The 57,671-nt window shown below is 36.9% G+C and carries 51 protein-coding genes, 1 pseudogene and 1 riboswitch (1 of these 53 running past the window's edge); of the genes and pseudogenes, 33 read left to right on the forward strand and 19 right to left on the reverse strand.

Going from position 1 to position 57,671, the window contains the following annotated elements; genetic code table 11:
* From M1V25_RS01015 to M1V25_RS01045, 7 genes are all read left to right on the forward strand, one after another.
* The coding region (locus tag M1V25_RS01015; protein ID WP_498842178.1) for an RHS repeat-associated core domain-containing protein at window positions 1–992 on the forward strand (992 nt) is incomplete at its 5' end.
* A 1-nt stretch (window position 993) separates the two neighbouring features.
* The gene (locus M1V25_RS01020) at window positions 994–1,308 is read left to right on the forward strand and encodes a hypothetical protein (protein WP_498842179.1); all 315 of its coding nucleotides are present in this window, start codon (window positions 994–996) and stop codon (window positions 1,306–1,308) included.
* A 1,059-nt stretch (window positions 1,309–2,367) separates the two neighbouring features.
* Entirely contained in the window at window positions 2,368–2,541 is a 174-nt protein-coding gene (locus M1V25_RS01025) for a hypothetical protein (protein WP_498842180.1), read from the forward strand.
* Between the two features lie 168 nt (window positions 2,542–2,709).
* Complete coding sequence (nusB, locus tag M1V25_RS01030; RefSeq protein ID WP_157966536.1) at window positions 2,710–3,141, forward strand: transcription antitermination factor NusB; 432 nt, start codon at window positions 2,710–2,712, stop codon at window positions 3,139–3,141.
* 108 nt (window positions 3,142–3,249) lie between these two features.
* Window positions 3,250–4,845: a cytochrome ubiquinol oxidase subunit I gene (locus M1V25_RS01035; protein ID WP_498842181.1), complete on the forward strand. Its 1,596-nt coding sequence runs from the start codon at window positions 3,250–3,252 to the stop codon at window positions 4,843–4,845.
* On the forward strand, window positions 4,835–6,010 hold the full coding sequence (cydB, locus tag M1V25_RS01040) for a cytochrome d ubiquinol oxidase subunit II (RefSeq protein ID WP_498842182.1): 1,176 nt from the start codon (window positions 4,835–4,837) through the stop codon (window positions 6,008–6,010). Before M1V25_RS01035 ends, cydB begins: the two co-directional genes overlap by 11 nt.
* Window positions 6,011–6,030: 20 nt before the next feature.
* A complete protein-coding gene (locus tag M1V25_RS01045) occupies window positions 6,031–6,213 on the forward strand; it encodes a hypothetical protein (RefSeq protein ID WP_116963201.1) in 183 nt (60 codons plus the stop codon).
* A 21-nt stretch (window positions 6,214–6,234) separates the two neighbouring features.
* Here M1V25_RS01045 and dksA read toward each other — a convergent pair whose 3' ends face one another.
* A complete protein-coding gene (gene dksA / locus M1V25_RS01050) occupies window positions 6,235–6,648 on the reverse strand; it encodes an RNA polymerase-binding protein DksA (RefSeq protein WP_204723352.1) in 414 nt (137 codons plus the stop codon).
* A 265-nt stretch (window positions 6,649–6,913) separates the two neighbouring features.
* On the opposite strand from dksA, the gene crcB reads away from it, so the two are divergent.
* On the forward strand, window positions 6,914–7,309 hold the full coding sequence (gene crcB, locus M1V25_RS01055) for a fluoride efflux transporter CrcB (protein ID WP_498842183.1): 396 nt from the start codon (window positions 6,914–6,916) through the stop codon (window positions 7,307–7,309).
* 13 nt (window positions 7,310–7,322) lie between these two features.
* On the opposite strand, the gene yfaE is transcribed toward crcB, so the two are convergent.
* From yfaE to M1V25_RS01080, 5 genes are all read right to left on the reverse strand, one after another.
* Window positions 7,323–7,571, reverse strand: coding sequence for a class I ribonucleotide reductase maintenance protein YfaE (gene yfaE / locus M1V25_RS01060; RefSeq protein WP_498842184.1), 249 nt, complete (start codon window positions 7,569–7,571; stop codon window positions 7,323–7,325).
* A 3-nt stretch (window positions 7,572–7,574) separates the two neighbouring features.
* A complete protein-coding gene (gene nrdB, locus M1V25_RS01065; RefSeq protein WP_116963204.1) occupies window positions 7,575–8,726 on the reverse strand; it encodes a class Ia ribonucleoside-diphosphate reductase subunit beta in 1,152 nt (383 codons plus the stop codon).
* Between the two features lie 11 nt (window positions 8,727–8,737).
* On the reverse strand, window positions 8,738–11,002 hold the full coding sequence (gene nrdA / locus M1V25_RS01070) for a class 1a ribonucleoside-diphosphate reductase subunit alpha (RefSeq protein ID WP_498842185.1): 2,265 nt from the start codon (window positions 11,000–11,002) through the stop codon (window positions 8,738–8,740).
* A 218-nt stretch (window positions 11,003–11,220) separates the two neighbouring features.
* A riboswitch (cobalamin riboswitch) is annotated at window positions 11,221–11,438 on the reverse strand.
* Between the two features lie 263 nt (window positions 11,439–11,701).
* The gene (locus M1V25_RS01075; RefSeq protein ID WP_498842186.1) at window positions 11,702–12,709 is read right to left on the reverse strand and encodes a thioredoxin domain-containing protein; all 1,008 of its coding nucleotides are present in this window, start codon (window positions 12,707–12,709) and stop codon (window positions 11,702–11,704) included.
* 283 nt (window positions 12,710–12,992) lie between these two features.
* Entirely contained in the window at window positions 12,993–13,499 is a 507-nt protein-coding gene (locus M1V25_RS01080; protein ID WP_498842187.1) for an FKBP-type peptidyl-prolyl cis-trans isomerase N-terminal domain-containing protein, read from the reverse strand.
* Window positions 13,500–13,676: 177 nt separating this feature from the next.
* Between M1V25_RS01080 and rlmD the strand changes: the two genes are divergently transcribed.
* Both rlmD and trpD read left to right on the forward strand, forming a co-directional pair.
* The gene (gene rlmD, locus M1V25_RS01085) at window positions 13,677–15,023 is read left to right on the forward strand and encodes a 23S rRNA (uracil(1939)-C(5))-methyltransferase RlmD (protein ID WP_498842188.1); all 1,347 of its coding nucleotides are present in this window, start codon (window positions 13,677–13,679) and stop codon (window positions 15,021–15,023) included.
* 26 nt (window positions 15,024–15,049) lie between these two features.
* On the forward strand, window positions 15,050–15,994 hold the full coding sequence (gene trpD / locus M1V25_RS01090) for an anthranilate phosphoribosyltransferase (RefSeq protein ID WP_157966540.1): 945 nt from the start codon (window positions 15,050–15,052) through the stop codon (window positions 15,992–15,994).
* Between the two features lie 14 nt (window positions 15,995–16,008).
* Here the strand turns inward: trpD and glnA are convergent, their stop codons facing one another.
* Window positions 16,009–17,421 carry a glutamate--ammonia ligase gene (glnA, locus tag M1V25_RS01095; RefSeq protein ID WP_116963210.1) on the reverse strand — a complete coding sequence of 471 codons (1,413 nt, stop codon included), beginning with the start codon at window positions 17,419–17,421 and terminating at the stop codon, window positions 16,009–16,011.
* A gap of 151 nt (window positions 17,422–17,572) precedes the next feature.
* On the opposite strand from glnA, the gene M1V25_RS01100 reads away from it, so the two are divergent.
* The 12 genes from M1V25_RS01100 (at window position 17,573) to nadC (ending at window position 31,238) form a co-directional block, all read left to right on the forward strand.
* A complete protein-coding gene (locus M1V25_RS01100; RefSeq protein ID WP_192877922.1) occupies window positions 17,573–18,055 on the forward strand; it encodes an RNA pyrophosphohydrolase in 483 nt (160 codons plus the stop codon).
* Between the two features lie 5 nt (window positions 18,056–18,060).
* Window positions 18,061–20,322 carry a phosphoenolpyruvate--protein phosphotransferase gene (gene ptsP, locus M1V25_RS01105; RefSeq protein WP_498842189.1) on the forward strand — a complete coding sequence of 754 codons (2,262 nt, stop codon included), beginning with the start codon at window positions 18,061–18,063 and terminating at the stop codon, window positions 20,320–20,322.
* An 81-nt stretch (window positions 20,323–20,403) separates the two neighbouring features.
* The gene (locus M1V25_RS01110; protein ID WP_157966542.1) at window positions 20,404–21,447 is read left to right on the forward strand and encodes an efflux RND transporter periplasmic adaptor subunit; all 1,044 of its coding nucleotides are present in this window, start codon (window positions 20,404–20,406) and stop codon (window positions 21,445–21,447) included.
* Window positions 21,448–21,451: 4 nt separating this feature from the next.
* Window positions 21,452–24,496 (forward strand): efflux RND transporter permease subunit, encoded by a 3,045-nt coding sequence (locus tag M1V25_RS01115; RefSeq protein ID WP_116963213.1) that lies wholly within the window; start codon window positions 21,452–21,454, stop codon window positions 24,494–24,496.
* Window positions 24,497–24,611: 115 nt separating this feature from the next.
* Window positions 24,612–24,830 carry a translation initiation factor IF-1 gene (gene infA, locus M1V25_RS01120; protein WP_116963214.1) on the forward strand — a complete coding sequence of 73 codons (219 nt, stop codon included), beginning with the start codon at window positions 24,612–24,614 and terminating at the stop codon, window positions 24,828–24,830.
* 123 nt (window positions 24,831–24,953) lie between these two features.
* A complete protein-coding gene (gene rpe / locus M1V25_RS01125) occupies window positions 24,954–25,625 on the forward strand; it encodes a ribulose-phosphate 3-epimerase (protein WP_498842190.1) in 672 nt (223 codons plus the stop codon).
* An 87-nt stretch (window positions 25,626–25,712) separates the two neighbouring features.
* Window positions 25,713–27,173 carry an IMP dehydrogenase gene (gene guaB / locus M1V25_RS01130; protein ID WP_116963216.1) on the forward strand — a complete coding sequence of 487 codons (1,461 nt, stop codon included), beginning with the start codon at window positions 25,713–25,715 and terminating at the stop codon, window positions 27,171–27,173.
* Window positions 27,174–27,310: 137 nt separating this feature from the next.
* A complete protein-coding gene (gene pdxS, locus M1V25_RS01135) occupies window positions 27,311–28,186 on the forward strand; it encodes a pyridoxal 5'-phosphate synthase lyase subunit PdxS (protein ID WP_116963217.1) in 876 nt (291 codons plus the stop codon).
* A 6-nt stretch (window positions 28,187–28,192) separates the two neighbouring features.
* On the forward strand, window positions 28,193–28,738 hold the full coding sequence (pdxT, locus tag M1V25_RS01140; protein WP_116963218.1) for a pyridoxal 5'-phosphate synthase glutaminase subunit PdxT: 546 nt from the start codon (window positions 28,193–28,195) through the stop codon (window positions 28,736–28,738).
* Window positions 28,739–28,876: 138 nt separating this feature from the next.
* Window positions 28,877–29,914, forward strand: a complete 1,038-nt coding sequence (gene nadA / locus M1V25_RS01145) for a quinolinate synthase NadA (RefSeq protein WP_498842191.1) — start codon at window positions 28,877–28,879, stop codon at window positions 29,912–29,914.
* A 9-nt stretch (window positions 29,915–29,923) separates the two neighbouring features.
* On the forward strand, window positions 29,924–30,367 hold the full coding sequence (locus M1V25_RS01150; RefSeq protein ID WP_498842192.1) for a GNAT family N-acetyltransferase: 444 nt from the start codon (window positions 29,924–29,926) through the stop codon (window positions 30,365–30,367).
* A gap of 1 nt (window position 30,368) precedes the next feature.
* Entirely contained in the window at window positions 30,369–31,238 is an 870-nt protein-coding gene (nadC, locus tag M1V25_RS01155; protein WP_498842193.1) for a carboxylating nicotinate-nucleotide diphosphorylase, read from the forward strand.
* Here the strand turns inward: nadC and M1V25_RS01160 are convergent.
* On the reverse strand, window positions 31,235–31,855 hold the full coding sequence (locus M1V25_RS01160) for a sterol desaturase family protein (protein WP_498842194.1): 621 nt from the start codon (window positions 31,853–31,855) through the stop codon (window positions 31,235–31,237). The genes nadC and M1V25_RS01160 overlap by 4 nt on opposite strands.
* Window positions 31,856–32,197: 342 nt before the next feature.
* Between M1V25_RS01160 and M1V25_RS01165 the strand changes: the two genes are divergently transcribed.
* A complete protein-coding gene (locus M1V25_RS01165; protein ID WP_498842195.1) occupies window positions 32,198–32,827 on the forward strand; it encodes a YdcF family protein in 630 nt (209 codons plus the stop codon).
* 105 nt (window positions 32,828–32,932) lie between these two features.
* On the opposite strand, the gene typA is transcribed toward M1V25_RS01165, so the two are convergent.
* Complete coding sequence (gene typA / locus M1V25_RS01170) at window positions 32,933–34,750, reverse strand: translational GTPase TypA (protein WP_116963224.1); 1,818 nt, start codon at window positions 34,748–34,750, stop codon at window positions 32,933–32,935.
* 155 nt (window positions 34,751–34,905) lie between these two features.
* On the opposite strand from typA, the gene coq7 reads away from it, so the two are divergent.
* The 4 genes from coq7 (at window position 34,906) to dcd (M1V25_RS01190) (ending at window position 41,355) form a co-directional block, all read left to right on the forward strand.
* The gene (gene coq7, locus M1V25_RS01175; protein WP_498842196.1) at window positions 34,906–35,550 is read left to right on the forward strand and encodes a 2-polyprenyl-3-methyl-6-methoxy-1,4-benzoquinone monooxygenase; all 645 of its coding nucleotides are present in this window, start codon (window positions 34,906–34,908) and stop codon (window positions 35,548–35,550) included.
* 165 nt (window positions 35,551–35,715) lie between these two features.
* Complete coding sequence (gene apbC / locus M1V25_RS01180; protein ID WP_116963226.1) at window positions 35,716–36,801, forward strand: iron-sulfur cluster carrier protein ApbC; 1,086 nt, start codon at window positions 35,716–35,718, stop codon at window positions 36,799–36,801.
* Window positions 36,798–40,775, forward strand: coding sequence for an N-6 DNA methylase (locus M1V25_RS01185; protein WP_498842197.1), 3,978 nt, complete (start codon window positions 36,798–36,800; stop codon window positions 40,773–40,775). The genes apbC and M1V25_RS01185 overlap by 4 nt, the downstream gene beginning before the upstream one ends.
* A 13-nt stretch (window positions 40,776–40,788) precedes the next feature.
* Window positions 40,789–41,355 (forward strand): dCTP deaminase, encoded by a 567-nt coding sequence (dcd, locus tag M1V25_RS01190; RefSeq protein ID WP_116963228.1) that lies wholly within the window; start codon window positions 40,789–40,791, stop codon window positions 41,353–41,355.
* Window positions 41,356–41,766: 411 nt separating this feature from the next.
* Here the strand turns inward: dcd (M1V25_RS01190) and M1V25_RS01195 are convergent, their stop codons facing one another.
* The 5 genes from M1V25_RS01195 to M1V25_RS01215 are packed head-to-tail and all read right to left on the reverse strand — an operon-like array spanning window position 41,767 to window position 44,401.
* The gene (locus M1V25_RS01195; RefSeq protein WP_498842198.1) at window positions 41,767–42,069 is read right to left on the reverse strand and encodes a hypothetical protein; all 303 of its coding nucleotides are present in this window, start codon (window positions 42,067–42,069) and stop codon (window positions 41,767–41,769) included.
* A complete protein-coding gene (locus tag M1V25_RS01200) occupies window positions 42,062–43,255 on the reverse strand; it encodes an MFS transporter (protein WP_498842199.1) in 1,194 nt (397 codons plus the stop codon). Before M1V25_RS01200 ends, M1V25_RS01195 begins: the two co-directional genes overlap by 8 nt.
* Window positions 43,252–43,602: a hypothetical protein gene (locus M1V25_RS01205; RefSeq protein WP_498842200.1), complete on the reverse strand. Its 351-nt coding sequence runs from the start codon at window positions 43,600–43,602 to the stop codon at window positions 43,252–43,254. Before M1V25_RS01205 ends, M1V25_RS01200 begins: the two co-directional genes overlap by 4 nt.
* The gene (locus M1V25_RS01210; RefSeq protein WP_498842201.1) at window positions 43,599–44,219 is read right to left on the reverse strand and encodes an SDR family NAD(P)-dependent oxidoreductase; all 621 of its coding nucleotides are present in this window, start codon (window positions 44,217–44,219) and stop codon (window positions 43,599–43,601) included. Before M1V25_RS01210 ends, M1V25_RS01205 begins: the two co-directional genes overlap by 4 nt.
* A complete protein-coding gene (locus M1V25_RS01215) occupies window positions 44,216–44,401 on the reverse strand; it encodes a hypothetical protein (protein WP_498842202.1) in 186 nt (61 codons plus the stop codon). The genes M1V25_RS01210 and M1V25_RS01215 overlap by 4 nt, the downstream gene beginning before the upstream one ends.
* A gap of 252 nt (window positions 44,402–44,653) precedes the next feature.
* Here M1V25_RS01215 and dcd (M1V25_RS01220) point away from each other — a divergent pair.
* The 6 genes and pseudogenes from dcd (M1V25_RS01220) to M1V25_RS01245 form a co-directional block, all read left to right on the forward strand.
* A pseudogene (gene dcd, locus M1V25_RS01220) lies at window positions 44,654–44,743 on the forward strand (dCTP deaminase); the annotation flags it as partial.
* Between the two features lie 130 nt (window positions 44,744–44,873).
* On the forward strand, window positions 44,874–46,799 hold the full coding sequence (locus tag M1V25_RS01225) for a lytic transglycosylase domain-containing protein (RefSeq protein ID WP_498842203.1): 1,926 nt from the start codon (window positions 44,874–44,876) through the stop codon (window positions 46,797–46,799).
* Window positions 46,800–46,921: 122 nt separating this feature from the next.
* On the forward strand, window positions 46,922–49,510 hold the full coding sequence (gene alaS / locus M1V25_RS01230) for an alanine--tRNA ligase (RefSeq protein ID WP_498842204.1): 2,589 nt from the start codon (window positions 46,922–46,924) through the stop codon (window positions 49,508–49,510).
* 56 nt (window positions 49,511–49,566) lie between these two features.
* Window positions 49,567–50,910: a TolC family outer membrane protein gene (locus tag M1V25_RS01235; protein ID WP_116963234.1), complete on the forward strand. Its 1,344-nt coding sequence runs from the start codon at window positions 49,567–49,569 to the stop codon at window positions 50,908–50,910.
* An 83-nt stretch (window positions 50,911–50,993) separates the two neighbouring features.
* A complete protein-coding gene (locus M1V25_RS01240; RefSeq protein ID WP_116963235.1) occupies window positions 50,994–52,373 on the forward strand; it encodes a leucyl aminopeptidase family protein in 1,380 nt (459 codons plus the stop codon).
* 66 nt (window positions 52,374–52,439) lie between these two features.
* Window positions 52,440–52,904 (forward strand): hypothetical protein, encoded by a 465-nt coding sequence (locus tag M1V25_RS01245; RefSeq protein WP_116963236.1) that lies wholly within the window; start codon window positions 52,440–52,442, stop codon window positions 52,902–52,904.
* Between the two features lie 90 nt (window positions 52,905–52,994).
* Here M1V25_RS01245 and M1V25_RS01250 read toward each other — a convergent pair whose 3' ends face one another.
* The 5 genes from M1V25_RS01250 to M1V25_RS01270 all read right to left on the reverse strand — a co-directional run.
* Window positions 52,995–53,270 carry an HAD family hydrolase gene (locus M1V25_RS01250; protein WP_498842205.1) on the reverse strand — a complete coding sequence of 92 codons (276 nt, stop codon included), beginning with the start codon at window positions 53,268–53,270 and terminating at the stop codon, window positions 52,995–52,997.
* A gap of 110 nt (window positions 53,271–53,380) precedes the next feature.
* On the reverse strand, window positions 53,381–54,637 hold the full coding sequence (locus tag M1V25_RS01255; RefSeq protein WP_498842206.1) for a DUF2087 domain-containing protein: 1,257 nt from the start codon (window positions 54,635–54,637) through the stop codon (window positions 53,381–53,383).
* Between the two features lie 4 nt (window positions 54,638–54,641).
* Window positions 54,642–55,310, reverse strand: a complete 669-nt coding sequence (locus tag M1V25_RS01260) for a hypothetical protein (protein WP_498842207.1) — start codon at window positions 55,308–55,310, stop codon at window positions 54,642–54,644.
* Window positions 55,307–56,554, reverse strand: coding sequence for an MFS transporter (locus tag M1V25_RS01265; protein ID WP_116963240.1), 1,248 nt, complete (start codon window positions 56,552–56,554; stop codon window positions 55,307–55,309). Before M1V25_RS01265 ends, M1V25_RS01260 begins: the two co-directional genes overlap by 4 nt.
* Window positions 56,502–57,671: the 3' portion of a hypothetical protein gene (locus M1V25_RS01270; protein WP_498842208.1), read on the reverse strand. Its footprint extends 42 nt past the window's final position; only the last 1,170 of its 1,212 coding nucleotides appear in the window; its start codon lies off the right edge, out of view; it ends in the stop codon at window positions 56,502–56,504. Before M1V25_RS01270 ends, M1V25_RS01265 begins: the two co-directional genes overlap by 53 nt.

Here is a 57,671-nt window from a genome sequence, read left to right on the forward strand (position 1 = left end):
TTCACCCTAAGCTTGGTGGATATTTACAGCCTGATGCTTTAGATATTTTAGCAGGTGGAAATGTACACCCTTATGCCTATGCGAGCAATAACCCAGTTAATGTGATTGATCCAACTGGACTGTATGATTTAATAGCAGATGGGATTAAAGGATGTGCTAAATATTCCAACTTAGATAAATGGGTTAATTGTTTTTACTCATATGTCTGCCTATTCGCTATATGGGGATGCGCTAAGGATCTTACACCATTTGTTTTCAAAGCGTTTCATAATAGTCGACCGTTACATAGCCTTCAACTACAAACAGGACTGGATTTATCGGATTATATCAAACGTTTAGCCACCCATTTTGCCAATGGTTTTATGGATGATACGACATTTGGCTTAACAGGGTTTGGTTATGAAAATGGACTGACAAATGCGGCTGCCTACTATACGGGCACCGCGGCATCTTTAGGATTAGGATTGTTATATGGTGGTACCTATGTAAAAGGCGGAATGCTACTAGCTAAAGCTGTTGCACCCAAGGTGATTGCGGAGAATGTTAAGGCAAGTGTTGCAACTGGGAAAACTACGGGTAATGTCAGTAGAGTTTTCCCATCTGATTTAGCAAAAAGTTTTCAAGGAAGCAGGGATTACCCAGGAGTTGATAAATATAGAGACATTCTTCTTAAGAAAGGCACTGTGGTTTATGCTGGCGAGCCTGGAGTAACTGGTTTTTTTACAACATCTAGCGCAATTCGTAGAACTGAATTGAATGCTATAGAATTATTTCAAGGATTGCAAGTTTCACCTAGAAATGGACTGTATCGTCCTGGAGTGACTGCTTTTGAAATTGTAAAGGATACCCCAGCGGCTTTTGGAATTAGTCGGGCAAATCCTCAATATGGCAAAGGTGGGTTACCTCAGTTGTATATTGATAAGTATGAAAATGTAGCTAAACCAGTAGTTAGCTACCCATTAAGTAATCGTATGTTAGAGGGCAGCAAATAATATGAAGATCATAATTCTAGCATCTCCAAAACCTAACTCAAAACCATACAGTAACCTTGAGCCTATTGTTGAGGCATTGCTTGATGCAGGAAATAAGTTATCAGATCCTCCTCCAAACTTTAGATTGGAAGGAAAAGGATTTTACATAGACAAAGATGGTTGGAAGTGTGATTTAAAAAAACCAATAGACTTTAACTTGATTACTTCAAAATTTCAATTGCCACCATCTGTGATTATTTCTGAAAAAAATAATTCCATTTTTTGTCAGGACACATGGGTAGAGATTAGAGGTAATTGTAATGGACTGGAATCATAAATCGGCACCGTCATAGGTCCCGTCAACTTAAGTTTTGAAAGGTGTATAAATGATCAGGATTACAAATTTTAGGCGCAAATATTTTGTGCTGCTAGATCCCATGTCTTTTTTGCCAACTTAAATTGATAACGTTGCTCTTTAGCGGAATTCTTATATCTATCAACTGGAATGGCAAAAATATTACGCACTTTGCCCGTGAGATTAACAGTTTGCTGAACACCTCTGGGGGATTTAAACTTTACCAGAGAGGCTCAGTATTTGCCATCATATTCTTAACTGGTCTAGTATAACTTGCTAGCTTATCTGAAATCAGAACTCTCGGGGCAGGATAATTTCCAAGCAAGCGGTTTAAAAAAAGGAATAGCGGCTTTCTTATTACGATACTTTTGTACAAAGATATCCAACTCCAATCCTTCGGAATCAACTGCATGCTAGAGAATAAAATACTCACCATTTACTGTAATGTTCATCTCATCTAGATGCCATTTATCTGTTGGTTTACGTTGCTGCTTTTTAATAACATCACTAAAAGTGCTTGAGAATTTATTGCACCACTTTCTAATCGTTTCATGGCTAACTTGAGTTCCTCTAAATGCTAGCCTTTCTGTAACTTCGTGATAGATATCATTGAACCGATGATATGATCATACTGCCAAGCTGATAATTTCGACAGCATAACGATGGCGTTTCGGTTTAGTGCTTAAGTCCATAGAAATTTGACCCAATAAGATAAGTGTTACTAACAGTATAACTAATGTGGGCTATGTGGAAGAAGTGACATAAATGCAAGATCGAAATATAATCAAGGTGGTTAAGCCTTATTTTATGGTGCTTATATGTCATTTTATTGCTGGTTCTAATACCTAAGACAGATTTTGGTGATGTTATCCTATATAAAAAATACTGATGAAATCAATCAAAGTAATACAGAAAAATTATTCAATTTCCTTAATTACAGTGAAGCAATTATTCTTACAGAAACTCGCATTTTAGCGGAAGAAATATCTAAAATGTTCTAAAGTAAGACACTACCTCTTTTTTTTTTTATAAAGATAGTGTATGTCAGAGGCAAACAAAATGGTTAAAAATAACGTGATAGTTAATATAAGCTGTTCTAGTGGATTGCCTGGTAAATATCCCATTAGAATGACAAAGAGCATAGCAGAGCCCATGTTTATAAAACTCATCATAGAAGATGCCGAGGCTTTATCTTCAATTGCAGCAGATGCATAAAGAGTTGCTGCCGGAAATAATAGTCCACAAAAAAAGTACAATAAAGCAAAGGTAGTAAAAAACATTGTGTATAGAGAAAAAAATAATTATGGCTATCACATTAATGGGCAATCCGTTATAATTTGCGGTCGTATTTTAAACGAATCATCATACTATAAGGTTTTATCGATGTCTTTAAAAATAAAAGAGCGCAGACGTGCGCGTTTTCATGCTATTCAAGCTCTTTATCAACAATCGCTTGCTGATACTTTAATTAACGAGTTGAAGCTACAGTTTTATACAGACAATGTTGATCGTCATGCTGTGGAGTGGGATTTTTTCTACCGTTTGCTAGATGGCGTGGATAAAAATAAACAAGTAATTGATAGTAAGATCAATGAGTATGCTGTAAACAATTTATCATCTATTAACCCAATTGATTTAGCGGTGTTACGTTTGGGAGTATATGAGCTTTTAGATTGCTTAGATGTACCATATCAAGTGGTATTAAACGAATATGTTGATCAAGCAAAAGAATTAGGAACAGAAGAAGGACATCGCTTTGTCAATGGATTGTTAGATAAACTTGCCAGAAAGCTAAGGAAAGAGGCTGTCAAGTAACTAAAAATTATAAAATGCATAAAGAATTAAGTTGCTGTTAAGCTTGCAATCCCGTCATAAGTAATTAGAATCCCAGCAGTAAAGCTTAAGCAAGAATTTGGAGTAAACATGCTGATGGATATCTCACAGATGTTTGTTGACTTATCACGTAGTCAATTTGCTTTTACAGCAATCTTTCACTTTGTATTTGTACCATTGACGTTAGGTTTATCATGGATTTTGTTTATTATGGAAGCTGCTTATGTCAAAACTGGAAGACCTGTCTATCGTGATATGGTTAAGTTTTGGGGTAAGCTTTTTGCCATCAATTTTGCGATGGGTGTGGTGACAGGCATCACCATGGAGTTTGAGTTTGGTTTAAACTGGGCATATTTTTCGCGCTTTATCGGTGAGAGCTTTGGTACGGTTTTAGCAATTGAAGGTTTAACGGCCTTTATGACTGAAGCAACCTTATTTGGCTTATTCTTTTTTACTTGGGATAAAGTGAGTAATAAGACACATTTGCTTATTACCTTTTTCTTAGCTTTGGGAACCAACTTATCTATTGTCAATATTTTGGTTGCAAATAGCTGGATGCAACACCCAGGGGCAACTTTTTTAAATCCAACAACCATGCAAATGCAACTAACAAGCTTTGGTGAGTTATATATGCAAGAGTTGGCACAAATTCGAATTGGACATGTTGCCTTTGCAGGATATTTGATTTCAGCTGCCTTTGTTGTGGGTATCAGTGCGTGGTATTTATTGCGTAAAAGAAACACTGGTTTTGCAATGCGCTCACTTGCAGTTGGATTGGGCTTTGGCTTATGTTCATCTGTTTTTATTTTCTTTTTGGGTGATGCTAATGGTTTAGCTGTGGATAAGTATGAGCCAGCTAAAATGGCAGCGATTGAGGGGCAATGGGAAACTCAAAAAGCGCCTGCCGCGTGGTCAGTGATTGCCTTTCCTTCACAAGAGAATGAGATTAATTATTTTGATATCAAAATACCGTGGATGCTGAGTCTGATTACAGGCCATAATTTAAAAGCCACAGTGGATGGTTTAAAACCTATTATGCAGCAAAATGAAAAACGTATTTATGATGGTTTAGTGGCATTGAAAGCATTAGAGAGGGTTAGAAATGGTAATGCAACTGCGAAAGATTTTGAAGTATTTGATCCTAAAAACGAGGTAACCAAAAAATATCGTGATAATATTGGCTACGCCTTTATTTTGCAAGCACATGCAAAAGATCCATACAATTCAAGCTCAGCAGAATTAAATAAAGCAGTAAAAGACACTATTCCTCAAGTGTGGCCTGTTTTTTATGCTTTCCGGATTATGCTTGCTTGCTGGTGTGTGGTCTTCTTTGTGATGACTTTTGGAGCAGTACACGTACTAAGGCGCTCTTTGTTGCGTTACCGATGGTTTTTGTGGCTATCATTATTCTCTATTCCATTGCCTTATATTGCTTCAGAAGCTGGTTGGATTGTCGCGGAAATGGGGCGTCAACCCTGGGTAATAAATGGTATATTACCAACGAGTTTGGGTGTTTCTACGTTAGTGTCGTGGAACATTGTCGTGAGTCTTGCTTTTTTTGCCTTGCTATACTTTGGGTTATTTATCATTGAGTTAATTATTATGTTTAAGGTTGCAAGAAAAGGACCTAAATCTTTGGGAAACGGTCGCTATGATAGTACAAAGGGGGTGTCTGATGTTGTTTGATTATACTACTTTGCAACTGATTTGGTGGGCGATTATCGTCTTTATTTTGATTTTATATGCAACGACAGCGGGTTGTGATTTTGGTGTCACCATTATGATGCCTTTTATGACTAGGCATAAAAATTTTAAAGATAATGATATTGAGCGTAGATTGGCACTTAACACGATTGCTCCTACATGGGATGGTAATCAAACGTGGATTATTATTGCAGGAGGAGCGCTTTTTGGAATTTGGCCTGCTGTTTATGGTACGGTTTTTTCAGGGCTATACCCAGCTTTACTGCTTGCGCTATTTACTTTATTTTTGCGCCCGCCAGGATTTGATTACCGTAGTAAATTAGAGGGTGATGGTTGGCGTAAATTTTGGGATTGGGGATTGTTCATTAGTAGTTTCATTCCTTTGATTATTTTTGGATTGGTGTTGGGTTCGCTTTTTTATGGCTTGCCGTTTTATCATGATGATTTTATGATGCGTTCAGTCTATATCGGCAACGCCTTTGCTAGTGTATTGTCGCCCTTTGCTGTATTAGTTGCATTGTTAGTCCTAAGCATGTCGCTGACACATGGTTGTTTGCATCTGAATCGCCGTCTGGATGGTGAGTTGGGGTGTTATTTTCGTCGACTTGCAAATATCTTTATCTTATCTAGTTTGATATTGATGACACTTGGGTTTTTCATGTTGCTATGGGTGCTACCTGGCATGATTGTTATTCAGATGCCACAAACACTTACCTATAATACCCAAGTCAGTCTTATAACAGGTGGTTGGATGAATAATTACACATTACACACATGGATGTGGCTTGTTCCTGTTATTTGTTATGTGATGTTGATACTGGCATGGTTATTGAAAGGTAAAAATGCTGCATTGGCGTATTGGTGTTCAGCATTGTCTATTGCTGCGGTGATGTATGCAGGTGCATTTGCACTTTTCCCTTTTGTTGTGCCTTCTAGTTGGGTTGGAAATGCTGGATTGGGTAGTCAAAGCCTAACGATTTGGAATGTTTCATCATCACCATATAGTTTGATGGGTATGTTCTATATTACTGTGTTAAGTATGATTTTGATCATTAGCTATAAATTTTGGGGCTTTCGTGTGGCATGGCGTAATAAAGCTAAGTTAGATAAAGATACTCTTAAGAATAATGAGCATACATTCTATTAATTAATTTAGAGGAAAATAAAATGTGGTATATCATAATTATTATTATGCTGGCAATTTCTATGTATGTTGGTTATCGTTTTACTTTATATGTAGATGAAAAGATAATTCGTAATAAATATTTAGAAATCAGTGACGATCCCGATCACCCCGCTAATGCAGGCGATCGCTTGTTTGATGAAAAGCATAACAAAGAAGGTCGATGAACACCTGATTTTTAGAATAGATTATGCTTTGATAATCCCTTGAGTTTTTTCTTGGTGTTCTTGAATTTCTTTTGCTTGTACTGACAAAGTAGCAGTGGGTCTTGCTAATAATCTCTGTAAACCTATGGGTTCACCTGTTAGCTCACAATAGCCATAATCACCGTTTTCTATGTGACGAAGTGATTCATTAACTTTACGTAGGAGTTTACTTTGGCGGTCTACTGTGCGTAAGTAAAGCTGCTGTATTTCTTGAGACGTTGCAACGTCATTTAAATCGGTATTGCGTTCAGACTCCGCCAGGCTTTTTTTAGCATCGTCTATTGCTGCAGTTAACTCTTGTTTTTGCTGAAGTAATAATTCCTTAAAAAAAGCTAGCTGCTCTTCGTTCATATACGCATCTTCAGGCATGTTTAGTAGTTCTTTTTCTGTCATCATCGTTAGCCTCCATTAACGAGTTAATTATTTTGTTAGGGCGTTTTTATATCATAAAAGAAAGCTATTAACTAATAAATTTGCTGCATATCATAAAAAAAGTAAAAGTTTATCATTTGGTCAATGTAAAATATCTATAATTTATGGTACAATTTTACGCAGGAAATGGCGTACTTCCTAAGCTATTTTGAGAAAAAAGCTTAAACTATCCTTTAAGATTGATGACGCCTAATTTATTAGGTAAGAATTAAACTTAAAAGGAGAAAATATGTTAACTTTATTATTTGTTGGTATCGGTGGTGGCGTAGGCTCAGTATGTCGTTTTGGTGTATCAGAACTAGGGGCTAAGCTTTTGGGAAAGTCTTTTCCTTTTGGCATTTTTATCGTTAATGTGGTTGGTTGTTTTGCTATTGGAATAGTTGCTGCATTTTTATTAGAAGAGCGCTTTTGGGTAAACGTTTCAACACATCATGCGCGTGCACTTCTTATTACCGGATTTATAGGCGGGTTTACCACTTTTTCTAGTTTTAGTTTAGATGCACTGATGTTGTTTCAAAAAGGTGAATGGACAAAGGCGATGACTTATATTGTATTGAGCGTTATTATCTCAATGCTTGCGGTTACTGTTGGTTTTTATTTAGTTAAACGTTGTTTGACTGTCTGATTTCTATAAATTCTTATGTCTCTAACTCTATAAAATGATTAGCATTTGCAATGCAAATTAATATTTCATTTTCTTTAGTAAAGGCCAAAGGCATTTTTAGATAGTGAATATGACCTTTTATTAATTTGCAGCGACATGTCCCACAGATGCCATTGCGACATTGAAAGTTGGGTGAAATTTGATTTTGTTCAAGTATTTCTAAAATGCTTTTATCCTTGCTTGTTGTTTCAATGACATGCTTATTATATTTAATCACAGTCATCGTTTATAACTCAAAATCACTAAAAGCATTTTCAGCGACATTGCTGTCGATTTGACCAACTAGATATGAACTAATTTCAGTTTCTTGAGGTGCTACTTGGACATTATCAGAGTTAAGATAGGTATTAATCCAAGGAATAGGGTTGCTTTTGGGTGTTTGGATGTCACTTGTGTTTAAGCCTACGGCTTGCATACGCTCTTTAGCTAAATAGTCTATATACTGGCAAAGAATTTGTTCATTTAAACCTAAAATTGAGCCTTTAGAGAATAGGTATTTTGCCCATGCTTTTTCTTGTTCGACAGCTTTTTTAAAAATGTTTTGTGCTTCTAGTTGTGAATTATGGGCAATTTGAGTGAACTCAGGATCACCGTCTTTGCCTTCTAGAATAATATTAATCATATGCTGAGTGCTTGTTAAATGAAGTGCTTCATCGCGTGCAATAAGCTTCATAATCTTACCGCAGCCTTCTAATTTCTTTTGTTCTGAAAATGCAAAGGTACAAGCAAAACTAACATAAAAGCGAATAGCCTCAAGGGCATTAACTGCATGGAGGGCTAAATACAGTGCCTTTTTGACTGAGCGGGAAGTAACCTCTATGATATTTCCTTCTACTTCATAAGTACCTTCCCCTCTAGATTGCAATAATTGTGTTTTAAGGATTAGATCATCATAATAACAAGTAATGTCTCCTGCACGTTCTCTGATTTCCTTAGTTCCAATAATTTCATTAAATATTGGACTTGGATTATCTAAAAGTGAACGTACTATATGAGTATAGGATCGGCTATGTATAGTTTCCGAAAAACTCCATGTTTCAACCCAGGTTTCAAGTTCAGGTAAGGATACTAACGGTAAAAAGGCAAGGTTTGGACTTCTGCCTTGTACGGAATCCAATAGAGTTTGATACTGTAAATTAGATAGAAAAATATGACATTCATTGTCATTGAATTTTTGAAAATCGATTCGATCACGGCTTAAATCAATTTCTTCTGGACGCCAAAAGAAAGACAACTGCTTTTCGATGAGGCGTTCAAAAATAGGGTGTTTCTGTTGATCAAAACGAGATACATTGACCGCTTTGCCGAAAAAGATCGGTTCATTTAATGGGTTATTAGATTGTGTTTGAAATGTAGAGTATATATATGGATTAATCATTGTCAATTACCTTAAATTTTACATGCCCCGGATTCACATTCATCAATTGTCTGTACTGTTTTTTGTTCAGCATGATCACGAGTGTTATGATAATAAAGTGTTTTCAAGCCATATCTATAGGCTGTTAAAAGGTCGCCAAGTAAAGTTTGCATGGGGACCTTTTGATCAGGGTAGTGCATAGGGTCATAGTTGGTGTTTGCAGAAATTGATTGATCAATAAATTTCTGAATAATAGCGCAAATTTTTAAATAGCCTGAATTGTTTGGAATTTGCCATAAAAGTTCATAATTGTATCTATATCGCTTAATGTCAGGAACGACTTGTTTCAATACACCATCTTTACTTTGTTTAATTGAAACTAGTCCGCGCGGTGGCTCAATACCATTGGTAGCGTTTGAAATTTGAGAAGAAGTTTCAGATGGCATGATAGCACTTAAAGTTGAGTTGCGAAGACCGTATTTTTTAATATTCTTTCTCAATGTTTCCCAGTCTAGTTGTAAAGGATAAGAAGAAAACTGGTCAATGGTTTTTTTGTAATGATCAATAGGTAAGAGTCCTTGAGCATAAGTTGTCTCATGGAACCATTCGCAAGGTGATTTTTCTTTAGCGAGGTTATTCGATGCTTTAAGTAAGTAATACTGAATCGCTTCAAAAGCCTTATGTGCAATCTCATTAGCGCTGCCATCACTATAACGCACGTTATTTTTTGCTAAGAAATAAGCAAAGTTAATGACCCCCACGCCTAAACTACGTCTAGCCTTGGCGGGAATTTCAGCACTAGTCAGAGGATAGTTTTGGTAATCCAACAAATTATCAAGTGCTTTTACAATAAGCTCCGCTAAATACTCAAGCTCATCTAAAGATGTTAAAGCCCCAAGGTTAAAGGCAGAAAGTGTACAAAGGGCAATTTCACCCTTATCATCAGAAATATTGACCAAGGGTTTAGTAGGCAGTGTGATTTCCATACACAAATTAGATTGCTTAATAGGTGCAAGTTTACTATTAAATGCGGAATGTGTATTGCTATGGTCAACATTCTGAATATAAATGCGACCAGTTTGCGCACGTTCTTGCATTAAGATGGAAAAAAGCTCAGTAGCTTTAATTGTCTTTTTGCGAATGCTTGGATCATCTTCATAAGCGCCATATAATCTTTCAAACTCATCTTGATCAGCAAAAAAAGCTTCGTATAAGCCAGGCACATCTGCGGGACTAAACAGCGTGATATTTTGCTGATTGATTAAGCGTTGATACATCAGTCTATTGATCTGTACACCATAATCTAGATGGCGAATACGATTATCTTCAACACCACGATTATTTTTAAGCACAAGTAAAGATTCTGCTTCTAAGTGCCAAATAGGATAAAAAAGCGTTGCAGCACCTCCCCTTACACCACCTTGCGAACAAGATTTAACGGCTGTTTGAAAATATTTATAAAAAGGAATACAACCCGTGTGGAGGGCTTCCCCTTTTCGGATTTCACTTCCCAAGGCTCGAATCTTTCCAGCATTAATACCAATACCCGCACGTTGAGAAACGTATTTTACAGTCGCCGAAGCAGAAGCATTGATCGAATCTAGACTGTCATCCGTGTCAATTAATACACATGAGCTAAATTGTCTAGTTGGTGTCCTAACGCCCGCCATGATTGGTGTTGGTAGTGAAAGTTTAAATTGGCTAATTGCATCATAAAAATCAAGCACGTAACGCATGCGAATGGTTTTGTCATGCTTTGAGAATAAACAGGCACTTACGAGCATGTAAAGCATTTGGGGTGTTTCGTAGATTTCACCACTAACTCGATTTTGTACCAAGTATTTGCCTTGCATTTGATTCACCGCAGCATAGGTGAAATTCATATCACGCCAGTGGTCAATATGCTTATTCATTTGATCAAATTCAGCTTTACTATAATCCTCAAGCAAATGAGAATCATATTTTTTTGCCTTAACTAATTTTTTAACATGATCATAAATATGAGGTGGCTCAAATTCGCCATAAGCAAGTTTGCGTAAATGAAAAATAGCAAGACGTGCTGCCATATATTGGTAATCAGGAGTATTTTCAGAAATTAAATCAGCAGCACTTTTAACAATGATTGCTTGAATATCCGATGTTTTCATCCCTTCATAAAGTTGAATATGGGAATTAATTTCAACTTGAGAAACCGACACATCTTCCAAGCCTTCGGCAGCCCAAGTTAATACACGATGAATCTTATCTAGATCAACCGCTTCAAGTTTACCATTTCTTTTAGTAACGTTAACGTTCATTGCTTTGTTTCCTTATCATGGTAGTGTGTTTAATGTAATACATAACATCAAATTATCAATCTGGGTAAAAACAAAAGACCACATAGAAGGAATATAAAACGCAGACTCAACTTTAGAAGTTGAATCATTGTAACTAAATAAATATTAACCTCTGTGTCTGCTTCATCCCACGAAAGCTGTTTTACACAATTGATACCCGTAACAAGAAAATCACATTGGGTATCTATCAACTAATGGCAGGTATTCGGGCTTTATGGACACGTTGTTGTATTGACAACACCTACTCAACACAGCTTCCCAGTTTACACCAGTGCTTTTTTATTTATGCAAATCTAAATAAACGTGTTTTTCGTTTCCAATTACCGCTGCGGGTCAGCTCTGGATTTTCACCAGATTCCCTCTTGGTAACGATATAAAAATAAGTTGACTCAATCTCTTTGCCTCTTCTTTTGTAGTAAAGATCTCACCGTTTTTCAGTGAGCGTGAAGGGAAGTAAAGGAGCAATTTATTTTTTTGTTACTTGAGTTGAAATGCAAAAGCATCACAAACCAATTAGCATAAGTGAGAATTATTTTAACTGAAAATAAGAAAAAATACGATCTATTTTTCCACTTGATAGGTCAAGCAGTAAGTAAGATTTTGTGGGGACGGTTAATTTTAGAACTGTGCTTAATGAGTTCATTTAAACTTGCGAGCTTTTTATTTTCCTTGTGCTTTGTTGATTGCATCTTGGATGGTTGCTTGAGGTGCAAAGCCTGGAATAACCGTTGTATTATTAGTTGTTGCTCCTATTAATGGGATCACGATAATAGCAGGTGTGCCTTGAATGCCAAGTTTATCAAAACCAAGCTTCATGTCTGCTGCGATGTTATCGGTAACTTTTTTCTCTTTAATTAGACTTTCGGCTTTGGCGACATCAATGCCTAATTTTTTGGCAACATCATTAATATCTTTAATGCTTAGCTTGCCTTCATCAATCCCTTTTGCAAATACAGCATTGTGATATTTTAGGTACCCTTCAGAGCCATTTAAGATATAGGCAGCAATACCCATTTCAGCTGCATATTGAGAAGCTTCCCAACGCTGACCGAAAATTGGGAATTCTTTGAAAATGTATTTCACATTTGGATTGGCATCCATGACTTTTTCCATTATTGGCGCTATTTTGTGACAATATACACATTGATAGTCAAAGAATTGAATGACTGCCACTTTGGCATCTTTGGGACCAACTGTTGGTGTTTGTTCATTAGAGAGGAGGGCTTTGGCGTTTTCAATGACAGATTTAACTTGTTTTGCTTCTTGTGTTAGCATTAAACTTTTTTGGAAAGTCTGCATAATGTCTTGCATTTGCTCTGGGTTAAATTTACCAGCTTGACCTGATATACCTGCTTTGAATCCTGTTAATATTGCAGTATTGTCAAGGCTTGCGCCTTGCGCTTTTAATTGAGCTGTGACATTTCCAGCAACGCTATAGCCAAGTGTATAGCTTACGTTTTGGAGAAGTTCTTGCTCATTATTGGCGCTGATAGATGGTTTAGCGATTGCTTCTTTAGGTTCGGCTACAACTTGTGTTTCTACACTTTTAGTCACTTCTTTAGAAGCTTTGTTGTTACCATTTGATTCTGATTTGGAACAGCCAGCTAATGCAGTTGCAAGTAAGGCTGAGCCAAAAGCTCCAATTAAAATTTTTTTAGATATATTCATTTTTGATGAAACTCCATATTTTATTTGTTTAACTGTATCGGCAAAGACTATAACAGAGTCATTGCTAAAATGAAAAAGATTCATGCTGATTATTTGGCGTTACACATATTGCTCTATGGATCAGTTTTTGTCATATATATCTTGAAATCAAGGTGACATAATTATCTAGTGGAGAAGTTGATTATCTCAAATTTAATTTTAAGGTTTAAATAAAAAATTTAAATAAACTTAGCTAATACCCATCTATAAATAAAGTATCAAAGGAAAAATAAAACCATTATTCTTAATTGTTATTGTTTGTTGTATCAGCTGCTTCTTTTGTGCTATCAACAGAAGGTTGGACACTTATTGCTGCGTGTTCAGCATTGTTAGTAGTTGCTTTAAAGTTAGCTTCAGATTCTGTCTTGGTTTTAGCAGCTTCTGCTTCAGCTGCTTCTTCATCTGCCTTCATTTTAGCTTCCATTTCTTTTTGGAAAGCCTGCATAGATTGCTCCATTTGCTCTTGAGTGAGTTTCGGCTTATTACCTTTAATACCCGCAGTGAAACCTTGTTCTAAGTTGTCAATATCAAGTGTTACATTTTGTTGGTGTAATTGCTCAGTCATGTTTTTACCAATTGAATAGCCAATAGTATAACTTGCATCGGCCACATTATCCTGACTTACTGTGTTTGTAACAACAGTAGGTTTAGCAACAGCTGTTTCTTTTATCACATCAGCATCAGCAAATGCGCTAGATATAAGTACACTACTTACTAATAATGATAAGGTGATTTTGGCTAATTTTTTCATAATAACTCCAGTTGATTGATTACCTAATTTAAACAAAACCACTTTAGCTTAAACATGGGTTAGCAAAAGAACAAGCCTTTTACAGTGAAAAGAAGTAAAAACGTCAAAAAACAATGACATTTTATATCCAATCGTTAAACTAAGCGATACCTTAAAAATTTCCTTAATATTTAATAAATGATCAAAAATAATAAAAAAAGTGTCCCTGAGGGGGTGTTCCGTACAGTTATCAGTAGTATGTCGCACGAAGGGCGTGGCATTGCTAAAATCAATGGAAAAACCACTTTTATCCCCTTCGTATTAACAGGAGAGGAGATCGAATTTGAATATAGCAAGTGCAAGTTAAGCTATGATGAAGGCAAACTTGTGCGTGTGCTTAATGCCAGTAGTGAACGCGTAACTCCACCTTGCCAATATTTTGAAATATGTGGTGGATGTACCTTTCAACATATTTCTCCTGATGCGCAAATTCGCTTTAAAGAACAAACGTTGTTAAGTCACTTTAAGCATTTTGGTGCTGGCTTAGTCCCTAAAGAAATATTATTGCCGTTAAGATCGGCTTCATCAGAGGCTTACCGTACAAAAGCAAGACTAGGTGTGCGTTATGTACATAAAAAAAACAAAGTGTTAGTTGGTTTTCGAGAGCGTGATGGACGTTTTTTAGCAGACATTGATTCATGTCAAGTACTTCATCAAGACATTGGGCATAATTTAACAATACTGCAAAATTTCATCCAAGACTTGTCAATTTATCGCGAAATCCCACAGATTGAAGTGGCGGTGGATGAAAAAGTAACAGCACTTATTATTCGACATTTAGCACCCTTTAGTGATGAGGATCTAACTAAAATAACTGTATTTGCTCAAGTACATCATTTTTGGATTTATTTACAGGCTAAGGGACCAGATACGGTCACTCGATTCTATCCCATGGTAGATCAAGAGCCCATTGAAATGTCATATCGGCTTAATGACTATGATTTGAATATTTATTTTGCTCCAAATGATTTTACTCAGGTGAATCAGGATATTAATAATAAAATGCTAAAACAGGCATTAGAGTTACTTGATGTAAATAAGGATGATGTAGTGCTGGATCTATTTTGCGGCTTAGGAAATTTTAGTTTGCCATTGGCAACAAAAGCCAAATATGTGGTTGGTATTGAAGGCGATTTAGAAATGACGCAGCGTGCTAAAATCAATGCCAATAAAAATGGTTTAGAAAATATAGCATTTTATCCTGGCAATTTATTTGAAGATATTTCTAAACGTCCATGGATTTTGGAGAACCGCTTTAACAAACTGTTATTAGATCCACCACGAGCAGGTGCTGAAATGGTTTGCAGGCAAATTGATAAAATTAATCCTAAGCGAATCGTATATGTGTCATGTGATCCGGCAACACTGGCACGTGATGCAGGTATTTTAGTAAATGAGAAACGTTATAAGCTATTATCTGCCGGTGTCATGGATATGTTTCCACATACAACTCATGTGGAATCAATAGCAGTGTTTGGAAAATAATATAATTTTAAGAGAAGGGAATTACCGTGAACGTCAGTGAGTTAGTCAAGACACTTGTGAATGACGACACAAGTGAAGACCAGCAATATGAAATCATTAAACAGATTGATAAAGAAGTTTATCAAGAACAAACCTTGTTCTCATTAGTACAAGCGTTTTTAGAGTATAGTATTGCGATTGAGAATCCTTTTTTAGATACACTTGATATTGTTGGTACCGGAGGGGATGGTTGCAGGACGTTAAATTATTCGACTTTAAGTGCATTTGTTGTGCATAAGCTTGGCGCTAAACTGGCTAAACATGGTAATCGTTCAACTACTTCAAAATGTGGAAGTTTTGATTTATTACATAAATTAAATATAAAATTACCACAAACAGCGGATGAAGCATTTAGACTTTTACAACAAACAGGCATAGTATTTTTATTTGCTCCATTTTTTCACCCAATTTTTGCTAAGGTCTCTAACGTACGTAAACGTTTTGCAGAGCAAGGAAAGCGCACCTTTTTTAATGTGCTTGGACCATTATTAAATCCAATGCGTGTTAAACGCATTGTTGTTGGTGTTTATGACGAACGCTTGTTGAAACCGTATTTGTATGCTTTAAAGAATCAGGGTGTCACTCATGCTTATATTGTATATGGTGACGGGATGGATGAGTTCTCCGTTTGTGGGGTGAATAAAGTCATTCAAATCCATAATGATACTATTACAGAGTTTAGCCTTCATCCAGAGCAAGTGGGCTTTATGCGTAGTAAGCTGGAATATCTAGAGGTAGGAAATTTGTATCAAAACTTGGAAGAGTCCAAAGCACTATTTAATAATGAAATTTTAGGTGTGAAGCAAGATACTTTAGTTATAAATGCAGCTGCAGCTAGGCATGTGGCTTGTGGCTTTGAAGGCATGCTTATTGATCATGTGAAAGTGATCAAAGATGCTTTGCAAAAAGGGGTTTTTGCAAAGCTAATTTAGAGGGTGCTATTTATCTATAAACTATAATACATTTGAAATTCAACTGGATGTGGAGTCATATTGAGTTTTTGCACTTCTTCCATTTTAAGATCGATATAAGCATCAATCATGTCATTTGAAAAGACGCCACCTGCAGTTAAAAATTCGCGATCATGATCTAAAGCGTGAAGCGCTTCCTCAAGAGAGTTTGCTACAGTAGGGATATCAACAAGTTCTTCTGGTGGTAGATCATAAAGATTTTTATCCATAGCATCACCTGGATGAATTTTATTCTTAATACCATCTATGCCAGCCATAACCATTGCAGAGAAAGCAAGATATGGGTTGGCGGTTGGATCGCTAAAGCGCACTTCAATACGTCTGGCTTTTTCGCTGCTGACAAACGGAATTCTGATAGATGCTGAGCGATTTCGTGCTGAGTAGGCAAGTAATACAGGTGCTTCAAACCCAGGAACTAGGCGCTTATAGCTATTAGTAGCAGGGTTGCAAAACGCATTAAGTGCTTTGGCATGTTTAATAATGCCACCGATGTAATAAAGTGCCTCTTCTGATAGACCTGCATAACAGTTACCAGCAAAAAGGTTTTTGCCATTTTTAGATAAAGATTGGTGGACGTGCATGCCAGAGCCGTTATCACCTGGAATAGGTTTTGGCATGAACGTTGCACTCTTACCATAAGCATTTGCAACGTTGTGAACAACGTATTTAAAGGTTTGAATCTGGTCAGCTTTGTCAGTTAGAGTTGAGAATTTTGTGCCGATTTCACACTGACCAGCTGTTGCGACTTCATGGTGATGTACCTCTACTTCTTGCCCTAGCTCTTCCAAAATAAGGCACATTTCAGAGCGAATATCCTGTAATGAATCAACTGGTGGTACCGGGAAATAGCCACCTTTGACACCTGGTGTGTGACCATTATTGTGACCATTCTTGGGCTGATTTGTATTCCAGGCTGCTTCGCTACTAATGATTTTGTATTCAGCACCTTCCATATCTGCTTTATAAGTGACATTATCAAAAATAAAAAATTCAGGTTCAGGTCCTAATAAAACGATGTCCGCAAGACCAGTTGATTTAAGATAGGTTTCACATTTTTTGGCAATTGAGCGGGGATCGCGATCATAAGCTTGCATGGTTGCGGGGTCTAGAATATCACATCGAATGATGAGAGTTGGCGCTTCAAAAAATGGATCCACTAACATTTTAGCCGCATCGGGCATTAAAATCATGTCTGATTCATTAATCCCTTTCCAACCTTCAATAGATGAACCATCAAACATCTTGCCATCGTTGAAAAAATCTTCATCAATGGCGCGAACAGGTATCGTTACATGCTGTTCTTTCCCTTTAGTATCAGTAAAACGTAAATCAACAAATTCGATTTCATTTTCATCGACTATTGATTTAAAAGTTGCAAAGTCGGACATGCTTTTGACTCCTTGAGAATTAGGGTTAGAGGTTATTCATCGAAAACGAATTCTATCAGATTTTTTATAAAATTTAGCAAGATTTTCAAGGAAAAGTTGCAATCTTTACGGTATGCTAAAGCTCAAGGTAATACTAGATTTGGAAATGATCGTGATAGATCAAGAGGGTTTCAGAGCAAATGTGGCGGTCATCATTGTTAATGATCAAAACAAGGTATTCTGGGGTCGCAGAGTAAATCAAAGTTCGTGGCAATTTCCGCAAGGCGGTTTAAATTCAGGGGAAACACCAATTGAAGGAATGTATCGTGAGTTAAAAGAAGAGGTGGGTTTGATGCCGTATGATGTCGAGGTGATTGCAGCAACACAGACATGGTTGCGCTATCGATTGCCAAGATTTTTAATAAGAAGAAACTGCCCTTTATGTATCGGGCAAAAGCAAAAATGGTTTTTGCTTAGATTAAAGTCACCAGATAGTGCGGTTAATCTCAACGCAAACAATAAACCAGAATTTGATGATTGGCGGTGGGTGAATTACTGGTATCCTGTGGATAAAGTTGTCGCTTTTAAGCGTAAAGTGTACCAAAAAGCATTGGAGCACTTTTCCCCACTCGTTGAAAATCAATCTAGTGAGTAATGTATATGTTCTGGCAACCTTTGGTCAAAATCATAGACCTTAAACATGAACTTGATGTTGTGTTGTCAATCTTTGTTAAAGAAGCATCTAAGCTTTTAGCAGTTGATGCGTGTAGTGTCTTTGTACTGGAAGACAGTGATCACGTCTATACGCTTTGTGCTTCAACACTTGTGCCAACGATAAGGTCAGGTATGATATATATCAATGTTAAGGATGACTTGATTGGTAGGGTCGCCTTGCGTGAAGAAGCACTTGTCGTGACAGATATGTCAAAAGAAAAAAGATATAGCGTTTTGCAAACTTTATCTCGTAATAAATACCATTCATTGTTGGCTGCACCAGTCATTTATAAGGGTGAAGTGATTGCTATTATTGTTTTTCAAATACGCGATAAAAATAAAATTACGGAATCGTTGCAAACAGATGTGGCGACGCTTTGTGCAAATTTATCATTGCCGCTCAATCGTGCCATTCATGTTGAGGATGTATCTGATCAAATTGAAGAACAACCCCTAAGTCCACTCTTTTTTGATGGTATTAGTGCAAATGAAGGAGTGCAAAAAGGAGTCGCTTTTGCACGTTATAACATTACTGATATCGAAGAGATTCCGGATAAAGAAACACAATCGGAGGATGAAGAAGCTCTGTTTATTTCAGCTGTAAAAGAGGTAAAGGAGCATCTACAAGAAATGTTGCAAAGAATTACATTGTTAGCAGGAAATGACGAGGCTGTACTCTTTGAAGCTTATTTGCAAATGATCGATAGCAGTCGCTTTTATGACGGTATTCTAACTTATATTCGCCAAGGAGTCTGGCTGCAAAGTGCAATAAAAAAAGTCGTTTTAGAGCAAGCAACTCTTTTTGAGCAAATGGATGAGCCTTATTTTGCTGAGCGAGCAAGTGACATACGTGACTTGGGTAAACGTATTTTGCTGGCACTAGAAGATAGAACACTAAAAAAAAGTCATTATCCCGTTGACACTGTGTTGATAGCGAGTGAGATTACAGCATCAATGATTGCTGAAGTGCCAAAAGGTAGATTAAAGGCAATCGTTGCCGAGCATGGTTCTTCCTATTCTCATGCTGCTATTTTGGCAAAAGCATTATCTATTCCTTTTGTTACAGGGATTAAAGCTTTACCGATAAACTTTATCGATGGCAAAGATGTCATCGTAGATGCTTATGTTGGGCGTGTATATGTACAGCCAGCTCGAGGCTTAAAAGCTGCATATGAGCGATTAATTAAACATGAATCGCAAAAGGCAGTAGAGCTACAAGCACTTAAGGACTTACCCAGTACAACACTTGATGGGTATGTGGTCGAGTTAAAGGCTAACGTTGGCTTGATTGCGGACTTAGATCGTGCACTTAGCCAAGGTGCGGCAACGATTGGACTATATCGCTCTGAAATTCCATTTATGATTAGAGAGCGCTTCCCAGGGGAAGATGAGCAGCGGATTATTTACCAGCAAATCCTATCGACGTTCCCAGATAAACCTGTGGTGCTACGCTTATTAGATGTGGGAGCAGATAAAACCTTGCCATATTTTTATGAACAAGAGCAAAATCCAGCATTGGGTTGGCGTGGTATCCGAATGATGTTGGATCAATCTAACTTATTTTTAATGCAAGTCAAAGCGATGCTTAAAGCAAGCAGCAAATATAATAACTTGCAGATATTACTACCAATGATTACGACTATTGAGGAAGTAAAAGAATCTAAAAAACTTATTCGTCAAGCTTACAAAGAAGTTATCGAAGAAGGTTTTGATATTAAGTTGCCAGAGATTGGAATGATGATTGAAGTGCCTGCTACCATTATGGAAATTGAGCGCTTGTTGCCATTGGTTGATTTTGTTTCAGTTGGTTCTAATGATTTAACTCAATATATTCTTGCAATTGATCGAACCAATGAAAAGGTATCTACGCTTTATGATCAGCTACATCCAGCGATGATAAAAGTGCTTTATTATCTCGTTAGAATGGCCAAAAAGCACAATAAACAAATTTCATTATGTGGTGAGTTAGGAGGTAATCCATTAGCAACGGCGCTCTTAATCGGGATGGGGTTTGATAACTTAAGTATGAATGCAGCCGTGATATTAAAAGTGAAACATGTATTGCGAAACGTTGCCAAAAAACAATGTAAAAATGTACTCAAGCAAGTATTAAAACTCGCTACTACGGAAGAGGTCCACACTTACTTAGAAAATTTTCTAGTTGAAAATGATTTAGGTGGATTAATCCGTGCCGGAATTAATCATTAATATCTTTTTAAAACAAATTCTTGTGTTATATCTGAATATCATTTAGCTTTGTTGAGCATATATCGTATTGGTTTCATGAAGATGAAAAAACATATAGTTTTTGGTTTAATAACGTTGAGTTTAGCAATTAGTGTTATTTATTTTTTATTTTTAGGGTCAGGGAAGAAAACGGGAAGTTTTAATGTGGGACCAACGGTCATTGAAGTTGCAACAGTAACTAAGCAAAATATTCCTTTAACTGTTAAAGCAACAGGACAGCTGATTGCACCAAATACTGTCACACTAAAGGCACAAATTGCGGGGGTGGTTGAAAAAATCTACTTTACTAGTGGTCAATATGTTAAAGCTGGAGAGTTGTTGATGACACTAGATGATACCCAGCAAATGGCAGATGTAAATTCAACTTTAGCTGATTATACAAAAGCAGAAGCACAATACAACCGAACATCCACTTTATTTAAAGACAACAACGCTGTATCACAAAGCGAGCTGGATAGTGCTAAAGCTGATTATATGCAAACAAAGGCTAAATACGATGCAGCACTCTATCGACTATCAAATACTAAGATTGTCGCACCTTTTACGGGGTTTTTAACTTTGACTACTTTAGCTAAGGGAAGTTATGTTTCAGCAGGAGACACTTTGGTTACCTTAGTTGATAAGGAAAATCTTGAGTTGCAATATGCTTTACCAGAGTCCTATGCTAAAAGCATTGCATTGGGACAAGTAGTTGCTTTTAGAGTGGATGCTTTTCCAGGTCAAATATTCCATGCTAAGGCTGATTACATTTCACCGAATGTATCAGATGACAATTTGACTTTTACCATGCGTGCAGCTTTTGATAATAGTAATAATGTACTAACCCCTGGTATGAGTGTATATGTATCACAAGTTTTAAAAGCTGATAATTTAGTTTTGGCTGTACCAGAAAGTGCATTAAGTGCACAAAGTGGGGGATTTATTGTTTATGTGGTGGAGGATGGAAAAGCAAAGGCGTTACCTGTAGAAATAGGACAAATCAATAAAGGGTACGTTGGGGTTTTGTCAGGACTAAAGCAGGGGCAGCAGGTGATTGTTTCAGCAGAGGGAAGCATCTCTGATGGTATCGCAGTAAAGGTGGAATAATAAGATGAAACTACCTGAAATTTGTATCAAGCGCCCAGTTTTATCTTTTGTATTAAATGCAATTTTAGTGCTGTGTGGCTTACTAAGTTTTGGTTATGTTAAGCTGCAGTTTGAGCCTACGATATTTAAACCTGCGCTTATGATTGTAACTAATTATTCAGGAGCCAGCGCTGATGTGGTACAAAAAGATGTGACACAACAACTGGTTGCAGCAATCTCAGGGACTGAAAACCTAAGCTATATCGAGGCCATTTCTAGACAAGGGCAAAGCCAAATTAAACTTAACTTTGGTAATATTGATCAAGAGAAGTTTATTACTGCACAATCTGAAGTGATGCGCGATATTGCGGGGGTAAATTTACCACAAAATGTGAAAACACCACAAATTAAGCAGCGTGGTAGTGGCAGTCAAGTAATGTTGATTGGCTTTCAAGATGCTGACCGCTCGACGGAAAGTCTAACTTCATATATTAATGACTCAATAATTAAGCAGTTATCACAGATCCAGGGTGTGGGTGATGTCCAAGTTTATTCTGACAGTTCGGCATTGAGAATTGAGCTTGACCCTAAGGCTATGGCACTTCTTAAAGTATCTGCAATTGACGTTGTTAATAAGCTTGAACAATTAAATCGCAACATCTCAGCAGGACAGCTGATTACCGCCAACAATACTTATACGATTAATGTTGATAGTGCCTTTAATAGTATTGATAAATTTGAGAATTTAATTATTGCTAAACGTAATGGGAAACTTATTTATTTAAAGCAAATTGCAAAGGTTTATCTGGGCAGTTTATCGTTGGCAAACGCTTCTATTAGCATTATTGATGGTAAACCTGGGGTGGTGGTGAATGTTTCTCAAACCAGCGATGCCAATCCAATTGAAGTCGCAAATGCAGTAACGAAAGCTGTACAACAAATACAAGGTTCGTTACCACCTGGGATGAAAGCAGAAATATTATTCAATATTGCGACTTCACTTAAGGCTTCTCTGTATGAGGTGATTAAAACTATTGTTGAAGCCATTATTTTAGTGTCTTTTATTTCTTTGTTATTTTTAGGGCGTTTTCGTGCAGCTTTAGTTCCGATTGTGACGTTACCTGTATGCTTAATTGGTGTGTTTGTTATCATCTGGCCGCTTGGTTTTAGCATTAATATGATGACGTTATTAGCGTTGGTATTGGCTGTTGGGCTTGTGGTTGATGATGCTATTGTAGTCTTAGAAAACTGCTATCGTTACATGCAAAAAGGATATGACGCTTTTAATGCAGCAATTTTAGGTAGTAAAGAAATTGGTTTTGCTATTATTGGTATGACAATTACATTAGTTGCAGTTTATATTCCGATTGCATTCATGAATGATAAATCAGCGGTTTTCTTTCGTGAATTTGCCTTTACGCTTGCAGCTAGTGTTTTAATTTCAGGTTTTGTGGCATTGACTTTGTCACCAACGATGTGTGCGTATACTTTAGGAAAAGCCAAGGAAAGTCGCTATGAACAAAAAGTAGCTCGTTTGTTTGCTTATACAGAAAAAATGTATAAAAAGTCACTAGAATTGATATTGCAAGTGCGATTATGGCTGATAGTTATTTTTATCATCCTTATTATTGCAGGGGTTGGGTTGTTTCGATCAATACCAACGGCATTACAGCCACAGGACACGGTTGGTGTGGTGGGAGTCAACATTACTGGGCAAAGTAATGCAAGTTCTGACTTTATCATGCAGAAATTAGATGAAATTCAGGATAGGTTGTCAAACAAAGTATTTAAGCATTCGTTTGGCTTTGTTGACACTGAAAGTGGTCAAACTTCTGGGTTTTCTATGAACATTTTAAATCAAGACCAAGTAACAAATGCCTATAAAATTGCTAAAGAATTAAACTCAATTATCAAAGAAACAAAAGGTGTTCAAGGCAGTAGTTGGGTGTTTCCATTATCAGGGAAAAGCCAATTTGGTGCAGGGGATATCCAAATGTATTTACTGAGCATGGATGATTATCAAACACTATACAAAAAGGCAGAAAGCTTAGTGTCAGTGTTGAAAAAACTCCCAAGCATTTCTTACGTTAGTATCGCCAGTTCTGCAGACAGTGGTCAGTTTACTATGGATATCAATTACACAAATGCTATGCTTTTAGACGTTGATCCAGCAAATATTCAGACGATATTGAACATTATGTTTGGGGGTTGGCAGTTATCAAGAGATTATGAAACTGGAGGTGAGAGTTTTCCAATTTTTGTCCAGTTGGCTAAAAAAGACTTAAAAAGTTTTAGTGTATTAAATCACTTGTATATTAAAACTGATACTGACGCATGGGTACAACTAGGACGTTTAGTGAATATTAAACCAGTCGTTAAAATCCCTTATTTAACAACCTATAATCAACTTCACGCAATGGAGGTAGATGTCGATTTAGCACCCAATGCTTCAATGGGGCAAGTGATTGAGGAAATTAGATCTATAACTCAACAACTTCTACCTGGCACAAGCTTAGCTTTTAAAGGCGATGCTAAAGATATGTTAGAGGGTAATAACAGCATGATTATTATTTTCATAGCTGGGTTGTTGTTTGTTTATCTCGTGTTGGCAGCACTTTTTGAGAGTTTTATTGATCCATTTATTATTCTATTAACTGTACCATTGTGTGTGATTGGCGCACTTGTTGGTCTGAAATTAATAGGAGGAACACTCAATATTTATACCGATATTGGACTAATTACCTTGATTGGACTTGTGTCAAAACATGGGGTGTTAATCGTTCAGTTTTCTAATGAATTGCTAACAAAGGGAGTAAGTTTACAAGAAGCAGTAATAAGAGGAGCAGCAACGCGTTTGCGGCCAATATTGATGACTTCGGCAACCATGATTTTGGGTGCTATTCCACTTTTACTTAGTACAGGTGTTGGTGAGTATGCGCGTCAGCAAATCGGAATGGTAATTGTAGCTGGTTTGTTGCTTGGTTCTATTTTTTCATTGTTTATTGTGCCAGTTGCTTATCAACTATTAAAGTCTTTCAGGTATGGTAATAAGAAGTCGATAATAACTTAATTTTCGCAAGTAGTTGAATATTTCTAAAAAATAAGGCATGATTCACACGCTTATTTAATTTGAGTTAATTTATAGACTCGAAGCTTTTAAAAAAACAAAGAGAAAAAATCAAATAATGGCAAAAGAAGATTGTATTGAATTAGAAGGCACGGTTGTTGAAATGCTGCCAAACACAATGTTTCGTGTTGAGCTTGAGAACGGTCACATTGTTACAGCTCACATTTCGGGTAAGATGCGCAAAAATTACATTCGTATTTTAACAGGTGACAAAGTTACCGTTGAAATGACACCTTATGATTTAACCAAAGGTCGTATTAAGTTTCGTAATAAATAAGTCTTTCTGTATATTCTGCATATTCTGCAAATTATCTGAAAAATTAAGTAAAATTGTGTTATCTGAATAAATCTAATTTCTGTATGATGTCTTAAGGTTTTAAGAAAATAAAGACTCTACGTTATGTCATATCAAATCAATCCATCGATATTATCTGCAAATTTGGCACACTTGGGCGATGATGTAAGAGCTGTGTTAAAAGCAGGAGCAAACAATATCCACTTTGATGTGATGGATAACCATTATGTGCCAAATTTAACTTTTGGAGCAATGATTTTGAAGGCATTGCGGGAGGATGGCATTAGTGTCGGTATGGATGTCCATTTAATGGTGGAGCCAGTTGATGATTTAATTGAAAGCTTTGCCCAAGCAGGCGCAACAAGTATTGTATTCCATCCAGAGGCCTCAAGACATGTTGATAGAAGTCTCAGTTTAATTCAATCTTTTGGCATTGAGGCTGGTTTAGCATTAAATCCGGCAACATCAATTACAATTTGTGATTACCTTATTGATAAGCTTGATCGACTACTTATTATGACAGTCAACCCTGGGTTTGGTGGTCAAATCTTTATTCCTGCTATGTATCATAAGATCAAACAGGTTTCACAGTGGATTAAAACAAACAACGATAATATTTTACTTGAAGTGGATGGAGGTGTTAGGATCGATAATATTGCTGAAATTGCTGCTTGTGGAGCAGATGCCTTTGTTGCTGGGTCGGCAATTTTTGACACATCAAACTACAAACAAGTTATTGATCAAATGCGTAAAATGCTCTTGGAAGTTAAAAAATAATAATAAAATCATTTGCTATAAAGTGAAAAATGTTGTTAAAATCTCGCTGTAATTAAGACCACTCTAAACTTAATTACGAGGTTTTCTATGTTACGTATTACTGAAGAAGCCATTACTTTCGATGATGTGCTACTTTCCCCAGGTTATTCCAACGTTTTACCGCATCAAGTGTCACTTGAAACCAATTTAACGCGCACAATAAAGCTTAAAATGCCTTTGGTGTCAGCTGCAATGGATACGGTTACTGAATCACGCTTAGCAATTGCAATTGCACAAGAAGGTGGCGTGGGAATTATTCACAAAAATATGTCAATCAAGGCTCAAGCAGCAGAAGTGCGTAAGGTGAAAAAATTTGAAAATGGAATGGTGATAGATCCAATTACTGCAACACCTGATACTTCTATTCAAGATTTATTGCATATTACTGAGCAATATCATTTTTCTGGGGTGCCAGTTGTTGAAGGTAAAAATTTGGTAGGACTTGTGACTTCGCGCGATATTCGCTTTGCTAAGGACTTAAATCAACCAATTTCAAGTATCATGACACCAAAATCACGTTTAGTCACAGTCAAAGAAGGTGCTCAAGAAGAAGAAATTCAAGGTTTATTACACCAATATCGTATTGAAAAGATTTTAGTGGTGAATGATAACTACGAGCTTGTTGGCTTAATTACTGTAAAAGATATCCAAAAATCTATTGATAAACCAAATGCTTGTAAAGATGCTTTGGGGCGCTTAGTTGTTGGTGCGGCGGTAGGAACTTCAGGGGATACCGAAGCACGTGTTAAAGCATTGGTAGAAGCAGGTGTGGATGTGATTGTTGTTGACACGGCGCATGGTCATTCTCAAGGTGTGTTAGATCGAGTTAAATGGGTGAAAAGACATTTTCCAAATGTACAGGTTGTCGGGGGGAATATTGCAACAGCCCAGGCTGCGCAAGCTTTAGTTAAAGCTGGTGCTGATGCAGTAAAAGTAGGTATTGGACCAGGTTCCATTTGTACAACTCGTGTTGTGGCTGGAGTTGGAATTCCACAGTTGAGCGCCATTTCAAACGTAGCTGAAGTTATGACGCCATTAGGCGTACCCGTTATTGCTGATGGTGGTATCCGTTACTCAGGAGATATTTGTAAAGCGATTGTTGCTGGTGCTTCCGTTGTAATGGTTGGAGGGTTGTTTGCAGGGACGGAGGAATCTCCAGGTGAAGTTGAGTTATTTCAAGGTCGTTCATATAAATCTTATCGTGGTATGGGGTCATTAGGTGCAATGGCAAAAGGTTCATCCGATCGATATTTTCAAGATAGTATTGATGCCAAAAAGTTAGTACCTGAAGGAATTGAGGGGCGTGTTCCATATAAAGGAACTTTAGCTGCTGTCATACATCAGCTAATTGGAGGTCTGCGTGCTGGAATGGGTTATACAGGCTGCTCGAATATACAAGAAATGAGAACAAAGCCAACTTTTGTCAAGATAACGGGTGCAGGCTTTAACGAAAGTCATGTTCATAATGTGATGATTACTAAGGAACCACCTAACTATCAATTGAAGTAATCTAGCTTTTCTTTAAGTTTATACCCATCATAAAAATGAAAATAAATACCAAAATTAAGATTTAAGCGATTGTCTCAACCGTGAAATTACTCTATTGTATGCTGGTATTTTTGAAGTCTAATATGCGGAGTAAGTCAATGAGTGATAGATTGCAAATTAATGTTGGTTTAGCTGAAATGCTAAAAGGTGGCGTTATTATGGATGTGGTCACTGCAGAGCAAGCTAAAATTGCAGAAGATGCAGGTGCAGTAGCGGTTATGGCATTAGAACGTGTGCCAGCAGATATTCGTAAGGATGGTGGCGTGGCTCGTATGTCAGATCCTAAGCTTATCAAAGAAATCATGGCAGCAGTGACAATTCCTGTGATGGCAAAAGTGCGCATTGGTCACTTTGTTGAGGCGCAAATTTTGCAAGCATTAGGAGTTGACTTTATTGATGAAAGTGAAGTGTTAACGCCAGCAGACGATGAAAATCACATTAATAAACACGATTTTAAAGTACCGTTTGTATGTGGCTGCAGTAACTTAGCTGAAGCATTACGTCGTATAGGTGAAGGTGCTGCTTTAATTCGTACTAAAGGCGAAGCAGGGACTGGAGATGTCATTCAAGCTGTCAAGCAGATGCGTGCAATTAATAGACAAATTCGTGAAGTACAAATGGCAGATAGCACTGAGCTTATGGCAATTGCTAAAAAATTGGCTGCACCTTATGAACTTGTTCAATATGTGCATAAGAATGGTAAACTGCCTGTACCAAACTTCTCAGCTGGTGGTATCGCAACCCCAGCTGATGCAGCAATCATGATGCAGCTTGGTGCAGAAACTGTATTTGTTGGCTCAGGAATTTTTAAATCAAGTAACCCTAAAAAACGTGCTGAGGCGATTGTCAGCGCAGTCACACACTTTAATGACCCAGATGTTTTAGCAGCAGTTTCAGAAGATTTGGGTGGCGCAATGACAGGAATTAATTGTGATCACTTACTACCTCATGAAATGTTCTCATCAAGAGGATGATTTAATATGAACGTTGGTGTTTTAGCACTTCAAGGTGCTTATCATGCTCATCAAAAGAGAATACAAGAGTTAGGTATTCATTGTATTCTGGTGAAAACAGAAGCCGCTTTATCGCGAGTTGATGCACTTATTTTACCAGGTGGTGAAAGTACCACTATGACCTATTTATTGCAAAAGCATGATCTTTGGGCTCCATTGGCAAAGAGAGTACGTGAGATTCCTGTTTTTGCTACATGTGCTGGCGTAATTTTATTGCAAAGGTTTGGTGCCTTAAATATTGACATAATACGCAATGGCTATGGTCGTCAACTTGAAAGTGGGATTTTTCCATTACATGTTGCATTTAATGGTCAAAGAGAGAAAATAGATGGTTTTTTTATTCGTGCACCTGTTATTAGCGCAGTGCATGATAAAGATATTGAGGTGTTGTCCTATTACCAAGAAAAGCCAGCTTTGATTAAAAAGCATAAGATTCTCGCTGCGACTTTTCACCCTGAATTATGTCAAAGCTCTCCTATTCATAAATATTTTATTCGGCTAGCCAGAACTTAAGTGCATATTATTTAAAGTTTATAAGCTTATTCATCTCAATAAAACGAATAAAACACTTTTATTATTTTTTCTTAAAACTATGAGTCTATGTTAAAATCCAGTCACATTACCATATATTGTAATAGCTGAGATATAAAAGTGATTACTGAAGTCGAGTTTCACTCACGTGTTACCAAGGTTTGGCCAAAACTTAAAGCAATGCAGATTGAAAGTGAAGAGCAAAAAGCATTTTATCGCGATAAAATTAAGCGTTTACTTAAAGAGAAAAATATTTGTTTAATAGCACACTACTATGTGGACTCTGATATTCAAGCACTAGCGGAAGAAACAGGTGGAATGCTTGGCGATTCACTTGCTATGGCGCGCTTTGGTAAAGATCATCCATCACAAACGCTTGTTGTGGCAGGTGTGCGTTTTATGGGGGAAAGCGCCAAGATTCTTTCTCCTCACAAAAAGGTTATTATGCCGACACTAGAGGCTGAATGTTCTTTAGATGTAAGCTGTCAAGAGAATGAGTTTAAGGAATTTATTGCTTTGCATCCAGACCGTACCGTTGTCGTATATGTCAATACCTCTGCGCGTATCAAAGCATTGGCAGATTGGACGGTTACCTCATCTAATGCACTTCAAATTTGTGAGTACTTAGATCAGCAAGGTGAAAAGATACTTTGGGCACCAGATAAGTACTTAGGACGCTGGATTGAGGAACAAATTGGAGCAGATATGGTACATTATAATGGTGCTTGTATCGTGCATGAGGAATTTAAAGCGCGTGCACTATTGGACTTAAAAGCGCAATATCCAGAAGCAGCAATTTTGGTTCATCCTGAGTCACCTAAAGAAATTGTAGCACTAGCTAATGTGGTAGGGTCAACTTCTCAATTGCTGGAAGCCTCTAAAAAATTACCCAATCCTGTTTTTATCGTGGCAACAGAAGCAGGCATTTTCTATAAAATGAAACAATCTTCACCCAATAAAATTTTTATTGAAGCACCAACAATCGGTAAGGGTGCGACATGTAAGGCTTGTGCACATTGCCCCTGGATGGGAATGAATAGTTTGAAAAACTTGGCAGAAGTCCTAGAACGTGAAGATAATGAGATTATCTTGCCGAAAGATATTTGTGAATGTGCTATGGTTCCGTTAACGAGAATGGTTGAGTTCAATAATAAGTAAGCTACTGCTATGAATAATAACATACTAAACGTACAGGTAAATGATTATCCTGCCTTGTTTGAAATTTGGAGTTGTGCAGTAAAAGCGACACATGATTTTTTGGAAGATAAAGATTTTAATTTTTTTAGCTCAAAGATCATTTCAGATTACTTTCCACAAGTAAAAATGTATAAGTATATATTAGATAAAAATATAGTTGGTTTCATGGGCGTTAGTGATAATCAACTTGAGATGTTATTTATTGATCCAAAATATTTTGGACAAGGGATTGGTAGAACATTAATTGAATTTTGCATAAATGAGCTAGCCATTTACAAAGTAGATGTGAATGAAAAAAATAATGGGGCTGTTGAGTTCTATTTAAAGATGGGGTTTAGAGTTGTATCACGTCAAGAAGTGGACGGTTTGGGTAAACCATATCCAATATTGAATATGAAACTAAAGGAAACTTAAAATGAGTAATTTTTTACACCTAAAAACCGAACAAATTACGGCAGTGCCACAAGTATTAGTCACTAAGATGGTAACACAAGCTTTAGCAGAAGATATTGATCAAGGTGATATTAATGCTCTATTGATTGATGAAAAGGAAATCTCTAAAGCCCGTGTTATTACACGTGAACCGATGATAATGTGTGGTTATGATTGGGTAAATGAAGTCTTTAAGCAAATTGATCCAAAGCTTCAATTACATTGGTATTACCATGATGGTGATAAAATTTTAGCAAATAAAACCCTATTTGAAGTTGAGGGTTTGGCACGTGGCATTTTATCAGCTGAACGAAATGCACTTAATTTTTTGCAAATGCTGTCAGCTGTTGCTACGAAAACGAGGGAATATATTAAAGCAATAGAAGGAACAAATTGCAAAATTTTAGATACACGTAAAACCATTCCTGGATTTCGTTTAGCTCAGAAATATGCAGTGACTTGTGGTGGTGGAGTGAACCATCGAATTGGGCTGTTTGATGCTTTTTTAATTAAAGAAAATCACATTGCTGCTTGTAATCATTCAATTATCAAAGCTGTTGAAAAGGCACATGAAATTGCGCCTCATAAATTAGTTGAAGTGGAAGTTGAAAATTTCGATGAATTAAATGAAGCATTAAGTGCTAAAGCAGATGTTATTATGTTGGATAACTTTAGTATTGAAGATATGAAAAAAGCGGTAAGTATTGCTAAAGGGCAAGCACAGCTAGAAGCTTCAGGTAACATATCACTTGATACGATTTATGCAGTAGCACAAACAGGAGTGGATTTTATCTCAATAGGAGCATTAACTAAACATATTCAAGCGATTGATTTATCGATGCGTTTTTTCTAATCTACATATCCAGCAATATTTTTGACTGTAAGACTTTTAGAAACTTGACTTTTATCTTTGAATGTTCCTAAAAACTTATCACCAAGGTAGCTTGTAATCCCCCAGCAATAGTTTTCGTTATGAAAATGGTGACGCATATGCGCACGTTTTAGCCTTTGTCCAACTTTTGTTTTAGGCTGGTAAGCTGTGGTGTGATGCGCTAGGTGCATCCATTCATAAAATAGATAATATAAAATACCAAAGGTGAAAGGCACAAGTGCAACACTAAAGTTCCATGAAAGCAAAGCAAATAACACATAGGTTTGGACAAGGTGGAGGATAATAGCAGGCCACGGTGCAAATAACAGCTCAATGTTTTGAGGATATTTGTGATGCGCATGATGTAGGCGAATTTGAAAATTACGAAACCAGCCTGGCTTTTTACTGAGTTGTGCATGTAGCAGGTACTTATGTGCATACCATTCGTAGAAAGGTGCAATGATTATTGGTAAAAATAGCCACCAAAAATGTATGCTAAGAATATCTGTCTCGATAATAATTGCTAAAAAAGTCAAAAAGAAGAACCATAGGATCTGTATCGTACGGTGGGAGAAATAGACTTTTAAAATTGATTTCATAGTTTAAATCGATTGTTTTTATTTGGTAAGCGATTTTAACAGTTGAATCGTTTGAGTGCTATATGTGTAACAAAAGCTTACAAGATAGAGAATCAGTTTTTATTGATTTCTATTGAACCGCTTTGATAGACTAATCGTCATAAACATTACTTATATTTCACGGGTAATATAAAAATGTTCACATTAGTAGATACGCTTTTTATGATCTTTTCGGCGCTAGTAAATCCGTTGATTTTGATCTTTTTATTACTATTAATATCGTTGCTTTTAAGACGAAAGATATATTCCAAATTGCTGGTGATAATTTCATTAATTACGTTTTATATATCATCTAATGGAGTCATGTCGTCTTATTTTTTATCAGGACTTGAAAAGTATAAAGCTGTCGATGCTCATGAAGTTGCTTCTTATAGAGCACTTATTTTACTTGGTGGTGGCTTAGAGCGACAATCATCTATAGTAACGCCAACGATTTTAGGGTATAGCAGAATATTGGAAGCGGTACGTATATATCAAATTGCAAAAAATCAAGGTATAAATTACAAAGTAATTATCACTGGGGGAGATGTACGTAAATATGGTATTTCAGAAGCTCAATTGTATGGTCAGATATTAGAAACATTGGGCGTCAATAAAGATGATTTAATCTTCGAAAAAGAGAGTCTAAATACATACCAAAATGCCAAGTATACAAAAGAAATTGTAGACAAACTTCCTTATAAAGAATATTTACTGGTAACAAGTGCAATACATATGAAGCGTGCTACTATTTATTTTAAAAACTTTGATATACCAATTATTCCTGCTATTTCAGACAATCCGCAAGCTATCGTGTCCTTTATTCCTAATACTTATAATCTAACGCTACTTAATTTGGCAATACATGAAAACATGAGCATAATCAGATTGAAGCTATATAATTTTTTAGGGATAAACTCAAAAGAGAATGTATTTTCTAGAGCAGGGCAATAATATATATAGTTGTCCTAATCCATCAAATGGATATAATAATATAAGTCAACCTCCAGCAGGAAGCCCACCTGTAATGCTTAGTGCACTTTGAAGAAGCGTGGGGTGTTAATCTTTAGTGCGAGATGCACGTTTGCGATCGGATTCTGTAAGGAATTTTTTACGTAGTCGAATTGATTTAGGTGTGATTTCAACTAACTCATCATCTTCAATAAATTCCAGTGCATATTCTAATGTAAGTTTAATTGGCGGTGTTAAGATGATACTTTCATCTTTGCCTGCTGCACGAATGTTAGTCAGTTGCTTGCCTTTACAGGGGTTAACCGTTAAATCATTATCACGTGAATGAATGCCAATGATCATGCCTTCATAAACTTCAATAGCATGTCCTATAAAAAGCTTGCCCCGTTCTTGTAAATTGAATAATGCAAAGGCAAGTGCTTTACCTCCACAGTTAGATATAAGTGTACCATTTTGGCGCGATTCAATTATCCCTTTTTTCATGGGACCATAGTGATCAAATATTTTATTGATAATACCAGTACCAGAAGTGATGGTTAAAAACTCAGTGTAAAAACCAATTAGACCTCGTGAAGGAATAATAAACTCAAGCTTAACACGTCCTTTGCCATCAGGTTCCATGTTTCTAAGCTCACCCTGACGTAACCCCATTTTTTCCATGACGGCACCTTGATATTGTTCATCAACATCGATAATGGCATATTCATAAGGTTCACACATTTCACCATCGATTGCTTTGAAAATTACATGAGGACGTGAAACAGCGATTTCAAAGCCTTCACGACGCATATTCTCAAGTAAAATAGATAGGTGTAATTCTCCACGACCAGAGACTTTGAATTTATCAGGATCATCTAATTGCTCAACCCGTAATGCAACATTATGCAATAATTCCTTATCCAAGCGATCTTTAATTTGGCGTGAAGTCACAAATTTTCCTTCTCTCCCAGCAAACGGAGAATTGTTTACTTGGAAAGTCATCGAAATAGTTGGTTCATCAACAGACAAAGGGGGTAAAGCTTCTATTTTTTCTGGCAAACAGATTGTATCAGAAATGTTAAGCCCTTCAATTCCAGTAACACAAACAATATCCCCCGCAGATGCCTCAGGTACCTCTATACGCTCAAGCCCCATATGCCCTAAGATTTGCAGAATACGCCCTTGTCTAGTTTTCCCTTCTTTATCAATAATCGTAACCGTAGTGTTGGTTTTAATTTTACCGCGCTTAATACGCCCAATACCAATTGTGCCCACAAAGCTTGAATAATCAAGCGATGAGATTTGCATCTGGAAAGGACCATCAGTATCTATTTGAGGAGGGCTGACATGATCAACGATGGCTTGAAATAAAGCCTCCATGTTTTCAGTAATGACGTTTTGATCTAAAGTCGCAAAGCCATGTAAAGCTGAGGTGTAAATAACAGGGAAATCAAGCTGTTCATCTGTTGCCCCCAAACGATCAAATAGATCAAATACTTGATCCATGACCCAATCAGCGCGTGCACCAGGGCGATCAATTTTGTTGATCACAACAATTGGTTTTAAGCCACGCGAAAAGGCTTTTTCGGTAACAAAGCGTGTTTGGGGCATAGGACCATCAACTGCATCAACTAAAAGCAGTACTGAGTCAACCATTGACATGACGCGCTCAACTTCTCCACCAAAGTCAGCGTGTCCAGGTGTATCGACTATGTTGATACGATAATCTTTCCACTTAATTGCCGTATTTTTAGATAAAATGGTGATGCCTCGTTCTTTTTCTAAGTCATTAGAATCCATGATGCGCTCAACTTCCTGATTGCGCACTTGTAGTGTTCCTGATTGTTGCAATAGTTTATCAACAAGTGTGGTTTTACCATGGTCAACGTGAGCGATAATGGCAATATTACGTAATTTTTCGATCATTATAAGATATCAATTTATGATTGGCTTAAATTGACTAGTGATTGTACGATGCGCCCCAAAATACGCAATCTTTTTTTGTTAAAATTGCAAATCTTAAAGCGAAATTATGCTATGATGTTTTCGCATTTTCATCAGGTAATTGAGAAACTACAAATATGACATTTCGTAATTATTCATTTTTGGATCAATGCTTAAGTGAGTTACAGCATTTTATAAAGTCAGTGGTATTACCTGCCAAAAACCCATCAATTGAAACGCCTGCCCAGAACATTAGTGAACATGATTTGAATGAAAATGAAAAACAACATGTGGCAGGACTTATGCGTGTGGATCACACGGGTGAAATTTGTGCTCAGGCCTTATATCGCGGTCAGGCCTTTGTTGCTAGAAACCTTGATACAAAGGCATATTTACATCATGCGGCAGAAGAAGAATACAACCATTTATCGTGGTGTGAAACACGTTTAGAAGAACTAGAGGCAAGAAAAAGTCTGTTAAACCCATTTTGGTATATAGGCTCGTTTACAATTGGTGCGACCGCGGGATTTGTGAGCGACAAGGTCAGCTATGGTTTTGTGATTGAAACAGAAAAACAGGTAATGTCCCACTTGGAAAAGCATTTATTGGAGTTACCGATGCAAGATAAAAAATCCAAAGCAATCCTAATAAAAATGTACGAAGATGAAAAAGAACATGCAGATCAAGCAAAACTCGCTGGAGGTCTTGAGTTACCCATGTGGGCAAAGCTTATTATGAAAGTGCAGTCGAGGGTGATGACGACTTTGGCTTATCGAATTTAGGTCTCGTTTTGTCGTAGTTTTTACCCTGTTATTACATAATTTTGGACGGTTTCGATGGGAATCTCTATTTTACAATGCGCACAATTCAATTTAGCCTGGTAAATTCATGTTGATCCAGTTAGACTGGCTACCATCTGTAATTCGTTTTTTATCCAATTAGTAAGTATGTTAAAACAAAAGCTACAAGCATTTGAACATTCGCTATTAGACCTACCTGCATGTGTTTTTTTAGAAGAGATGCAAATATTTAAGGAAGATGGTGTAAATAAACTTGTATTAAAGGTAGGATTTCCGCTAACGCATACTCAAGCAGGTCAGGTCATTGCTCAATTAAGCGACTACTTATATAACAATAACGTTATAGAGTCATTTGAGTTTGAAATTAGACCAAATATCATTACTCATAAGGTACAGCAGGGATTAAAGCCAATCAAAGGTATTAAAAATATTATCGCGATTGCCTCAGGCAAAGGTGGCGTTGGGAAGTCAACCACAACGGCTAACTTGGCGATTTCACTCATGAACATGGGGGCTAGCGTTGGGATTCTGGATGCGGATATTTATGGACCTAGTCAGCCGCTTATTATGGGAAATTACAGCAACCCCATAACGAATGATAAAAAGAAAATTGAGCCGCTTGTATGCCATGGGGTCAAAATGATTTCGGTGGGTAATTTAATCGATCAAGACTCCGCCATTATTTGGCGCGGTCCCATGGTTTCTGGTGCGCTTATGCAATTGCTCAATGACACCAACTGGGGTGAGTTAGATTATCTTTTTATCGATTTACCGCCTGGCACGGGTGATATTCAGTTAACGATGAGCAAAAAAATCCCATTGACTGCGGTAGTTATTGTCACAACCCCACAGGATTTATCACTTATTGATGCCAAAAGAGCAGTGGCAATGTTTAATAAACTTGATATCCATGTTGCGGGAATTGTTGAAAATATGAGTATTCATATTTGCCAGAATTGTGGGACTCAGTCGCCTATCTTTGGGCAGCTTGCCGCAGATAAACTCGCTCAGCAATTTAATATTTCAGTATTGGGTGAGCTACCTTTAGATATTGGCATAAGAGAAGATGTCGATAGTGGTAAGCCTAGCGCAATCAATAGAGATTCAAGGATTGCTAAAGCGTATAGTGACATCGCATTAAAATTGGCAGTTGATATTGCCCAATTGCCAAAGGCAATGATGATCAATATGCCTGGGGTCAAAGTTGAATTTAGCGATGGAAAAGCAGAGTGACTAAAAAATATATTTACGATCTTCTTTCAGCGTTGGGTTTTACTGCTGGTTTTGATAAGAAAACCTATTATGTAAAAACCTATCAGAGATCGAATTATCAAATCACTGTTGATCTTGAAAACGGGCAAATAGATTACGGTGAGGCGATTAGAAGAGGAGATGATACAACCTCAAACTTAACTATGTCCGAAAACTTAGTCGTGCTAGAGTGTGTTGACCGACTGCTTGAAAAGGGATATCAACCAAAGGATTTGATTTTAGAAAAACGCTGGAAGCTTGGGCGAACGGCAAGAAGTGGTAAGGCGGATATTACAGTAGAAGACAAAAATGGCAAAACACTGTTGATTATCGAGTGTAAAACCTGGGGTAATGAATACAATAAAGAATGTAAGCATATGCAAACGCATGGTGGACAGTTATTTTCCTACTTTCAACAGGATAAAAACGCGCGTTTCCTTTGTCTTTATACATCGTGTTTAGACGCTGGAGCAATTGCATATCAAAGTGCACTTTTAAATGTTGAGGATGCTACCAGTGAGAAAATAGCACAACAAACAAAAGCTGAAGTGATTACCTATGGTGAGGCTAAAAACGTTCATGAAATGTTGAGTGTCTGGAAATACAAGAGCAAAGATAAAATGACTTTTCTATACTCTGGTTTGTTCGAGGATGGCATTGAGTCTTACAACCCAGGTTACAGACCGATTAAGATTGCAGATTTAAAAGATTTTAGGCAAGAAGATAAAGGCAAGGTATTTAATCAATTTGAAGAAATCTTAAGGCATAACAATATTTCCGATCGATCTAATGCTTTTAATCGCATGATTTCACTGATACTTGCTAAAATTGTCGATGAAGCAAAAACGGATGATGCTATTGCTGATTTTCAGGTAAAAGAAGGTATTGACGATGCAGAAACCCTTTTAGAGCGCTTGCAATCACTCTATGCCAAGGCCATGAAAAATTACCTTAATGAAGAAGTGATTGACTATAGGTTAGAGGACATTAAGGCGCAGATTGCTCATTTTCCAAGACAAACGGCGAAGGATACGCTTTATCGCATCTATAAGGAGCTGAAATTTTATCAGAACAATGAATTTGCCTTTAAGGAAGTTTATAACAAAAAGCTGTTTGAAGAAAACGCAAAGGTCTTAGAGGAAGTCGTAAAGCTCCTGCAAAAGTATCGATTTAAATATGATCAAAAAGCACAATTTTTAGGGGATTTTTTTGAATTGATGCTTGAAAGTGGTTACAAACAATCCGAAGGACAGTTTTTTACGCCAACCCCCATTGCGAAATTTATTGTTTCCTCCATTCCGCTTAAAGCAATAGTGCATGAAAAGCTGCAAAATGGGGAGAAACTCTTCTTACCCAAGGTCATTGATTTTGCCTGTGGTAGTGGTCATTTTTTAACAGAAGCTATTGAAGAAATTGCAACACTCATTCAAAGTGTTGACGAAGATGACATTAAGCTATTGCATGAAAATGATAAAATCGCATTTGCGCTAAAGGAGCTTCAGCATTATAAGCAAGATATGCGCTGGGCAGGTGAATATATTTTTGGTATTGAAAAAGATTACCGTTTGGCAAGAACCGCACAGGTTGCTTGTTTTATGCACGGCGATGGAGATGCCAATATCATTTTTGGTGACGGGCTTGAGCAGCATTTAGGTAGGCTTAATAAGCAAAATCGCAGTGGCGATAACACGTTTGATGTATTAATTGCCAATCCACCTTATACCATTAAGGATTTTAAAAAACACTTAAAGCTAAATGCGCATGATTTTGAGCTGTGGGAGCATGTAAGCCTTGATTCAGATGACATAGAAGTGTTCTTTATTGAGCGTATGAAACAGCTGCTTAGCCCTGGTGGAATGGCAGGTATTATTTTACCTAGCTCTATTTTAAGTAACACTGGCGCTTATATCAAAGCGCGAGAACTCCTTCTGCAACACTTTGAAATAAAGGCAATCGTTGAATTTGGCGGCAAGACATTTGGTGCCACCAGCACAAATACTGTAACGTTGTTTTTGAAAAAGCGCAGTGAAGATTTTATGAAAAACTGCCGCTATATTGCCGAGGATTTTATTTTAGAAAACAGAAAGCGCGAGGGTGACTTCATTAATTCGGCAGCACTTTTTGAAAGCTATGTAGCTCACTTGAACTTAAAGATGCTGGACTATCAAAGTTTCATCACTCGCTCACCCAATGAGAGTGTCAGCAGGAGCGAATTTTACAAAAATTACCAAGCTTGGTTTGATGAACTGACTGAAGTTAAAAACCTAAAAAAGAAGTCAACCTTTTTAAATTTATCCGGAGAAAAACAAGTACAGCGGCTTCACACGCTGTTTTTTGATTTTGTCTTGGAAATAGAAAGCGAAAAATTCTTCTATTTTTTACTCACTCATCGGCAGCTGGTATTAAATGATGATGACTCCCCTTACGAAGTTGAGGAAATCAAAACGATAGATACCGAAGGTAATGAGCTGATCAAAAGGGTAAAACACTATAAGAAGAAAGCGATACCTCAGAAAACGCTGCTTATAAAAACGGGGACTAGCAGCAAAGAACAGGAGCAATTTCTAGGTTACAAGTTCAGTGAGCGCAGAGGCTATAAAGGTATTTCTTTTATGGGTGACACCTTACTGTTTGATGCTATCAATCAGTTAAATCCGAAAAAAGTAAACAGCTACATCTATAAAAATTTTCTAGATGAAAGTCTATCAATAGATAAGAGTCTTACTGAGACGATTTCTTTGGTTACGCTTCGCGATTGTATTAATTTTGAGAAAGTGGAGTTTGATAAACGAATTTCTTCTTTTAATGCAAATCCCATTATTCTTCAGATAAAATATCCGCAAATACCCTTACATTCACTTTTAACTAAATTAGAAAGCGGAAATAGACCTGTGGGTGGGGTAGATAGATTCTCAGAGGGTATTCCAAGTTTTGGGGGTGAGCATATTGGAACTGACGGAAAATTAAAACTAGACGAGGTAAAATTTGTACCTCAAGAATTTTATGAAAATTCAAATAAAGGTAAGATAACAAATAATGATATTTTAATTTGTAAAGATGGGGCGCTTACAGGAAAAGTTGCTTTAGTACCTAATGATTTTAACTATCAACATGCAATGGTTAATGAACACGTGTTTGTATTACAAAGTGATGAGAATAAGTTACTGCAAAATTACTTATTTCATTTTCTATATAGTAGCAATGGTCAGAACTTATTAAAATCAAACATTACAGGTCAAGCTCAAGGAGGATTAAACAAAAAAAATGTATTGTCGATTAAAATCCCAGTCCCTCCACTGACCATTCAGCAAAAAATTATTGCTGAGATAGAAGTGATTGATGCTAGAGTAGAAAATACATACAAGCTCATTGAGAAGAACAATGAGCTAATAGCTATACTGATTGACAAAGATACTGAAATGCGGAAAATTTCTGAGCTTACCCACTTATGCACTGACAAAGTTGATCCGATAAATAAGCCTAATAAAATTTTCAATTATTTAGGCTTGGAGCACCTTGAAAGTAACACAGGAAGAATCACGAATTGGGAACCAAGCGTAGGCAGCTCAATTAAAAGCACAAAAAACGCTTTTAAAGCAGGTCAAGTGCTTTATGGCAAGCTTAGACCATATCTAAATAAAGTAGTCATCCCACATTTTGATGGTGTGTGCTCCACCGATATTATAGTCCTTGATTGTGAGTACCCTGTATTACTTCAACGAGTTTTATTGTCAGCCGAGTTCGTGCGTGAGGTTTCAAAGAAGATGAGCGGGGTCAATTTGCCCAGAGTAAAGGTAAAAGATTTTCTTGATATAAAAGTTAGTTATCCGAGAAATCCTGATAATATTAGCAGAGAGCTTGAAAAGCTGGAAATAGAAATCAAGGAACAACAAGAGTCCATTGCAAACGCTGAACAAGAAAAAAAATCAGTTTTAACAAAATACCTTGAAGCATAAGCGAGGAGAAAAAATGAGTATAAAATCCGATAAATGGATACGCACAATGGCAAAAGAACATGAGATGATTTCACCATTTGAGTCCGGACAAGTACGCCATAATGAGCAGGGGAGAATAGTCTCTTTTGGAACTTCAAGTTATGGCTATGATGTGCGATGCGCCAATGAGTTTAAGATTTTCACCAATATCAACTCCACGATTGTTGACCCTAAGGATTTTGATCACAATAACTTTGTCGATTTTGTGGGTGATGTCTGCATCATCCCGCCTAATTCGTTTGCTCTGGCGCGCACGGTGGAATATTTTAAGATTCCACGCGATACTTTAGTCGTGTGTTTAGGCAAATCAACCTATGCACGTTGTGGCATTATTGTGAATGTGACTCCGCTTGAGCCTGAGTGGGAAGGGCATGTAACCCTTGAGTTTTCAAATACCACGCCCTTACCTGCTAAAATTTACGCTAATGAGGGTGTAGCACAAATGTTGTTTTATCAGTCAGATGAAGTTTGTGAAACCTCATACAAGGATCGAGGAGGAAAATATCAAGGGCAAACAGGGGTGACGTTGCCAAAAACATAGTAATACTCCTATGGCAGAGAACACTCTACGTGTAGTCATTTCAAGTGAAAGTAAAGTTGCTCTAAACTCATTATTAATGGATTGGTTTAGAACATATTGTATGATAGGGGCTTCCAGAAAACTGGTTAAATAAAGTAATATAAAGATGCTGATAGCAAGAATATAAGAGTGTTGCGTGTAACCTAATACTAGAAAAGAAAGTAAAAACAATATACGCAGCCAAAAGATAACCTGCCAGTTTGTATGTTTGTTTTGACTGACTTTTGTGAAATATAATACGATAATTAATGTTTTCTGAGTGGTTAAAGTGAGGCAAAAAAACATGTGGAATTTGTTTGCATGAGAGAGATAATAAATCGCATATAAATGTTATGTCTTCAAAAGTATGAATATATTCATTCGAAGAGTATGTTAATTCTTCTGTTGAAGTTGTAGAAATAAGAGAAATATGCACTCAGGAATCCCTACTTTATTGACAGCGTAGTCATGCATTGCTTGACTACTATCAATGCAAGCGATGGCTTTAGGATCATTTTTAATTGTATGCAGAGCCAGACTATGCCTTGCAGGTCCTGCACAAAGCTCTAACATATGAATTTTATCTATTTGTAAGTAGTTTTTTAGATTCAGGATTTGACCACGAAAGTCCCAATCTTGGGGAATAGTATCGTATATTTCCGGCATGCTTTCATAAAAGTTATTAATACTATTCATTTCTCACCCATAATAATGTTAACGTTGATACAAAAGACAATACCCCGATAAAAATTAGCGTATTGCCAACACCAAAATATTTATAAATTAACGTGATATTAAACCCACCAAAACTAGCTAATACTCTTTCACCAGCTGCTAAAGATGATAAACCAAAAATACGATTACTATCTTTGAATAGGGTATTGTTTAGCTCACCTAACGGTCCATATTCAAGATCACCAAAAACGAACATACTCAATGTCATAATAGCAAATACAACTATATTAGACACAAAAAAACCCATCATAATAAAGCTAATTGAAAATAACCATCGCAATACAACCACTTGCCACATCAGGTTATTTGATATTAGCTCAATGTAGCGATACAACCAAATAACGCACAATCCGCTTAGCAAGTAGATCAAGCCATAAATGCTGGAATTAACAAGCAATGAGTAATGCATTGTGTCACCAAGTATATTCTGAAATACAGGCATCCAAATAACCGCATAACCGTTATAGATAAAACCTAATATTGCAAAAAAAATCAAAACCATTAAAAACTTTCTATCACGAAAAAAATATATATGCCTAAAAAATGAAAAATTAGCATCATGGGACTTTAATGATTTACCATCAATGACCAAAAATATAGTGACGGTGTAAAATAATAAAAGCACAAATATTAATTTGAACGTATAAGCGTATCCATAAAGTTGAGTCATGAATGCACTAAAAACAATCCCTAAAAATGTTGCAAAATTTGACAGAGATTGTGTTTTGCTAAAAACCTTAGTTTTGCTGATAGAATATTGTAATTTATGAATACTATTAACATACCATCCTTGCAGCACACCTGAAAACGTTGCCATCCCTAGACCCCAAAAAACAAATGCCACATACATCAATGATAGAGTGTCACTTAATGCAAACAACAATGCAGAGAAAGCTTCTATTATTAAGCCAAAGACAAATATTAGTTTACGGTTAGACATATCAGCTAGTATGCTCAATGGAAGTATGCCTAATATGGTTGTTATTGACATAATGGAATAACCAACACCAATACTTACAATAGAAAAACCAATATCTAATAAAAACAGGGTTAAAATCGGAAACTTCATCGTGATGATAAATCTATAAAATGAAAAGAACAGGTAATAACTTACCGTTAATTGAGACTCACTTAAGAGAATTTTCACTCAGTTACATCCATATTTATATTATTTACATAGGCATGGTATTCACTTAATGGTGGAATAACCTCATCGAATCCATGGTCTCCAATATAGACTTTATTGACAGCGTAGTCATGCATTGCTTGACTGCTATCAATGCAGGCGATGGCTTTAGGATCATTTTTAATTGTATACAGAGCCAGACTATGTCGTGCATGTCCTGCGCAAAGCTCTAGTGTATAAAAACTTTCTAACTGCAAGTAGGTTTTTAAATCTATGATTTGACCATAAAAATTTCTATCTTGTGCGATGACATCATAAATATCGGGGTGTTTTGAATAAAGTCTAGATATGGAGGTTGTACGTGTCATAACTCATTCTCGGATTTTAAAACAATTTCTGTTGGATAGCAGTTTTTAGATAACGAGTCCAAATACAAAATGGTATTAAATACGTCATTGTAACTTATCTTATTTTCTGCTAATGATCCCAATACAATATGAGAAAATTTGTAATCAGTGTTTTTATATAAATCTTGCAATATTTTAGTAAAACTTTGTAAAGCTTGTTTAGCAAGCACGTAACAAGGGTTAAAGTGTTCTTTTGATCTATAGACGGCGGTTGAGCCTATTGTAATGACTTTTGCATCATGTGTTAGGTGTTTACTTTTGATTAAAGTGGATAGTATGGAGGAAAAGCTAAACAGAGAAATATTAAAGAAATTGTGTAGGCTGTCCTGGTTAGGCATGACTGACTCTCCCCATGCGGAAGCGCAATGGATAAGCAAACGATATTTCTTACCTTCAACTTGCTTTAAGATTTCTAGATGGCAGTTACGATGTGTAAGATCAGTTGCAATTGAATGGTATGGGGCACTTTTATTTATAGTTCGTCCTATTACGGTTATTGTATGCTCATTTTCAAAAAAACCATCTGCAAGAAACTTACCAAGACCTTTCGTTCCACCTATAATCAGAGCTTGTTTCATATTGCATTTCCCTCTTGACTTCTAGGAGGAATAAAAGTATCCCAGCCGTGATCTGCATAATTTATGGTTGTGCTTTCATAGGCAATAAATGTTTGCTCCATAGTTAAAATTGCCTGCAAGTTTTGGGGTAGTGTAGACCTTAGCAATGTACTTACAAAATCATGGAATACTTCATAATCCATATTATATCCTCCTTTTTATTGTGGTTGTTTGAGAGAGTTAATACTGTCAATGATAACTATAAAAAAAACGGTTATGTGTCAATATAAAACATTTAAAAAAGTTAAATTTTGTATATTTTTTATTTTCTTATGAATTTTTAGAAATGATATTATTGGTAATATATCAAAACAAAAGATTGGAAAAATAGTTTGTAAGAGCTCCTACCTAATGTGTCTTGCTTTTTTGAGGGCATTTATTCCTAACTGAATACGCTAAATCAAGATGAAGTTTGTGAAACCTCATACAAGGATCGAGGAGGAAAATATCAAGGGCAGACAGGGGTGACTCTACCAAGAGCATAAAAAATCAAATATTAGTGTATAGGTGTATGTATAAATTTAGTGACTATAAATTACCTAATCAGGTTGAGTTTGCACCATATTTTTTATTAAATGATAAACGTTTTTACATTTAATAAGATGGATTAAAGGTATGCGATTGATACTTTTGGCGTTTTTAGGTTTGGCATTAACAACATTTTCCTTTAGTTATGGAATGGATAAGGCAGAAATTGCCGAGTATTATAAAGCTAAAGATTTACTATCGAAAAAAAATTATAAAGCCTATTATCAAGTCAAAGCAAAACTAACGAAAACGCCATTATATACTTATTTGCAATATCAAGAAATTTTATCTGATCCAGAGCAGTTTAAAGATCAGACAATAGAAGACTTTTTAAAAGTGAATCAAGGCAGCTTCTGGGCAGCAGAATTAAGAAAAGATCTGGCTAACTATTATATCAGTAAACAAAGTTGGTCACGTTTTCTGCAATATTATGAAGGGAACTTGGGTGTAAATGGTCAGTGTTATGCTATTCAGGCTAAGTATGCAACTGGAGAGCAAGAAGCAGCTTTGGCAGATTTTACCAAACTTTGGTTGTCACGCGTACGTTTGCCTAAAGCATGTAATGATTTCGAAACTATCTGGCAGAATAAGATTATGCCAAGTGAAAGAGAGATTCGCTTAAAAACTTATGCACTTGCTACTACAGGTTATGTTGACCAAGCCTTAAAATGGATAAATAAAACTAACAATAAAACTCTCCAAGGTTTTTATGGTTTATGGTTAAAAGCATCGCAAAACCCTAAAAAATTTATGATTGATTGGGTAGAAGAGTACCATCAGATTAATGGCTTTTCATCTGCAATTGTGAGTGTAATGGACAACTTGTCTGCTAAAGATGTGTATTATGCTGCATCATTTTGGCAAGACTTTAAGCAGAAAAGTTTATTAGATGATAAAACGATTAATCTCATTAATGCTGAAATCGCAATTGATTTTGCGAGAAGTCATCATAAAGAAGCATTGACATGGCTTAAGCTAGTTGAAAGCGAATATGCATCAAGTTTGCTGTGGCAGTGGCGTTTACGTACGGCTTTATATTGGCAGGATTATAAGCTGTATTTAAAATGGTATGATGAGCTACCTACTGACTTGAAAAGTGCTGATGAATGGCGTTATTGGCAGGCAAAAAGCTTGGCAGCATTAAAGCAAATGGATAAAGCTAAGCCTATATTTACTGAGCTTGCAAAACAATTAAGCTACTATGGATTTTTATCAGCAGATGTATTGAAACTTCCCTATGTACTTACTAATGAGAATGCAATTGTTGCCCTTGATGTAATTAAAAATATGAAAAACAATCTTACTGTACAGCAAGTTTTTGATTTATATCAGATAGGAGAGTATGGTTTATCTTATTCACTATGGCGCTGGAGCATGAATAGTTTTACACGTGAAGAGTTATTGGCAATTGCTAAACTTGCCCATGATGACAAGATTTACCAAATTTCGGTTAGTGCTTATGGCAATTCTGGTGCCGTGAATGATTTAGTAGGGTTATATCCATTGGCTTTTTGGTCAGATGTAAAAAAGGCAGCAAAGGACTTTGAGATACAGCCAGATGTTATTATCGCGATGATGCGCCAAGAGTCAGCCTTTCGCGTGCATGGCATATCATCAGCAAGTGCCACAGGTTTAATGCAGTTGTTACCTTCTACAGCCGAATTTTTAGCAAAGAAATATCGTTTAGATTATAAAGACGGTGACTTATATCAACCCAATAAAGTAATTATTCTGGGTGCGGCTAATTTAAATTTTATGGATAAGCTTTTTAATGGCAAACTGGTGCTGGGGATGGCTGCGTATAATGCTGGACAAGGAAATGTTGCAAATTGGCTACCAGAACACACAATGAATGCGGATCAGTGGATTGAGATCATGCCGTTTGGTGAGACGCGGCAATATGTGAAAAATATCCTTCGAAATCTCGTGGTTTATAACCAGGTTATTCTAGGCAATAAAACCTTTCATTTAAGCCAGCTGATGTTACCGATATCGAAAAAAGATAAGTCATAAAAGATAAGTCATTCATGAAGCAAAGTTGACGAAATAAAAATGGCGCTAATCACTTTTGACTTCACTTAGTTCATAGTAAACTACTCGATGATTTAAAATAGTATTTTCCAAAGTGAGCTACCATGATTACAACAAATGAAATTAGGCGATCTTTTATTGAGTTCTTTAAGGCTAAAGGACATGAACCAATTGCAAGTTCATCATTAGTGCCAACCAATGATGAAACACTTTTATTTACTAATGCTGGGATGGTGCAATTTAAAGATGTATTTTTAGGCGTAGATAAAAGAGGGTATAGCCGAGCCGTAACAGCTCAGAAATGTCTTCGGGCTGGTGGTAAGCATAACGACTTAGAAAATGTAGGCTATACAGCGCGTCACCATACTTTCTTTGAAATGCTAGGGAACTTTAGTTTTGGTGATTATTTTAAGCGTGATGCTATTTTTTTTGCTTGGGAGTATTTAACGGTAGTTTTAAAATTACCTCAAAATAGGTTATGGGTAACTGTTTTTGAAGAGGATAAAGAAGCTGAGGAGATTTGGTTAAAAGAAGTTGGTATTGACTCACAGCGTTTATCACGCATAGGAGCAAAAGATAATTTTTGGTCTATGGGTGATACAGGACCTTGTGGACCGTGTACAGAAATTTTTTATGATCATGGTGAGGAAGTTGTAGGTGGTCCTCCTGGCACCCTTGAAGAAGATGGTGATCGTTATATTGAGATCTGGAACTTGGTTTTTATGCAATATAACCGACTTTTGGATGGCACCTTAGAGAAATTACCTAATCCATCGGTGGATACTGGTATGGGGTTAGAAAGAATTGCTGCTGTTTTACAGCATGTGCATAGCAATTACGAAATTGATTTGTTCCAAAAACTTATCGATGCAGCAGCGAGAATAACAAATAGTGACGATTTCAATAATCCTTCATTAAAGGTATTGGCTGATCATATTCGTGCTTGTGCTTTTTTGATTGCAGATGGTGTATTACCGTCAAATGAAGGTCGTGGTTATGTATTAAGACGCATTATTAGGCGTGCTATTCGTCATGGTCATAAGCTTGGGGCAGTAGAGACGTTTTTTTATAAACTCGTTTCTACCTTAGTAGAAGTGATGGCAGATGCTTATCCCGACTTAAAGTTAAAGCAAGCATCGATTAAAGAAGCACTTAAAAAAGAAGAACAACAGTTTGAAAAAACACTTAGTAATGGTATGAAAATATTAGAAGAAAGTATCAGCAACCTTACTGACTCTATCATACCCGGAGATATCGCTTTTAGGCTTTATGACACCTATGGTTTCCCACTTGATTTAACAGCAGATATTGCACGCGAGCGCAATTTAAGCGTTGATGAACAAGGTTTCTTAACTTGTATGGAAGCACAAAAAGAGCGTGCTAAATCTGCCAGTAAGTTTGATGTGGATTATAACCAGATGATCAAAAGTCAAGTGAAAACCAGGTTTGTTGGTTATTCTGTCATTGTTTCAGATGCCACTATTAATGAAATTTATCACGATACGAAAAAAGTTATGTGCTTATCAGAAGGACAAAATGGTGTAATTATATTGGACCAAACACCATTTTATGCAGAATCAGGGGGGCAAGTTGCTGATAAAGGTGTTATTAATGCTTTAGGTAGTGTGTTTCAAGTAGAAGATGTACAGAAGTCAGGTGAGGCGTACTTGCATATTGGACGTGTTATTAAAGGTAACTTTAATGTGGAAGATGAGGTTACAGCACAAATTGATAAGACTCGTATCACAATTGCAGCACATCATACGGCAACACATTTATTGCATGCGGCGTTAAGAGAGGTAATTGGTACTCACGTTGAGCAAAAAGGCTCATTGGTTGAGGCAAGTAAGTTTAGGTTTGACTTTTCAAATCCATCAGCAGTGACAGTGAAGCAATTAAGGGATGTTGAGCATTTAGTTAATGCTGTTATTCGTCAGAATATTGCGGTAGAAACAATCGAAACGACGCCTGCCATAGCACAAAATATGGGTGCGATGGCTTTATTTGGTGAAAAATATGGTGACATTGTCCGTGTACTTCGAGTGGGTAATTTTTCTATTGAACTTTGTGGTGGCACGCACGTTACACAAACAGGGGATATTGGTTTATTTAAAATTGTCGCTGAATCAGGGATTGCAGCTGGGGTGCGTCGTATTGAGGGCGTTACGGGTCAATTTGCCGAGCAATATGTAGAAGCGCAGGAGGAAGTATTGGCTACGATTCACGAGCTTTTAAAATCAAGCGATGATAATGTATTAGATAAGCTTCTAAAGTTACAACAACAACTCAAAATACACGATAAAACAATCAAAACTTTAAAACAGCAGCTTGCTGGAGGTAGTGATATAGAAGTTAGAGAACAACAGATTGCGGATGTGACTTTAATATCCGCACTATTGCCAAACGTTGATATGGGGATACTTAGAGAAAAAGTTGATCAATATAAAGCACAAAAATCTAAAGTTGTGGTAGTTCTATCAACTGAAAGTGAGGGCAAGGCACAAATTGCTGTAGGTGTTAGTAAGTCAATTACTGATAAAATCAAAGCAAGTGAGTTGATAAATTTCATAGCTAACCAAGTGGATGGAAAAGGTGGCGGGCGTCCTGATATGGCGCAAGCAGGTGGTAATAATCCACAAAATTTACCATCTGCCATGACATCAGTACACGGATGGGTAAAAGAACGGCTATAATATTGACCATATTTAATTAATCATGATAAAAATTAATATGAACTAGGAAAAAAGGTATGACCTTTAACATAAAAGTACTTTTAGGAATGTTTGTTGGATTGCTAAGTATATCAGCATTGCAGGCTCAAACTACAAATGCTGAGAATCTATCTGAAATATATCAACAAGCATTAAATAACTCACCACAGTATAAAGCGAATCTATACACCATGGAGTCAACAAGAGCACAGCAAAGTGTGAGTCTTGGTAAATTGTTACCCAATTTAGGATTAGCAACGGGAGCGACATTGATCAGAAAAGATCAAACAACTCAAAGTGGAAGTTATCGTAATTATAATGTAGGTATTACATTGACCCAAATGCTATTTGATTATAGTTCTTATCAGAAATATCAAGCAGCGAAACAAATCTCATATAGTGTAGAAGAAACGTATAATGCACAGAAACAGCAATTTATCTTGGATGTAGCAACAGCATATTTTAACGTTTTAAATGCAAAAGAGCAGGTTCATTTTTTGCAGGCTAAGCTTAAAGCTGTCGAAAGTGCACTTGAACAAGCCAAATTAAAACTCAAAGTTGGGATATCTACTAGTGTTGATGTCAAAGTAGCAGAATCTAATTATTATAATGTGCTCGCATCTTTGAAAGCTGCTGACAATAATGTACAAACGACCTATTTTGCTTTATATCAATACACAGGAGGTGAAAATAAGAATTTGGCAGACTTGCAAGAAAAATTGCATTTTAGTAATCCTCAACCTAATGATATAAATAAATGGATACAAAAGGCACAAACTAATAATCCTATTTTGAAAGCTCAGGTATATACTCAAAATGCAGCACAAGAAACACTAGCTGCATCAAATGGTAATTTCTTACCGAACGTAAGCTTAGTTGCTAACTATTCTATCAATGATAACTCAGGTAGCAATTTTGCCACAGGTGCAGCAGGAGTACCAATAGGGAATTATAAAAATGGGTACATTGGTGTGACCTTAACTTGGAATATTTTAAATGGTGGTAGTGATTATGCGACAAAAAAACAGGCAGCATTTAACTATCAGGCAGCAGAGTTTACGACCTTAAATCAAAAGCGTACGATTAAACAAAACATAGAAACAGACTTTTATACTGTGGTTTCAACCGCAAGGCAAATTCAAGCATTAGAGCAGTCAGTTCTTGCCGCAGAAGCAGCTTATAAACAATATCAAGCAAGATTTAAAGTTGGTAGCTCAACCATTACTGAGGTATTGGATCAGCTACAAAAGTTTTATGAAAGTGCATCTTTACTTGCAAGCGCTAAATATAAATATATTACTGAGGTGTTGCAGTTAAAATTGGATGCAGGCACCTTGTCTGAAAAAGACGTTCAAATTTTTAATTCATGGCTTAAATCATAATTTGCTTCAATAGCGCTGCTAAAATTTTTCCAATCTAGTAACATATCCGTGATTTTAAAATAATTAAAAATGAGGCTTTTGATATGGCATTTTCTTGCTTTTATAAAACACATCGTCCACAGGCAATTGAGTTAATTGTTATTCCAATTGAAAAGTATCACAAATGGGTAGAGCAGCATGCGGATAAGTCTATTCAAAATATATTGGCTGGACAAGGTTTTATTCCAGGCTCAGGCAAAACAGCTACTTTTTTTGATATACATGGCAAATTAAAACAAGCAATTATCACAATTAATCCAAATGATATGTGGGCATTGGGAAACTTAGCTAAAGATTTACCACATCACGATTATGAACTTATTGATCCATATTCAGTATTAGAATCAGAACTACCTTATTTAGCTTTTGGTCTAGGTTGTTATCAATTTTTAAATTATAAAACACAAAAGAAAACCCATTCGATTAAATTATATTTGCCAAAGAAATATGCTGAAGTGGAGAAAGCTTTAAGAGCAATTTATCTTGTGCGCGATATGATTAATATTCCTGCCCAAGACATGGGACCAGAAGAGATATCACATCAAGCACAAAAGCTTGCACAAACTTTTTCGGCTGAATTTTCCCAAATTATTGGTGATGAGCTTTACGAAAAAGGTTACCGTGGTATTCACACAGTTGGGCGCGCTAGTGTTCGTGCGCCACGCTTAGTTCGTTTAGATTGGGGTAAAAAAGAACATCCACATATTGTGCTTGTTGGTAAAGGTGTTGCCTTTGATACAGGAGGATTGGATATTAAGCAAGCAAGTGGTATGCTTTTGATGCACAAGGACATGGGAGGCGCGGCTCAAGTCTTGGGTCTTGCGCGGTTAATTATGGATACGCCCTTGCCAATAAGATTAACGGTATTTATTCCGGCGGTGGAAAATGCTATCAGTGGCAATGCCTATCGTCCAAGTGATATCATCACAATGTACAATGATAGTACGGTTGAAATTAGTAATACGGATGCAGAAGGGAGAGTAATTTTAGCTGATGCGTTAACAGAAGCATCAAGGATGAAACCAGATTTAATCATGGATTTTGCAACTTTAACAGGGGCTGCACGAGTTGCTGTTGGCACTGAAATAGCAGCATTCTTTAGTAATAACGATGAGATTTCTCAATTGTTAGAGCATGCGGCACAAAAAATACAAGATCCAGTTTGGCGTATGCCATTGTTTAAACCTTACAAAAAGTTACTGGATAGTCATGTGGCAGATATTAAAAACTGTGCTTCTGCACCTTATGCTGGCAGTATTAGTGCGGCTTTATTTTTAGAGTCTTTTATTGAGTATAATACGCCGTGGTTACATTTTGATTTAATGGCGTGGAATATTTCAAGTATGCCAGGACGACCACAAGGTGGTGAGGCAATGGGTATCAGAGCCGCTTATGAAATGCTGAAAATACGTTATGGAAAATAAATCTGATCTGTTCTTCTTGATCTATAATATAAGTACAAATAATAAACTTCTTGAGGGGTAACGCTTATGCTAGTTCCAAAAACTTCTACTGAGGCATTTTATCAATTGATCGTTGATGGACAAAATATGACGGGTATTACCTTGGATCATGATCTGGAAGCATTTATGGTCTATGCTTTGCTTCGCAATATCGATAATATTGAATTAAAAGAAATTGTATTTGCTCATGCGTTATTAAGTGACTTAAATGAAAATAATATGCGTAAATTAGAAGAGATTTTAGATTGTTCATTAATTTATGCAGGTTGGTATCCTAAACGCGCGGAAAAGTTTGGTTTATCCAGTTGCTATTACAGTGATATTGGTAAGTTTGCAAGTAGTGAACTTGCTCGTTATTACGAAAAGCTGCGTTCATCTTGTCAGTCCACTTATGCTAAAATTGCTTGGCAATTTGATAAGCTTGTCATGGTGTTGCAGTCATTGCTTATTAGTAAAAATATTGAATATATTCGGACTCACTCTTGTTTTTGACAGTAGAAGAAATACCACTTAAATTGCTCCATACACAATCTTTGACATTCACTCTTGTAAAAGTTAAAAGATCTAAGTTAAAATGGCGTCTCAAAATGAAAATTTGTGTTCTACATAATTTTTATTCTTAGGGACAACAATAACCTCCATTCCTGCTGCCTTCCCAGAAAGAGCTCCTGTAACTGAGTCTTCAAAAACTGTACAAATATCTACAATAGCCTTTACACAGTTTAGATATGGCAATGGATGTGGTTTACCAAAAGGATCTAGCTCAGCTGAGTGCACAATGTTTATCATCTCTCTAATCCCTGCTCTATTAGTAACTATCTCAACAACTAGCCATTTCTGAAATACTCCTAGCGGCATTTTGCAATTTTTTCTTCGTGTACAGAGAAAAATAACTAATGGCTCTTTGAATGGTTTGTATTATATTTAGTCAGACTTCATCACAGTGCATCACGTTCCTGAGCATAAGGCTATATACGCTGGTAAATGCCATCTTTCCTAATTAGCCTTTTGCTATCCACTAACTTTCGGCGTAAACGGGCAAAATCATCGGTGAAACATGCGCAATAGCTGGATATCTCATGTTCATTATATGTTTTTTGCGGTTGCAGATAAGAAACAATTAAATCAAGGTATTTTGCTTCTTCTAGCTTGGTGTCGCTGAATTCGTTAAACATTCTGTCGTTTGCACTTGTGTGTACAAGCGTTTCCCATAACTGCGGATTTTCAAAATAACCGCCATCTTGCAACCTAATCATCTGGGCATCCATGAGTTTTGCTAACAGGCGGAGTACTTTTTCTTTGTCTAATTTCACTGTACGTTGAATCTCGCTCAGCTCGCTTATCCCTAGTGCTACCGCACAATAAACAGAACGGATACTTTGATTTTTTAACAGCATTAGTTGGCGTGTGAGTTCATTTCGTTGTTCAAGTGTTTCGGACAATAGGCTTGTTGCTCGGAACCTTACTGGTGCCAAGCCAATAGTACTCATCTCCTCTTGAAATAGTTCCCGTCTGTTTTCTTCCCACTGATGGTGTTTTCTTATTATCCCTAGACCAGTTTGCCTATATTTATGCATTTCAGGAATGCTCAAAATATCCACGTGCTTTATATCGCTTTTATTGATAAATTCCCATAATGGTGTGCGTATCATGGCCAATTTCTGGTGCTGTGTTGTTTGTTCTTGTACAGGCACAGTGAAATATGGGTCATGGAAGACCATGAAGCCTCCTGCTGCTAAACGCGACCATAGTTTTCCGATGAATCTTATATCATCAACGAGGCTTCCCGCATCTAACCAAATAAAGTCAAATAGATTGTCGTCAAAAAACTGGAGGGAAAGATTGTGGAAATCACAGTTTATCGTCTTTACTGACAAGGCTGCATATTTTGCTGTGTTGAGTGTATTCCATGCTTGAGCAGCGGAGCATCCAGGTGCTGAGAAATTATCAATAGAAATAAATTTCGGTTCATATACAGAAGTTGCTGCATGAGGGATCAGTAACTCGCTCCTTTCTGCCCATTCTGTATTATGGACAAGCTCTTTATCAGCAAGATATTCTGCCTTGGCTGCTACTATGGCATCGGCAATTGCTACGGTTGAATCACCTGCTCCCACTTCAAGGATAGATAGCGGTCTTGCCATTTTGATCATCACAGCGATAATCTCCAAAGCGTTTTCTGTCCCCATGCCTGGTCTTATTAGTTCCATCGTTTTTTCTCTCATTATTCTATTTTGCTATCCTTCTTAAAATGCCATGTGCGCAAAGGTTCGCACATACCGTATATTGAGCATCTTGGGGGTATACATGAAGGTGGTGGTATTTCATTAGCAAGCCCGTTAGCGCATAATCAATAAAAAAAGCTACGCCAGATAACTTATTCCGAATAATGTAGCGATTATTAGCATCAATCAACTCACTGCCGTGTTCCAACTTGTATATGCAATCATTGTTTGGACCGTGCAGATCGTCTATGTCGTTTATTTCAAAAAGCTTGTAACGAAGCAAACAAATTGCCAGAGATGTATCCTTAAAATCAGATAATGCCTGGTAAGTTCGGAGGGCTTCTATATTGTTTTCTGACAGTCCATCTAATTCAGCAAAAAAACCAGCTTGGCTATTAATGACAAGAGAAGTTGACTGGACATCTCGTCTTAGAATAGAGCGTGCACCATGATAGAGTTTAGCATTACGGTGAAGCCTTGGCTTTAAAACTCCATGATATGCTTCAAGCCATGGGTTTTGATCTAATAACTCAGGCTTACGTGCCTTTACTATTTTGTAAATCGATTTTGGCATGTCGTTGAGAGAATTTATGCAGAACTCAGCAACAAGTGCAGGGTAGGCGCCTGTGTGTTTGCAGAATAATGGTTCTAATTGAGATAGATTGCAATTCATTGGTAGGGTAGCTCCTCTTTTTTATATAAGACCAGATTACCTGCAGCACCAATCAGTCCAGCACTGATGGCAATAATGCCCGCAATAATAAGCAGCAGTCTTGCTGATGCCACAGGAACTTGTCCTGCGATGATAAAGCCAGTTAGCACGGATGCCTGGATAATGAAGATATGAGTTGGCATAAGCTGTTGGCGCGCTTCAGCAGGGACAATCTGCATGACAAAGGTAGACATCAGAACGTTTTGAAGCCCATTGGCCATTCCTAGGATAAGAAGAACGACATATAACCAGGGAATGGACTGATAAGCGCCCGATAAGCATACCGAAAAACCGACTGTAGTGGCAGCCATGCAGGCTGCAAACCCCATGCCGTGCTTTTTTGCCCATGACGTCAACACAATAGGACCTATCATCAAGCCAATGCTAATGGCAGAAACGATAAGTCCATAGGTAGCCTGGCTGTAATGAAGATTGATAAGCAACAAGTACATAAATGCAACATTGAAAGTTGAGGTGGTACAGATCGTAACGATCAATGGCAGTAAAGTGATTTTCATTCCTGGCAACTGAAAAAAGCGTAAAACTTGTGGCCAAATAATTTTCTTCCCTGCTTGATTGCCACTATGAGGCTTAATATTGACCGTTTTCGCCAATCTGCCAACTGATAGTAGAGAGCAGGGGATGGCAACGATAAAAAGAATACTAACTAATCCCAAACTCCAAGTTGCCCCGAAAAAAGCGGTTAATATGCCCGCTAGAAATGGGGCACTGATATAGCCAGCATTTCTGATAGATTGCACGAATTTATTAATATCAGCTAGGCGATCATGTTTAAAATAACTAGGGATAACGATAGACAGGACTGACCAGAAAATGCCACTGACCATTCCCATAAGAAAAGCAGCAGCATAAAACACATAGCTTATAGGGAAATTTGCACTGATAATTAAGGCAAGTATGCTTATGCAGAATATGGCAATCAATATCTGCATCACTTCAAAATTTCGCAAAAGTAGCATGGCTACTGGTGCGGCACACAGGCTCCCGATTAAAGTCGCAGACATCAAAAAGGAAAGGTTTTCCATCGACTGTTGATTCACCTGTGCAAAAGAAAAGGTAAATGCTGCGATCTCATCGCCGAAACTTGCAACAAAAACGGTAATAAGACCAGTCAGGAAAACTATGCTCAGATTAATTACAGGTTTCAATGGCCCCACTCCTGTATAAAAAATTAATGAGGTCATAAATTTTGCTTTGTTTGTGTTGATTAAACTTCCTCACATTAAAATGTAGCCCAGTAATAACTTCGTGGAGGAATGACTCAACATCAGGATCGTATGTGCATGATACGCAGTGTCCGTTTGCGCCAATCGCCAACTCATCATTTGATAGTTTGTACCATTGTACGCTTGCAAATGGGCGACATGTAAAGTTACTTTCCATTGTACATAACTTCGTGTCGAAAATGGGTCGTGGTACCTTCATGCCGCTGGTTGTTTGTATCAGAAGATGATTCAAAACAAGTTGTTTTTCATAAGTGCCATCCATGACCATGTCTGTTAGACATTGAAAATTAGTCATCACTTGTTTGGAAATTCGCGCGCGCCCAGAGAAACTGCCAGGATTTTCAAATATAGGATTACCTGCCAGCTTAGAGCATAGATAATCAATACTTTCCTGAGCTTCATCTATTGAATTCCATAAGGATATATTGAGATTAACTGAAATTTGTTCCTTCGTTTCCGCTACATGTAAGTAATCGTGAGGAAAATAACAAACACAATTGACTGTGTTTTCAAGTGCGATAGCATCTTGCTTGTAGGCATCATAATTTGGAGACTTCAGCCATAGGAGGTGTTTATTGCTATTATTCCAAGTATACATTGTTTTGCCATTGCGAAAGGTAAAACCGAAGTTGTGTGCATCATCTACGTGAATACCACTGGGCGTAGAAGAATATCGCCCGATAAAACAGTCAACATCAGCGCGACCTCCTGGTCTAAAACCAATGGCATCGCTAAGTACGTCAATAAAAAGTTTCGCATTGTCCCAAATGTATTCGGAAGCACCATGTAGCCCAAAATAAGCAATAGACCATTCTTGGTCTTGGTTTAATGTATTGATGCGATTAAGATAATCATCTAGGCTTAAATCGCTGTGAGAAATGGCAAATGAGTTGATCGGCATGGATGTTTTTAAGTTGTTTATGCCTGTGACGAACTCAGCTAATTTGTTGTTTATTTTTAAGATATTTGGTATTTCAGTGTAACGCTTCAGTGCTTTAACTAGCTCCATTTCCTCACAGATTAAAAAACCTGCAGGGAGATCCAATTGCATTGGTTTTTTACCAAAACCATAATT

Source organism: Candidatus Nebulibacter yamunensis, from assembly GCF_024208055.1.
GTDB lineage: Bacteria > Pseudomonadota > Gammaproteobacteria > Francisellales > Francisellaceae > Caedibacter > Caedibacter lacustris.

Bases quoted from the DNA above. Each gene is read 5' to 3' on its own strand.
- M1V25_RS01020 (WP_498842179.1), top strand. From the start codon at position 994: ATGAAGATCATAATTCTAGCATCTCCAAAACCTAACTCAAAACCATAC.
- M1V25_RS01025 (WP_498842180.1), top strand. From the start codon at position 2,368: ATGTCAGAGGCAAACAAAATGGTTAAAAATAACGTGATAGTTAATATA.
- nusB (WP_157966536.1), top strand. From the start codon at position 2,710: ATGTCTTTAAAAATAAAAGAGCGCAGACGTGCGCGTTTTCATGCTATT.
- M1V25_RS01035 (WP_498842181.1), top strand. From the start codon at position 3,250: ATGCTGATGGATATCTCACAGATGTTTGTTGACTTATCACGTAGTCAA.
- cydB (WP_498842182.1), top strand. From the start codon at position 4,835: ATGTTGTTTGATTATACTACTTTGCAACTGATTTGGTGGGCGATTATC.
- M1V25_RS01045 (WP_116963201.1), top strand. From the start codon at position 6,031: ATGTGGTATATCATAATTATTATTATGCTGGCAATTTCTATGTATGTT.
- dksA (WP_204723352.1), bottom strand. From the start codon at position 6,648: ATGATGACAGAAAAAGAACTACTAAACATGCCTGAAGATGCGTATATG.
- crcB (WP_498842183.1), top strand. From the start codon at position 6,914: ATGTTAACTTTATTATTTGTTGGTATCGGTGGTGGCGTAGGCTCAGTA.
- yfaE (WP_498842184.1), bottom strand. From the start codon at position 7,571: ATGACTGTGATTAAATATAATAAGCATGTCATTGAAACAACAAGCAAG.
- nrdB (WP_116963204.1), bottom strand. From the start codon at position 8,726: ATGATTAATCCATATATATACTCTACATTTCAAACACAATCTAATAAC.
- nrdA (WP_498842185.1), bottom strand. From the start codon at position 11,002: ATGAACGTTAACGTTACTAAAAGAAATGGTAAACTTGAAGCGGTTGAT.
- M1V25_RS01075 (WP_498842186.1), bottom strand. From the start codon at position 12,709: ATGAATATATCTAAAAAAATTTTAATTGGAGCTTTTGGCTCAGCCTTA.
- M1V25_RS01080 (WP_498842187.1), bottom strand. From the start codon at position 13,499: ATGAAAAAATTAGCCAAAATCACCTTATCATTATTAGTAAGTAGTGTA.
- rlmD (WP_498842188.1), top strand. From the start codon at position 13,677: ATGATCAAAAATAATAAAAAAAGTGTCCCTGAGGGGGTGTTCCGTACA.
- glnA (WP_116963210.1), bottom strand. From the start codon at position 17,421: ATGTCCGACTTTGCAACTTTTAAATCAATAGTCGATGAAAATGAAATC.
- ptsP (WP_498842189.1), top strand. From the start codon at position 18,061: ATGTTCTGGCAACCTTTGGTCAAAATCATAGACCTTAAACATGAACTT.
- M1V25_RS01110 (WP_157966542.1), top strand. From the start codon at position 20,404: ATGAAAAAACATATAGTTTTTGGTTTAATAACGTTGAGTTTAGCAATT.
- M1V25_RS01115 (WP_116963213.1), top strand. From the start codon at position 21,452: ATGAAACTACCTGAAATTTGTATCAAGCGCCCAGTTTTATCTTTTGTA.
- infA (WP_116963214.1), top strand. From the start codon at position 24,612: ATGGCAAAAGAAGATTGTATTGAATTAGAAGGCACGGTTGTTGAAATG.
- rpe (WP_498842190.1), top strand. From the start codon at position 24,954: ATGTCATATCAAATCAATCCATCGATATTATCTGCAAATTTGGCACAC.
- guaB (WP_116963216.1), top strand. From the start codon at position 25,713: ATGTTACGTATTACTGAAGAAGCCATTACTTTCGATGATGTGCTACTT.
- pdxS (WP_116963217.1), top strand. From the start codon at position 27,311: ATGAGTGATAGATTGCAAATTAATGTTGGTTTAGCTGAAATGCTAAAA.
- pdxT (WP_116963218.1), top strand. From the start codon at position 28,193: ATGAACGTTGGTGTTTTAGCACTTCAAGGTGCTTATCATGCTCATCAA.
- M1V25_RS01150 (WP_498842192.1), top strand. From the start codon at position 29,924: ATGAATAATAACATACTAAACGTACAGGTAAATGATTATCCTGCCTTG.
- nadC (WP_498842193.1), top strand. From the start codon at position 30,369: ATGAGTAATTTTTTACACCTAAAAACCGAACAAATTACGGCAGTGCCA.
- M1V25_RS01160 (WP_498842194.1), bottom strand. From the start codon at position 31,855: ATGAAATCAATTTTAAAAGTCTATTTCTCCCACCGTACGATACAGATC.
- M1V25_RS01165 (WP_498842195.1), top strand. From the start codon at position 32,198: ATGTCGTCTTATTTTTTATCAGGACTTGAAAAGTATAAAGCTGTCGAT.
- typA (WP_116963224.1), bottom strand. From the start codon at position 34,750: ATGATCGAAAAATTACGTAATATTGCCATTATCGCTCACGTTGACCAT.
- coq7 (WP_498842196.1), top strand. From the start codon at position 34,906: ATGACATTTCGTAATTATTCATTTTTGGATCAATGCTTAAGTGAGTTA.
- apbC (WP_116963226.1), top strand. From the start codon at position 35,716: ATGTTAAAACAAAAGCTACAAGCATTTGAACATTCGCTATTAGACCTA.
- dcd (WP_116963228.1), top strand. From the start codon at position 40,789: ATGAGTATAAAATCCGATAAATGGATACGCACAATGGCAAAAGAACAT.
- M1V25_RS01195 (WP_498842198.1), bottom strand. From the start codon at position 42,069: ATGAATAGTATTAATAACTTTTATGAAAGCATGCCGGAAATATACGAT.
- M1V25_RS01205 (WP_498842200.1), bottom strand. From the start codon at position 43,602: ATGACACGTACAACCTCCATATCTAGACTTTATTCAAAACACCCCGAT.
- M1V25_RS01210 (WP_498842201.1), bottom strand. From the start codon at position 44,219: ATGAAACAAGCTCTGATTATAGGTGGAACGAAAGGTCTTGGTAAGTTT.
- M1V25_RS01215 (WP_498842202.1), bottom strand. From the start codon at position 44,401: ATGGATTATGAAGTATTCCATGATTTTGTAAGTACATTGCTAAGGTCT.
- M1V25_RS01225 (WP_498842203.1), top strand. From the start codon at position 44,874: ATGCGATTGATACTTTTGGCGTTTTTAGGTTTGGCATTAACAACATTT.
- alaS (WP_498842204.1), top strand. From the start codon at position 46,922: ATGATTACAACAAATGAAATTAGGCGATCTTTTATTGAGTTCTTTAAG.
- M1V25_RS01235 (WP_116963234.1), top strand. From the start codon at position 49,567: ATGACCTTTAACATAAAAGTACTTTTAGGAATGTTTGTTGGATTGCTA.
- M1V25_RS01240 (WP_116963235.1), top strand. From the start codon at position 50,994: ATGGCATTTTCTTGCTTTTATAAAACACATCGTCCACAGGCAATTGAG.
- M1V25_RS01245 (WP_116963236.1), top strand. From the start codon at position 52,440: ATGCTAGTTCCAAAAACTTCTACTGAGGCATTTTATCAATTGATCGTT.
- M1V25_RS01250 (WP_498842205.1), bottom strand. From the start codon at position 53,270: ATGCCGCTAGGAGTATTTCAGAAATGGCTAGTTGTTGAGATAGTTACT.
- M1V25_RS01255 (WP_498842206.1), bottom strand. From the start codon at position 54,637: ATGAGAGAAAAAACGATGGAACTAATAAGACCAGGCATGGGGACAGAA.
- M1V25_RS01260 (WP_498842207.1), bottom strand. From the start codon at position 55,310: ATGAATTGCAATCTATCTCAATTAGAACCATTATTCTGCAAACACACA.
- M1V25_RS01265 (WP_116963240.1), bottom strand. From the start codon at position 56,554: ATGACCTCATTAATTTTTTATACAGGAGTGGGGCCATTGAAACCTGTA.